70 protein-coding genes and 5 tRNA genes (1 of these 75 only partly in view) are annotated in these 52207 nt (G+C 36.9%); 18 read left to right on the top strand and 57 right to left on the bottom strand.

From position 1 onward, the window contains the following. Nucleotides 1-224: 224 nt before the first annotated feature. Genes moaC through CVS97_RS07880 form a run of 3 tightly spaced genes read left to right on the top strand, consistent with a single transcriptional unit; the run spans nucleotide 225 to nucleotide 2191 of the window. Entirely contained in the window at nucleotides 225-701 is a 477-nt protein-coding gene (moaC, locus tag CVS97_RS07890) for a cyclic pyranopterin monophosphate synthase MoaC (protein ID WP_178140250.1), read from the top strand. Beyond that, the gene (locus CVS97_RS07885) at nucleotides 676-942 is read left to right on the top strand and encodes a DUF493 domain-containing protein (RefSeq protein WP_021091143.1); all 267 of its coding nucleotides are present in this window, start codon (nucleotides 676-678) and stop codon (nucleotides 940-942) included. Before moaC ends, CVS97_RS07885 begins: the two co-directional genes overlap by 26 nt. A 10-nt stretch (nucleotides 943-952) precedes the next feature. Then, nucleotides 953-2191, top strand: a complete 1239-nt coding sequence (locus tag CVS97_RS07880; protein ID WP_107785683.1) for a hypothetical protein — start codon at nucleotides 953-955, stop codon at nucleotides 2189-2191. Nucleotides 2192-2300: 109 nt separating this feature from the next. On the opposite strand, the gene CVS97_RS07875 is transcribed toward CVS97_RS07880, so the two are convergent. The 43 genes from CVS97_RS07875 to rpsJ form a co-directional block, all read right to left on the bottom strand. After that, complete coding sequence (locus tag CVS97_RS07875; protein ID WP_107785682.1) at nucleotides 2301-3095, bottom strand: undecaprenyl-diphosphate phosphatase; 795 nt, start codon at nucleotides 3093-3095, stop codon at nucleotides 2301-2303. 57 nt (nucleotides 3096-3152) lie between these two features. After that, nucleotides 3153-5063 (bottom strand): transketolase, encoded by a 1911-nt coding sequence (tkt, locus tag CVS97_RS07870; protein ID WP_107785681.1) that lies wholly within the window; start codon nucleotides 5061-5063, stop codon nucleotides 3153-3155. A 133-nt stretch (nucleotides 5064-5196) separates the two neighbouring features. Further along, nucleotides 5197-6096 carry a polyprenyl synthetase family protein gene (locus tag CVS97_RS07865; RefSeq protein WP_107785680.1) on the bottom strand — a complete coding sequence of 300 codons (900 nt, stop codon included), beginning with the start codon at nucleotides 6094-6096 and terminating at the stop codon, nucleotides 5197-5199. After that, on the bottom strand, nucleotides 6093-7202 hold the full coding sequence (locus tag CVS97_RS07860) for a PDZ domain-containing protein (protein ID WP_107785679.1): 1110 nt from the start codon (nucleotides 7200-7202) through the stop codon (nucleotides 6093-6095). Before CVS97_RS07860 ends, CVS97_RS07865 begins: the two co-directional genes overlap by 4 nt. Next, nucleotides 7199-7513 (bottom strand): YbaB/EbfC family nucleoid-associated protein, encoded by a 315-nt coding sequence (locus CVS97_RS07855; RefSeq protein WP_107785678.1) that lies wholly within the window; start codon nucleotides 7511-7513, stop codon nucleotides 7199-7201. Before CVS97_RS07855 ends, CVS97_RS07860 begins: the two co-directional genes overlap by 4 nt. Before the next feature lie 3 nt (nucleotides 7514-7516). Next, on the bottom strand, nucleotides 7517-7864 hold the full coding sequence (panD, locus tag CVS97_RS07850) for an aspartate 1-decarboxylase (protein WP_002941539.1): 348 nt from the start codon (nucleotides 7862-7864) through the stop codon (nucleotides 7517-7519). A gap of 2 nt (nucleotides 7865-7866) precedes the next feature. Then, entirely contained in the window at nucleotides 7867-9150 is a 1284-nt protein-coding gene (locus tag CVS97_RS07845; RefSeq protein ID WP_107785677.1) for a UDP-N-acetylmuramoyl-L-alanyl-D-glutamate--2,6-diaminopimelate ligase, read from the bottom strand. Further along, nucleotides 9128-9682 (bottom strand): hypothetical protein, encoded by a 555-nt coding sequence (locus CVS97_RS07840; RefSeq protein ID WP_021091130.1) that lies wholly within the window; start codon nucleotides 9680-9682, stop codon nucleotides 9128-9130. Before CVS97_RS07840 ends, CVS97_RS07845 begins: the two co-directional genes overlap by 23 nt. Then, nucleotides 9669-9944, bottom strand: coding sequence for a NifU family protein (locus CVS97_RS07835; RefSeq protein ID WP_021091089.1), 276 nt, complete (start codon nucleotides 9942-9944; stop codon nucleotides 9669-9671). Before CVS97_RS07835 ends, CVS97_RS07840 begins: the two co-directional genes overlap by 14 nt. A gap of 207 nt (nucleotides 9945-10151) precedes the next feature. Continuing rightward, nucleotides 10152-11069, bottom strand: coding sequence for an NrtA/SsuA/CpmA family ABC transporter substrate-binding protein (locus tag CVS97_RS07830; protein WP_107785676.1), 918 nt, complete (start codon nucleotides 11067-11069; stop codon nucleotides 10152-10154). A 76-nt stretch (nucleotides 11070-11145) separates the two neighbouring features. Next, nucleotides 11146-11838, bottom strand: a complete 693-nt coding sequence (locus tag CVS97_RS07825; RefSeq protein WP_107785675.1) for an ABC transporter ATP-binding protein — start codon at nucleotides 11836-11838, stop codon at nucleotides 11146-11148. Further along, nucleotides 11835-12584, bottom strand: coding sequence for an ABC transporter permease (locus CVS97_RS07820; RefSeq protein ID WP_107785674.1), 750 nt, complete (start codon nucleotides 12582-12584; stop codon nucleotides 11835-11837). Before CVS97_RS07820 ends, CVS97_RS07825 begins: the two co-directional genes overlap by 4 nt. Then, complete coding sequence (locus CVS97_RS07815; protein WP_107785673.1) at nucleotides 12581-13189, bottom strand: hypothetical protein; 609 nt, start codon at nucleotides 13187-13189, stop codon at nucleotides 12581-12583. The genes CVS97_RS07820 and CVS97_RS07815 overlap by 4 nt, the downstream gene beginning before the upstream one ends. 123 nt (nucleotides 13190-13312) lie before the next feature. Further along, nucleotides 13313-14314 carry a hypothetical protein gene (locus tag CVS97_RS07810; protein WP_107785672.1) on the bottom strand — a complete coding sequence of 334 codons (1002 nt, stop codon included), beginning with the start codon at nucleotides 14312-14314 and terminating at the stop codon, nucleotides 13313-13315. A 281-nt stretch (nucleotides 14315-14595) separates the two neighbouring features. Further along, nucleotides 14596-14952: a 50S ribosomal protein L17 gene (rplQ, locus tag CVS97_RS07805; RefSeq protein WP_002941584.1), complete on the bottom strand. Its 357-nt coding sequence runs from the start codon at nucleotides 14950-14952 to the stop codon at nucleotides 14596-14598. Between the two features lie 11 nt (nucleotides 14953-14963). Continuing rightward, nucleotides 14964-15980, bottom strand: coding sequence for a DNA-directed RNA polymerase subunit alpha (locus CVS97_RS07800; RefSeq protein WP_107785671.1), 1017 nt, complete (start codon nucleotides 15978-15980; stop codon nucleotides 14964-14966). A gap of 14 nt (nucleotides 15981-15994) precedes the next feature. Further along, nucleotides 15995-16621 (bottom strand): 30S ribosomal protein S4, encoded by a 627-nt coding sequence (gene rpsD, locus CVS97_RS07795; protein WP_054197275.1) that lies wholly within the window; start codon nucleotides 16619-16621, stop codon nucleotides 15995-15997. Between the two features lie 25 nt (nucleotides 16622-16646). Beyond that, entirely contained in the window at nucleotides 16647-17039 is a 393-nt protein-coding gene (gene rpsK, locus CVS97_RS07790; protein ID WP_021091081.1) for a 30S ribosomal protein S11, read from the bottom strand. Between the two features lie 22 nt (nucleotides 17040-17061). Then, entirely contained in the window at nucleotides 17062-17430 is a 369-nt protein-coding gene (gene rpsM / locus CVS97_RS07785; RefSeq protein WP_002941610.1) for a 30S ribosomal protein S13, read from the bottom strand. 3 nt (nucleotides 17431-17433) lie between these two features. Next, a complete protein-coding gene (gene rpmJ, locus CVS97_RS07780; protein ID WP_002941545.1) occupies nucleotides 17434-17547 on the bottom strand; it encodes a 50S ribosomal protein L36 in 114 nt (37 codons plus the stop codon). A 189-nt stretch (nucleotides 17548-17736) separates the two neighbouring features. Next, a complete protein-coding gene (infA, locus tag CVS97_RS07775) occupies nucleotides 17737-17955 on the bottom strand; it encodes a translation initiation factor IF-1 (protein ID WP_002848031.1) in 219 nt (72 codons plus the stop codon). 34 nt (nucleotides 17956-17989) lie between these two features. Next, nucleotides 17990-18748, bottom strand: a complete 759-nt coding sequence (gene map, locus CVS97_RS07770) for a type I methionyl aminopeptidase (protein ID WP_107785670.1) — start codon at nucleotides 18746-18748, stop codon at nucleotides 17990-17992. A 1-nt stretch (nucleotide 18749) separates the two neighbouring features. Then, nucleotides 18750-20012 carry a preprotein translocase subunit SecY gene (gene secY, locus CVS97_RS07765; protein ID WP_072595225.1) on the bottom strand — a complete coding sequence of 421 codons (1263 nt, stop codon included), beginning with the start codon at nucleotides 20010-20012 and terminating at the stop codon, nucleotides 18750-18752. Then, entirely contained in the window at nucleotides 20012-20413 is a 402-nt protein-coding gene (gene rplO, locus CVS97_RS07760) for a 50S ribosomal protein L15 (RefSeq protein WP_107785669.1), read from the bottom strand. Before rplO ends, secY begins: the two co-directional genes overlap by 1 nt. Before the next feature lie 15 nt (nucleotides 20414-20428). After that, nucleotides 20429-20872, bottom strand: a complete 444-nt coding sequence (rpsE, locus tag CVS97_RS07755; RefSeq protein ID WP_002941646.1) for a 30S ribosomal protein S5 — start codon at nucleotides 20870-20872, stop codon at nucleotides 20429-20431. Nucleotides 20873-20887: 15 nt separating this feature from the next. Continuing rightward, nucleotides 20888-21244 carry a 50S ribosomal protein L18 gene (rplR, locus tag CVS97_RS07750; protein ID WP_021091120.1) on the bottom strand — a complete coding sequence of 119 codons (357 nt, stop codon included), beginning with the start codon at nucleotides 21242-21244 and terminating at the stop codon, nucleotides 20888-20890. Between the two features lie 10 nt (nucleotides 21245-21254). Continuing rightward, the gene (gene rplF, locus CVS97_RS07745; RefSeq protein WP_021091127.1) at nucleotides 21255-21791 is read right to left on the bottom strand and encodes a 50S ribosomal protein L6; all 537 of its coding nucleotides are present in this window, start codon (nucleotides 21789-21791) and stop codon (nucleotides 21255-21257) included. 190 nt (nucleotides 21792-21981) lie between these two features. Continuing rightward, entirely contained in the window at nucleotides 21982-22377 is a 396-nt protein-coding gene (gene rpsH, locus CVS97_RS07740; RefSeq protein ID WP_021091129.1) for a 30S ribosomal protein S8, read from the bottom strand. A 9-nt stretch (nucleotides 22378-22386) separates the two neighbouring features. After that, nucleotides 22387-22572, bottom strand: a complete 186-nt coding sequence (locus tag CVS97_RS07735; protein ID WP_002941532.1) for a type Z 30S ribosomal protein S14 — start codon at nucleotides 22570-22572, stop codon at nucleotides 22387-22389. A gap of 1 nt (nucleotide 22573) precedes the next feature. Next, nucleotides 22574-23119 (bottom strand): 50S ribosomal protein L5, encoded by a 546-nt coding sequence (gene rplE, locus CVS97_RS07730; protein ID WP_002941643.1) that lies wholly within the window; start codon nucleotides 23117-23119, stop codon nucleotides 22574-22576. A gap of 5 nt (nucleotides 23120-23124) precedes the next feature. Beyond that, nucleotides 23125-23361 carry a 50S ribosomal protein L24 gene (gene rplX / locus CVS97_RS07725; protein ID WP_002941666.1) on the bottom strand — a complete coding sequence of 79 codons (237 nt, stop codon included), beginning with the start codon at nucleotides 23359-23361 and terminating at the stop codon, nucleotides 23125-23127. Then, complete coding sequence (gene rplN / locus CVS97_RS07720) at nucleotides 23361-23729, bottom strand: 50S ribosomal protein L14 (protein WP_021091075.1); 369 nt, start codon at nucleotides 23727-23729, stop codon at nucleotides 23361-23363. The genes rplX and rplN overlap by 1 nt, the downstream gene beginning before the upstream one ends. Further along, nucleotides 23729-23980, bottom strand: coding sequence for a 30S ribosomal protein S17 (gene rpsQ / locus CVS97_RS07715; RefSeq protein WP_021091107.1), 252 nt, complete (start codon nucleotides 23978-23980; stop codon nucleotides 23729-23731). The genes rplN and rpsQ overlap by 1 nt, the downstream gene beginning before the upstream one ends. A gap of 1 nt (nucleotide 23981) precedes the next feature. Next, the gene (rpmC, locus tag CVS97_RS07710) at nucleotides 23982-24176 is read right to left on the bottom strand and encodes a 50S ribosomal protein L29 (RefSeq protein WP_002941625.1); all 195 of its coding nucleotides are present in this window, start codon (nucleotides 24174-24176) and stop codon (nucleotides 23982-23984) included. Next, nucleotides 24163-24588, bottom strand: coding sequence for a 50S ribosomal protein L16 (gene rplP / locus CVS97_RS07705; RefSeq protein ID WP_021091116.1), 426 nt, complete (start codon nucleotides 24586-24588; stop codon nucleotides 24163-24165). The genes rpmC and rplP overlap by 14 nt, the downstream gene beginning before the upstream one ends. 2 nt (nucleotides 24589-24590) lie before the next feature. Then, nucleotides 24591-25289, bottom strand: coding sequence for a 30S ribosomal protein S3 (gene rpsC / locus CVS97_RS07700; protein ID WP_107687364.1), 699 nt, complete (start codon nucleotides 25287-25289; stop codon nucleotides 24591-24593). A 1-nt stretch (nucleotide 25290) separates the two neighbouring features. Then, nucleotides 25291-25623 carry a 50S ribosomal protein L22 gene (rplV, locus tag CVS97_RS07695; protein WP_009295259.1) on the bottom strand — a complete coding sequence of 111 codons (333 nt, stop codon included), beginning with the start codon at nucleotides 25621-25623 and terminating at the stop codon, nucleotides 25291-25293. Nucleotides 25624-25634: 11 nt separating this feature from the next. Beyond that, a complete protein-coding gene (gene rpsS, locus CVS97_RS07690) occupies nucleotides 25635-25916 on the bottom strand; it encodes a 30S ribosomal protein S19 (RefSeq protein ID WP_002941639.1) in 282 nt (93 codons plus the stop codon). 2 nt (nucleotides 25917-25918) lie between these two features. Further along, a complete protein-coding gene (gene rplB, locus CVS97_RS07685) occupies nucleotides 25919-26752 on the bottom strand; it encodes a 50S ribosomal protein L2 (protein WP_103601039.1) in 834 nt (277 codons plus the stop codon). Between the two features lies 1 nt (nucleotide 26753). After that, nucleotides 26754-27035 carry a 50S ribosomal protein L23 gene (locus CVS97_RS07680; protein ID WP_002941535.1) on the bottom strand — a complete coding sequence of 94 codons (282 nt, stop codon included), beginning with the start codon at nucleotides 27033-27035 and terminating at the stop codon, nucleotides 26754-26756. Nucleotide 27036: 1 nt separating this feature from the next. After that, nucleotides 27037-27651, bottom strand: a complete 615-nt coding sequence (gene rplD, locus CVS97_RS07675) for a 50S ribosomal protein L4 (RefSeq protein WP_012140561.1) — start codon at nucleotides 27649-27651, stop codon at nucleotides 27037-27039. Next, a complete protein-coding gene (gene rplC, locus CVS97_RS07670) occupies nucleotides 27648-28226 on the bottom strand; it encodes a 50S ribosomal protein L3 (RefSeq protein WP_107785668.1) in 579 nt (192 codons plus the stop codon). Before rplC ends, rplD begins: the two co-directional genes overlap by 4 nt. Before the next feature lie 20 nt (nucleotides 28227-28246). Beyond that, the gene (gene rpsJ / locus CVS97_RS07665; RefSeq protein WP_009295257.1) at nucleotides 28247-28555 is read right to left on the bottom strand and encodes a 30S ribosomal protein S10; all 309 of its coding nucleotides are present in this window, start codon (nucleotides 28553-28555) and stop codon (nucleotides 28247-28249) included. 257 nt (nucleotides 28556-28812) lie between these two features. Here rpsJ and CVS97_RS07660 point away from each other — a divergent pair, with 257 nt between their 5' ends. The 4 genes from CVS97_RS07660 to CVS97_RS07645 all read left to right on the top strand — a co-directional run bounded on the left by CVS97_RS07660 (nucleotide 28813) and on the right by CVS97_RS07645 (nucleotide 34417). Next, complete coding sequence (locus tag CVS97_RS07660) at nucleotides 28813-31794, top strand: Eco57I restriction-modification methylase domain-containing protein (protein ID WP_107785667.1); 2982 nt, start codon at nucleotides 28813-28815, stop codon at nucleotides 31792-31794. 44 nt (nucleotides 31795-31838) lie between these two features. Then, nucleotides 31839-32933, top strand: coding sequence for an ATP-binding protein (locus CVS97_RS07655; protein WP_107785666.1), 1095 nt, complete (start codon nucleotides 31839-31841; stop codon nucleotides 32931-32933). A 78-nt stretch (nucleotides 32934-33011) separates the two neighbouring features. Beyond that, complete coding sequence (locus CVS97_RS07650; protein WP_107785665.1) at nucleotides 33012-33866, top strand: S-adenosylmethionine tRNA ribosyltransferase; 855 nt, start codon at nucleotides 33012-33014, stop codon at nucleotides 33864-33866. Next, nucleotides 33866-34417 carry a ribonuclease HII gene (locus tag CVS97_RS07645; RefSeq protein WP_107785664.1) on the top strand — a complete coding sequence of 184 codons (552 nt, stop codon included), beginning with the start codon at nucleotides 33866-33868 and terminating at the stop codon, nucleotides 34415-34417. Before CVS97_RS07650 ends, CVS97_RS07645 begins: the two co-directional genes overlap by 1 nt. Before the next feature lie 45 nt (nucleotides 34418-34462). Here the strand turns inward: CVS97_RS07645 and tpx are convergent, their stop codons facing one another. From tpx to CVS97_RS07630, 3 genes are all read right to left on the bottom strand, one after another. Continuing rightward, nucleotides 34463-34987, bottom strand: coding sequence for a thiol peroxidase (gene tpx / locus CVS97_RS07640; protein ID WP_021091125.1), 525 nt, complete (start codon nucleotides 34985-34987; stop codon nucleotides 34463-34465). 14 nt (nucleotides 34988-35001) lie between these two features. Then, complete coding sequence (locus CVS97_RS07635; RefSeq protein WP_107785663.1) at nucleotides 35002-36144, bottom strand: trans-sulfuration enzyme family protein; 1143 nt, start codon at nucleotides 36142-36144, stop codon at nucleotides 35002-35004. Between the two features lie 216 nt (nucleotides 36145-36360). Beyond that, a complete protein-coding gene (locus CVS97_RS07630) occupies nucleotides 36361-36816 on the bottom strand; it encodes a DIP1984 family protein (protein WP_107785662.1) in 456 nt (151 codons plus the stop codon). Nucleotides 36817-36915: 99 nt separating this feature from the next. Here CVS97_RS07630 and CVS97_RS07625 point away from each other — a divergent pair, with 99 nt between their 5' ends. Further along, entirely contained in the window at nucleotides 36916-38082 is a 1167-nt protein-coding gene (locus CVS97_RS07625) for a MalY/PatB family protein (protein ID WP_107785661.1), read from the top strand. A gap of 495 nt (nucleotides 38083-38577) precedes the next feature. Here CVS97_RS07625 and sodB read toward each other — a convergent pair whose 3' ends face one another. Beyond that, nucleotides 38578-39195, bottom strand: a complete 618-nt coding sequence (gene sodB, locus CVS97_RS07620) for a superoxide dismutase [Fe] (protein ID WP_107785660.1) — start codon at nucleotides 39193-39195, stop codon at nucleotides 38578-38580. A 439-nt stretch (nucleotides 39196-39634) separates the two neighbouring features. On the opposite strand from sodB, the gene CVS97_RS07615 reads away from it, so the two are divergent. From CVS97_RS07615 to CVS97_RS07605, 3 genes are read left to right on the top strand one after another with little or no spacing between them, the layout of a single operon-like run. Further along, complete coding sequence (locus CVS97_RS07615; RefSeq protein ID WP_107785659.1) at nucleotides 39635-40627, top strand: DctP family TRAP transporter solute-binding subunit; 993 nt, start codon at nucleotides 39635-39637, stop codon at nucleotides 40625-40627. Next, a complete protein-coding gene (locus tag CVS97_RS07610) occupies nucleotides 40627-41169 on the top strand; it encodes a TRAP transporter small permease (protein WP_084041037.1) in 543 nt (180 codons plus the stop codon). Before CVS97_RS07615 ends, CVS97_RS07610 begins: the two co-directional genes overlap by 1 nt. 11 nt (nucleotides 41170-41180) lie before the next feature. Then, nucleotides 41181-42464 (top strand): TRAP transporter large permease, encoded by a 1284-nt coding sequence (locus CVS97_RS07605; protein ID WP_072595211.1) that lies wholly within the window; start codon nucleotides 41181-41183, stop codon nucleotides 42462-42464. 25 nt (nucleotides 42465-42489) lie between these two features. Here CVS97_RS07605 and CVS97_RS07600 read toward each other — a convergent pair whose 3' ends face one another. The 5 genes from CVS97_RS07600 to CVS97_RS07585 are packed head-to-tail and all read right to left on the bottom strand — an operon-like array spanning nucleotide 42490 to nucleotide 47311. Then, nucleotides 42490-43542: a GGDEF domain-containing protein gene (locus CVS97_RS07600; protein ID WP_107785658.1), complete on the bottom strand. Its 1053-nt coding sequence runs from the start codon at nucleotides 43540-43542 to the stop codon at nucleotides 42490-42492. Then, entirely contained in the window at nucleotides 43535-44614 is a 1080-nt protein-coding gene (locus tag CVS97_RS07595; protein ID WP_234401405.1) for a GGDEF domain-containing protein, read from the bottom strand. Before CVS97_RS07595 ends, CVS97_RS07600 begins: the two co-directional genes overlap by 8 nt. Nucleotides 44615-44660: 46 nt before the next feature. Further along, on the bottom strand, nucleotides 44661-44819 hold the full coding sequence (locus CVS97_RS09340) for a hypothetical protein (protein WP_180997316.1): 159 nt from the start codon (nucleotides 44817-44819) through the stop codon (nucleotides 44661-44663). Between the two features lie 10 nt (nucleotides 44820-44829). Beyond that, nucleotides 44830-46674, bottom strand: coding sequence for a mechanosensitive ion channel family protein (locus tag CVS97_RS07590; RefSeq protein WP_107785657.1), 1845 nt, complete (start codon nucleotides 46672-46674; stop codon nucleotides 44830-44832). Then, the gene (locus CVS97_RS07585) at nucleotides 46667-47311 is read right to left on the bottom strand and encodes a carbonic anhydrase (RefSeq protein ID WP_107785656.1); all 645 of its coding nucleotides are present in this window, start codon (nucleotides 47309-47311) and stop codon (nucleotides 46667-46669) included. Before CVS97_RS07585 ends, CVS97_RS07590 begins: the two co-directional genes overlap by 8 nt. Nucleotides 47312-47481: 170 nt before the next feature. Between CVS97_RS07585 and CVS97_RS07580 the strand changes: the two genes are divergently transcribed. The 5 genes from CVS97_RS07580 to frr all read left to right on the top strand — a co-directional run bounded on the left by CVS97_RS07580 (nucleotide 47482) and on the right by frr (nucleotide 50461). Then, nucleotides 47482-48180: a Bax inhibitor-1/YccA family protein gene (locus tag CVS97_RS07580; RefSeq protein ID WP_103641188.1), complete on the top strand. Its 699-nt coding sequence runs from the start codon at nucleotides 47482-47484 to the stop codon at nucleotides 48178-48180. Beyond that, the gene (locus tag CVS97_RS07575; RefSeq protein ID WP_087577411.1) at nucleotides 48167-48556 is read left to right on the top strand and encodes a thiamine-phosphate pyrophosphorylase; all 390 of its coding nucleotides are present in this window, start codon (nucleotides 48167-48169) and stop codon (nucleotides 48554-48556) included. The genes CVS97_RS07580 and CVS97_RS07575 overlap by 14 nt, the downstream gene beginning before the upstream one ends. Before the next feature lie 66 nt (nucleotides 48557-48622). Continuing rightward, nucleotides 48623-48952 carry a preprotein translocase subunit SecG gene (gene secG / locus CVS97_RS07570; RefSeq protein WP_021091090.1) on the top strand — a complete coding sequence of 110 codons (330 nt, stop codon included), beginning with the start codon at nucleotides 48623-48625 and terminating at the stop codon, nucleotides 48950-48952. Between the two features lie 2 nt (nucleotides 48953-48954). Next, the gene (locus tag CVS97_RS07565) at nucleotides 48955-49914 is read left to right on the top strand and encodes a polysaccharide deacetylase family protein (RefSeq protein WP_107785655.1); all 960 of its coding nucleotides are present in this window, start codon (nucleotides 48955-48957) and stop codon (nucleotides 49912-49914) included. Further along, complete coding sequence (frr, locus tag CVS97_RS07560) at nucleotides 49904-50461, top strand: ribosome recycling factor (RefSeq protein WP_072595202.1); 558 nt, start codon at nucleotides 49904-49906, stop codon at nucleotides 50459-50461. The genes CVS97_RS07565 and frr overlap by 11 nt, the downstream gene beginning before the upstream one ends. 522 nt (nucleotides 50462-50983) lie before the next feature. Here frr and CVS97_RS07555 read toward each other — a convergent pair. The 5 genes from CVS97_RS07555 to CVS97_RS07540 all read right to left on the bottom strand — a co-directional run bounded on the left by CVS97_RS07555 (nucleotide 50984) and on the right by CVS97_RS07540 (nucleotide 51569). Continuing rightward, a tRNA-Ser gene (locus tag CVS97_RS07555) sits at nucleotides 50984-51073 on the bottom strand. A 58-nt stretch (nucleotides 51074-51131) separates the two neighbouring features. Continuing rightward, nucleotides 51132-51287, bottom strand: a complete 156-nt coding sequence (locus CVS97_RS09335) for a hypothetical protein (protein ID WP_167496266.1) — start codon at nucleotides 51285-51287, stop codon at nucleotides 51132-51134. Between the two features lie 32 nt (nucleotides 51288-51319). Continuing rightward, nucleotides 51320-51393 (bottom strand) — tRNA-Cys (locus CVS97_RS07550). A 6-nt stretch (nucleotides 51394-51399) separates the two neighbouring features. Then, nucleotides 51400-51486 (bottom strand) — tRNA-Leu (locus tag CVS97_RS07545). Nucleotides 51487-51494: 8 nt separating this feature from the next. Then, nucleotides 51495-51569: transfer RNA gene (locus tag CVS97_RS07540), tRNA-Gly, on the bottom strand. Between the two features lie 105 nt (nucleotides 51570-51674). Here CVS97_RS07540 and CVS97_RS07535 point away from each other — a divergent pair. Continuing rightward, nucleotides 51675-51750, top strand: a tRNA-Ala gene (locus tag CVS97_RS07535). A 103-nt stretch (nucleotides 51751-51853) separates the two neighbouring features. Beyond that, on the top strand, nucleotides 51854-52207 hold the 5' end (the start) of the coding sequence (locus CVS97_RS07530) for a spore coat protein (protein ID WP_107785654.1). 381 nt of this gene lie beyond the right edge of the window; 354 of the gene's 735 nt are visible here — the first part of the coding sequence; the start codon lies at nucleotides 51854-51856; its stop codon lies beyond the right edge, outside the window.

The following is a 52207-nucleotide window of genomic DNA, read 5'->3' as shown; positions in this document are numbered from 1 at the left end:
TTATCTATAAAACTCTTCATTTTAGGTATTTTATGCATTAAAAATTAAATTATAAATAATTTATTAAAAAAATTATTTAAATTAAATAATTATATTAAGGAATGAGAATTCTCTTTAGTATTTAAGTAAAAAGCTAGATTTTATGTATTTGTTATATTTTTAGCTTAAACCTATTGGTAATTTAAATTTGTTTAAATAGGCTATAATCCGCCAAAAAAGGAGAGATAATGCTAACGCATTTAGATGAGAAAGATCGTCCAAAAATGGTCGATGTGAGCCCAAAAGATCCTACAAAAAGAGTGGCAACTGCTAGCGGGATCATCAAGATGAGCAAAGAGGCCTTTAGAGCGATCAAAGAAAATACTGGCAAAAAAGGTCCAGTCATTCAAACAGCTGTCGTTGCTGCGATAATGGGTGCAAAAAAGACAAGCGAGCTAATCCCGATGTGCCATCCACTAGCTATTTTAGGTGTGGATTGTGATATCGAAGAGCTATCTGAAATTTGTGCTTTTAAGCTTTATGTGAGCGTAAAAATAGAGGGCAAAACAGGCGTTGAGATGGAGGCATTAACTGGCGTAAGCGTGGGGCTTTTGACCATTTATGATATGGTAAAAGCTATAGATAAAAGCATGGAAATAAGTAATATCGTATTAGAGAGTAAAACAGGAGGAAAAAGTGGCGAGTATATGCGATCTAAATAACAAAAAAGCAAAAATTGATTACCCAACACATTGGGAATATAAAATAATATTTGATGCAGATGTCAATGTAGAAGAAAAGGTAAAAGAGATAGTAAAAGATAGAGAATTTAAACTAGTCTTTTCAAAATTTAGCAAAGATAAAAAGTACGCAAGCTATGACTTAGCTGTGCTAGTTTTGAGCGAAGAAGAGAGGCTAGAGATATTTTCAGCACTAAAACACGAAGCAAAATACGTTTTATAAGGTAAAAGATATGAATAATTTAGAACAAAATTTACATGATTATAAAAGTAGCGATGGCTTATTAATAAGCATAAAAGCTCTTTGCAATAACTTCTTTCAAGATGCTGCGAACAAAGATATAAATGCTTTGCCAGAAATTTTAAAGGCTAAAATGAACGAGCTTTATGACAAAATGAACAAAGAAGATCTCATAAACACAAAAAATCTAAAAAGTGCCATGGAGGGAATAAATCAGGCCATTGTTGGCACTGAAGAAAAGGCACTTTACGAGCTACTTGATAAAAAAGATGAGCTAAATCGTGCAATAGAAGCAAAACGTGAGGAGATAAAAAATAGGCTCAAAATTTCATTTGAAGCAGCTGAAGAAGTCGTAAAAGATAGAAATTTTAGTGAAAAAGAGGAAATTTTAAAGCTTTTAAATAATGCGATCATTAGAGAAACAAGACTTCTTGGTATCTTAAAAGAGAGCGCTCAAATCGCATTTTTGACAACTCTTGAAGGTGCAAAAGATGTCGAAGAAACAGCTGGTGCGATAGCTAAAAATATGACCTATGTTGCAATAATTGGAGGAGAGTTTAGCAAAGAGCGGATACTTGAGATTTCAAAAAACATCATCATAGCAGCAGCAAATTTAGCAGACGAGGGTCATATCTTTGCAAAAGAGTTGATAAGTGGGGCGATAAGTGGCACAAGAGATGGTATTTTAAGGGCTATAGAAAAACTTAAAGATGAGGCGAAATTTGCTCCAGATGAGCTTAGGCTAAACTCACAACTACTAAATTTAAAAAATATTGATGAAGAATTTATAGCCTTGCTTAGGGAACTTGAAAAAGAATTTGAAGGTGTAGCAAGGAATGAGATCGAAAATGTGATAAATAGCGAGCTAGATACAAACCTAGCAAAATTTAAACGCATTAGCGATCAAGCAAGAGAGCAGATCATTTCAAGGATAGAAGAGTTAAAGTCAAACGGCATGGCAAAGCTTATGAGTGAGGCAAATAATAAATTTGAAGCCTTAAAGCAAGAGCTAAACGACAAGAGTAAAAAGCTAAAACTAAATTTTGATACAAACGACAAAATTGAAGAGATCAAACAAGAGATCGCTAATCTTGAGAAAAAAGCCAATGAAAAATTTGAAGACATCAAACAAATTGACATCAAATCAGAAGCTAAGAAATTTGGAGATAGAGCTTATCAAGCTGCAAAAGATCTGTTAAATGTTATTAAAAAAGATAAAAAAGAGGATTAAGTTATCAAGCTTATCTTGAAATTTTTCCTGAAAGATACTCGCACTATATATTCTTGCCAAGTGTGAAAATTTTCTCCACACTTGGCTTTTACTTTCTAAAGCCTTAAAATCACAAAAATAGATAAAGTAAAAATGCTCCCAAAATCAAGCGGTAGATGACAAAAGGCAGCATCCTAATCCTTGAAATGATCCCCATAAATAGCTTCACGCACACGTAGGCACTAACAGCACTTATAATGACACCAAGGGCGATGTCGCTCCATGGCAAAGCGTTTGGATCTTTGATTAGCTTTATGCTCTCAAGCCCACCAGCTAGAATAATGACTGGGATCGACATCAAAAATGAGAAATTTGCACTTCCCTTGTGGCTAAAGCCTAAAAATAAGGCTGCTGTCATCGTTATACCTGATCTTGAGACGCCAGGGATAAGTGCCACAGCTTGAGCAAGGCCGATAATAAGCGCAAATTTTATGGTCATTTCATATTCGCTTTTATTTGTCGAGCGAAGATCTGCAAAGTAAAGCGCTATGCCAAAGACGATCGTAGTAATAGCGATCACAATGCCGCTTCTTGCGTACTCTTCGATAATGTTGTTAAATAAAAGCCCAAAGATCCCAACTGGAATGGTGGCAAATCCCACGCACCAGACAAGCAAGCTATCACCCACCATCTTTCTTTGTGCGATCGAGGCAAAAAAGTCACGAAGTAGCTTAAAAATCGTATCTTTAAAATAAAAAAGTATCGCACTTAACGTACCAACATGTACTGCCACGTCAAAAGCAAGCCCTTGATCTGGCCAGCCAAGTAGCTTTGGCACCAAGATAAGATGGGCCGAGCTAGATATCGGCAAAAATTCGCTTATACCTTGCACCAAGGCCAAAACGATAACGTGAGAAATTTCCATAAAATGCCTTTTTTGATTTTAGATTGCAGTTGGGGATTTTACTCCCCAAGATTAAATTTATATAAGTTCGCTAGCAAAATTTGCAAGTTTTTGCGGAGTAAATCCAAAGTAATCAAATAGCTCGTTCGCCTTGCCACTAGCGCCAAAGCTATTCATGCCATAAACTGCGTCAGCAAATTTATACCACTCATAGCCGGTTGCAGCTTCAACTGCGATGATGGTTGTATTTTTATCTAAAATTTTAGCCACGTATTCATCTGGCTGCTCGCAAAGTAGGTCAAAACAAGGAGCTGACACGATGTTTGCACCAATGCCTTGTTCGCCAAGAATTTCAGCTGCTTTTACACAGAGTGAGACCTCGCTACCGCTTGCTATAAATGTGATCTTCGCATCTTTTGACGAGCTTAAAAGATATGCGCCGTTGCTAACCTCGCCAAATTCGCCTTTTGCAAGTGGCTCAAGCCCTTGACGGCTAAGCACAAAGGCGCTTGGAGCGTTTAAATTTAGAGCCACTTGCCAGCTAGCTGAGTTTTCGTTGCCATCAGCTGGGCGGAAAGTGTAGAAATTTGGCATCGCTCTAAATGTGCTAAGCTGCTCGATAGGCTGATGTGTCGGACCATCTTCGCCAACGCCGATGCTATCGTGTGTGAAAACAAAAAAGTGTTTGATGCCCATGAGTGCTGCTATCCTTGCACTTGGCTTTAGATAGTCACTAAAGATGAAAAATGTCGCTGAAAATGGCAAGAAAAGGCCGTATCTTGAGATACCGTTGTTGATAGCTGCCATGGCGTGCTCTCTGATGCCGTAGTGGATATTTTTGCCATTTGGGAAGTCGCCCATACCCTTTAGCTCGGTTTTGTTTGAAGGAGCAAGATCAGCACTACCGCCGATAAAGCCAGGAAGTTTTTTCGCTATCTCATTTAAAATGACATGGTTTGTATCTCTTGTGGCTAGCTTTTTGTCGCTAAAGTCAGGGAATTCGATCTTACTAAAGTCTGGATTAAGAAGTGAGTTTAGTAAATTTTTGCCTTCAATGCTTAGCGCCTCAACCTTTTTGTTCCACATCGCCTCTTCTAGATCGCCCTTTTCTACCGCACCTCTAAATCTTAAAAGCACATCTTCATCAATGGCAAATTTCTTCTCAGGATCAAAACCAGCTGCGGCCTTTGCCTTTTTGATGATCTCTTCGCCAAGTGGTGCGCCGTGGCTGTGGTGGCTGCCTTCAAGCTCCATTGCACCACGTGCTATACGTGTGTTTGCAATGATGAGATATGGCGACTCTTTCTCGCTTGCTTGCTCTAATGCAAATTCGATCTGGTCATAGTCGTGTCCGTCGATACGCGCGACTTCCCAGCCCTGCGCCTCAAACCTCGCTTTGACATCCTCGCTAAATGCGATCGCTGTGTCGCCCTCTATCGTGATGTTGTTTGAGTCGTAAATGAGCACAAGGTTGTCTAGTCTTAAATTTCCGGCTACCGAACATGCCTCGTAGCTTATGCCCTCTTCTAGGTCGCCGTCGCCGCAAAGGCAGTAAATTTTATGATCGATTATTTTATTGTCTGGTTCATTTAGCACGTTTGCAGCGTATTTTTCTGCCATGGCTAGACCTACTGCATTTGCTACGCCTTGACCGAGTGGGCCAGTAGCTACCTCAACGCCTGGAGTGTGAATCTCTGGGTGTCCTGGAGTGTTCGAGCCAAGTTGGCGGAAATTTTTAAGTTCATCAAGGCTTAGATCGTAGCCGCTTAGATACAAGAAGCTATAGACCAAGCTTGATGCGTGACCGCCGCTAAAAACTAGCCTATCTCTGTTTAGCCATTTTGGATTTTTAGGATTGTGTTTTAAAAAGTTGCTTAAAACCACCATGATATCAGCTAGGCCCATAGGAGCACCTGGGTGTCCGCTGTTAGCGTTTTGCACCATATCAGCGCACAAAAATCTTATAGTATCGGCTTGTTTTTTTAGCATATGATCTCCTTTTATTGCGTCAGATTATACAAAAAAGTGATTAAAACTTGCCTTGCGTTTTATCCTAAAATGTCTAAAGAGTGATATAAATTTTCTAATTTTTTATTAGCAAAAAGTTAGAAATTTCTAGCTTTTATCTTAGGTGTTTATCTGTAAGCTCTAAGATCATCTTAGCGATGCTTGCATCTATCTGCCTTAGCGCCTCTTCTATTTCGCCTATTAGTTCATCTTTTTTCTTTTTTGCACCCTCAAGGCCAAGCAAATTTGTAAATGAATTTTTCTCTAGGTCGTTGTGTACGGGCTTTCCAGCAGCTGTTTCGTCGCTTGTAAGGTCGATAATGTCGTCTTGTATCTGAAAAGCAAGCCCAAGCTTTAGGCCGATATCATAAATTTTATCGCACTCATTTTCAGCTAAATTTGCTATCACAGCGCCCATTTTCAGGCTAGCAGCGATGAGCTTTGCGGTTTTGTGGATGTGTAAAAATACCAGCTCATCAAGGCTTAGCATCTTACCAGAGAGGCCAAATTTAGCCTTCGCTCTTTTGATATCCTCTTTGTTTGTATTTTCAAAAAAACAATCCAGTGCTTGACCTAGCACCATACCACTAACGCCAGCATTTTGGCTTAAAATTTCCACGCATTTTATACGTGTTTGAGCTGGCAAATCAGCACGTGAAATTTCATAAAAAGCATGCGTATTTAGCGCGTCTCCTGCGAGTATCGCAGTAGTCTCGTCGTATGTTACGTGAAGCGTTGGCGTGCCACGCCTTAGGCTTGCGTTATCCATTGAAGGCAGGTCATCGTGGATGAGTGAGTAGGTGTGCATCATCTCAAGTCCTAAAGCCACTCTCATAGCCTTTTGCGTGAGGCTTTTATCCACGTTATCTACCACACCAAGAAGCAAAAGCGCCCTAAAATGCTTGCCTCCAGCCTTTAGCATAACGCCAAGCGCCTCCTCGTAGTAAGGGTGAAAGCTCGGTGCCTTTGGCAAATTTTCGTTTAGAAATTTTACAAACTCTTCAAGCAGGCTCATTTTGGCACTCTTGCAAAAAACTGAAAGTCATTTCTAGTAAATAGAAGCGTAAAATTTTTTAATTCACCAAGCTTCTCTAGAAGCTCTTCACGGCTACTCACGCTTTGTTTATCAAAACCCAAAATTTTATCGCCGGTCTTGATGCCAAAAATTTCTGCATTTGACTTTGGCTCGACCTTTGTAACGACTAAATTTTTATCCACCGTGATACCATAATCAACCAAAATCTTATCATCAAGCATTGTTTGTGGCTCTTTTGGCATGATGTTGAAATTTGGTATATCAAGGCTCGAAGGGGCGTCCACATCAAGACTTTGGTTAAATTTCACATCCCCGCTTACTGGCACTTGAAAGAGCATTTCTTGCTTATCGCGCTTCACGATGATGTCAAGCTTTGCGCCCTTTGGAGCAAAAAGTATCATCTCATTTAGCTCTCTTAGGCTCTTTGGCTTGATGCCATTTACACTAACCAGCTCGTCATCAACCATCATCATCTTGCCACGACCCAAAGGATCGACAAGACCCACAAAAAATTTATCCTCTTTTTGTAAAAATTTCACACCGATATCACCGTAATAGACGTCATCATAAGATACAAAGTGCTTCAAATAGCGATTTGGTATAAATTTATCAGCTCCAACAGCTATGCCTATCATCTTACAACAAGGCGTGTTTATCTCGCCAGTCGCGTTATACTCAAAGCTTAGCGTGTCAAAGTCACCTAAATTTTGCCCTAAAGACTTGATATGTCCCATGACAGTGTTGTTTGCATCATTTAAGATGCCAACCCAGGTGCTCTTTTTGATGCGCTCCTCGTTGGTCTCATCAGCCATCACGACAGGGCTTAGCTCCTTGCTAGAGCGGACTAAAAAGAGCTGCAAATATGGGTCAAATTTGACATATTCGCCAAGTGGGGCTCCCTCGCTTTTTGGCACTGCGATCAAATTTTTAGTGATAGCCACGCCAAAGTGTTTATTTACCGAGACGATTGAGTTTTTGTTCTTTTCAAAGCAGGCGTTAAAGTCCTCTTGCGTAGGCCTAGGATCGGCGTTTAGATAAAGCGCTGATAGCAAAAGAGCAAGGGCAAATTTATAATTTAGTCTCATTTTATCCCCATCGAAGCAAGGCCGCCAAGCATCCTTGAAGCAGTGTTTTTCTTGTCAGCCTCAACTGATTTTAGCACGTCATTTACGGCGCTTATTAGCAAAATTTGCATACTCTCTTTATCTTCAAGCAAGCTATCATCTATGCTGATATCAAGTATCTCGCCACTGCCGTTTGCCCTCACACTCACTAGTCCGCCGCCGCTTTTTGCCCCAAATTCTTTATTTTTGCTCTCTTCTTCTATCTGCTTGGCCTGCTTTTGCACATCCTCAAGCATCTGCCCCATCTTTGAAAAGTCAAATCCCTCAAACATCGCCTACTCCTTTATGATCTCGTTTTTGTTATTTACATGCACGATGGTTGGCTTAAATTTCTTAGCCTTTTTAAATTTCATACTAGCATACGCCACGATGATGACAACGTCGCCAACGCAGACCTTTCTAGCGGCCGCGCCGTTTAGGCAAATTTCGCCTTTTTTGCCCTTTATCACGTAGGTGGCAAATCTCTCGCCGTTATTTACGTCTAAAATTTCAACCTTTTGATTTTCTATCAAATTTGCAGCTTTTATAAGCTCCTCGCCGATGCTGATCGAGCCAACATAGTTTAAATTTGCGTCTGTTACGACGGCTCTGTGGATCTTGCTAGCTAAAATTTCTATATTCATTTTTACCTCTTTAAAAGCTCTTTTACTACTTCTTTGTCGCTAAATGGGTGCTTGACGCCCTTTATCTCTTGATATGGCTCGTCGCCTTTGCCAAGTATGACAAGCGCCCAGCCGGGTTCTAGCTTGCTGATAGCCAGTGCGATCGCCTCTTTGCGGTTGGCGTTTCGTATCAAATTTTCATTTTGACTCATACCAGCGCAAATTTCATCGATTATGCTCTCTGGCTCTTCGCTTCTTGGATTGTCACTTGTGACGATGCAAATTCTTGCGTATTTTTGAGCTATCGCTCCCATTTTAGGGCGCTTTGTCCTATCTCTATCGCCGCCTGCGCCAAAGACAGCTATCAAATTTAGATGTCTAAGCGAGTTTAGCACCTTTTCTATGCCATCTGGCGTATGAGCAAAATCCACGATGACTAGCGGATCGGTGCTTACAACCTCCATCCTGCCACTAACCCCTTTAAATTTGCTTATCGCTTTTGAAAGTGCGGCTGCGTCTGGTCGCTCTAGCAGGCAAACGGCGCCAAGAGCGGCGATTAGGTTGTAAAGATTAAACTCACCTTGAAGGCTTGAGTCTATCTCCACATCACCATTTGGCGTCTTGATAACCGCGTCTATGCCGCCCTTTAGCCCATAAACCACCGGTGCAAAGCTGGCTGGCTTTTTAAGCGAATACGTATAAGCGTTTTTTGGATTAAATTTAATGCCATTATCATCAGCATTTATAAGCTTCATGCAATCATCGTCAAAAAAGCTCGACTTTACCCTAGCGTACTCCTCCATGCTCTTGTGGTAGTCGAGGTGGTCTTGAGTCAAATTTGTAAAAATTTTTAGAGCAAATTTCAAGCTCTCTATGCGTTTTTGAGCTATCGCATGCGAGCTAACCTCCATCACGAAGTACTCGCAGCCTTGCTCACTAGCTGCTTTAAGGTAAGAAATGGTCTTTAAAATAGCACTCGTCGTAAGCGCCTTATCGTCTATCTGCTTACCCTCTATAAATGCCCCTCTAGTGCCACTTAGCCCACATTTTTTGCCTAAATTTCGCAAAATTTCATAAATAGCAGCAGCCGTTGTGGTCTTGCCATTTGTGCCTGTGATGCCAACTATCTTTAAGTTTTCGTCTATTTTTAAAAGCTTCTTGCAATCTTCAAGGCTAATTATCTTTGCACCATTTTTTACCGCTGCCTCTGCAAATTTTGCGTTTGCGGTAGTTTGCACGAAAAATGAGCCATTTTCGCACTCGTTTGAGTCATCTGTTATGAAGCTATTTTCTACTGATATTTTCATCGTTTTGTCTTTTTTGTATCTCTTTAAAAAGCTGATCTATACGCTCGTCGCCGCCAAACATCACCGCCGCACTCTCAAGATAGTTTATACTCATTTCGATGAAGTCATTTTTTATCAAATTTCCCAAAAATTCTAAAAAATCATCTTTGTTTGAGATCATTACCTTGGTTGAGAACATGATATTTTCAAAGACCTTTTTGAAGCTCCCGTCCTTATAAACAGCCTTTTTAAAGTCCTCGTAGCTAATCGCGTCTTGCTCTTCAAAATACTCATCGCTAGCCAATCTTGATTCTAAAATTTTTAAAATTTCATCCATTCCTTCATCATCTTCGCCAGCTCTTAATTTATCCATAAAATAGTCAAATAAAAGTTTTGCTTCCTCTGCATTTTTCTCGCCAAGGGAGCAAATTTGTATCAAAAATAGTAAATTTTTATCCTGTGTCTTTTCGTAAGCTAGAGAGAAGTAAAAGATCGCTTCTTTAAATTTAGAACGTTTGAAGTGCTTAATGCCTATTTTTTTATAATCTATCAATGTCAAATTCCTCGCCGATCGGGATATTTACGACCTCAAGCTCTGGGTGAATATCCATACGAAGTTGTCTTTCGAGTCCATATTTTAGTGTAGTTGTGCTAGCTGCACATCCATGACAATGCCCTGTAAGTCTTACATAAATTTTGCCGTTTTTTATGCCAAGTAGTTCCATGCCACCGCCATCATTTTCAAGCATCGGTAATACCTTTTGCAAACTCGCACTGACTGGTTTTAAAAGTTCTTCATCGCTAAATGGGATCATATTTTTTCCTATTAAATTTTTGGGCTATTATAGCAAAATAAAAATGCAAAAAATAATGGCTATATTTTTGCTTAGTGCTAATTTTGCTTTATAATTTAAACCTTTTTGACACACCTAGTCAGTTTTGATTATTAAATATTTGAGCTAAAATTTAGTAAATTTTTGATTATTAGTTTTAGGATAAAAGGGCAAATTTTGCCCTTTTGTTTAATCTATTAGAAGCGATTTTATATCTACTTTTTGCTCGATCATCTTGCTCTCAAGCATAAATTCTTGCGTAGCTTCAAGTGCTTTTATATCTTCAGCCGTGATCTTTGGACTAAAGTCATACTGCGGATACATACTCTTTACCGCCTCTATGCTAAGCCCGGTCTCTTCAGCTGTAAATTTTAATGCCTCTTCCTCATTTGCTTTCATAAAAGCCAAAATTTCATCTTGAGCCTTTTTAAATTTTTCAACTAGATCTTTATGCTTTTTGTAAAATTCTCCACTTGTGGCAGTAACGATGACTGGAGTGATGACGCCCTTGCCTGTTGTTACGACACTAAGTCCTGATTTTTTAGCATTATAAGCAGCTGGTCCAGCAAGAAGCGCTGCATCGACGCTACCATTTTCAAGTGCAGCTTGTGCAGCTGGGATACCCATAGAAACGAACTCTACATCATTTATACCAAGTCCGCCAAGAGCAAGATATCTAACCAAAAGCTCATTTAATATCGTACCTTTTGGGCCTGCTATTTTTTTACCTTTTAGGTCTTTAGCGGTTTTTATACCTTTATCTTTAGCAAATATTGCAAAAGCTTCGGGTGCTCTTGAATATGCACTTATGATCTTTATGTCAGCTTTGTTCGCTGCGGCAAGTATGACTGAAGTTCCGCCAACACAGTTTAAAAACTGAAGTGAATTTGAAGCTAGAGCTTGAGTCTGCTTTGCACCTGATGTTATCTCAGAGTACTCGACTGGTATGCCAAAAGATTTAGCATAAAAGCCTTTAAACTTATCGACGATTGAAGGGACGTTTAGTGGCGATTTGACGTAGGTCATGCCGATCTTATCTAGCTCACTTGCATTTGCGACTAGACAAAACAAAGAGGCCGCACACAAAATCTTAAAAAACTTTCTCATATTTGCTCCTTTAAAAATTTTTCAAATTATATAACTTTTTGCTTCGTTTTGGTTTTAATTATCATTTTATAAAATGCTAAATTTCGCTCAAAATTTTACGCTTTAAGTTTATTAGCTCATCGCAAAGCAAATCTCTTGGCTTAGCTAGATTTGATAGATCATAGTTTGATTTCATCCCGCCTTTTTCAAGCAAAATTATCTCATCTGCTAAATATAGAGCTTCATCGACATTATGAGTGACAAAAATGATGGTTTTACCAGCTTGAAGCTTTAAAATTTCAGCCTGCATGCTGGCTCTAGTAAAAGCATCAAGTGCCGCAAATGGCTCATCCATAAGGATCAAATTTGCCTCGTACGCAAGCACTCTAGCAAGAGAAACGCGCGAGCTCATGCCACCAGATAGCTGCGAAACAGCGGCAAATTTAAAGTCGCTAAGCCCTATCATCGATATGAGCCTATCTATCTTTGCCTCGTCTATCTCGCACTTTTTAAGTGGAAAGACTATATTTTCATAGACGTTTAAAAAAGGCATGAGCCTAGGCTCTTGAAAGACAAAGCCGATCTTTGCTTGCTCTTTAAATTTTATCTCGCCTAGACTTACACCCTCAAGTCCAGCAATAAGCCTTAAAAGAGTCGTTTTACCGCAACCACTTCTGCCAAGTATAACGGTGATTTTATCTTTTTTTATGCTTAAATTTAGCTCTTTTAAAACGTCAATTCTCTTGTCATTAATAAAAAAGTGCTTTGATAAATTTAAAATTTCTATCATTTTTCACTTCGCAAAAGGCTAAATTTAGATATCAAAAATAAAAATATCCTATCTATGAGCACACCACAAATTCCTATCGTAAATATGCCAACAAATATCCTATCCGCGCGTGAAAGCTCCTCAGCGTCAAGTATGAGATAGCCTAGCCCGCTAGAAGCTGCGATCATCTCCGCTCCCACAATCGCTCGCATAGCGTAGCCAAAACCTATGCGCATACCTATAAAAATATCTTTTATGGCATTTTTTAGGATGATTTTGTAAAAAATTTCAAATTTACTAAAACAAAAAATTTTACCAACTTCAATAAGCTTCACATCGCAGCTAGTTAGCCCTTTTGAAATGCTTAAAAACATTGGAAAAAACGATGCTAGGATGATAATAATAATTTTTGGAGTTTCGTTTATACCAAACCAAAGTACCAAAATAGCAATAAGGCTAAGTGGCGGAACATTTCTAAAGAATTCTAAAATCCACTCGTAATAAATGCTAGCTTTTGGAAATAGCGCCGCCACTCCGCCAAAAGCAAATGCCAAAACAAAAGCCAAAATATAGCCAACAAATATACGCTTAAAGCTAATCACCACATGCGTTATTAGCTCGCCGCTTAAGCTCATATCAAGCATCGTTTTAAGTGTCGTAATAGGACTTGGCAATATATAAGGTGTGAAAATTTTAAGCTCGCAAACAACCTGCCAGAGGGCAAAGATCGCTAGGATCAAAACGCTCTTTTTAAAAATTTCTATCACAGCCCATCTCCATTGTGACAGCCGTTTTCGCAGTATAAAAGCTCGATAATCTGATAGTTTTTAAGCTCACTAAATTTATATGAAAATGCGTTTTGTATCTTTTCTTTACTGCATAAGCTTAGTGTTTTTATGCCTAAATTTTCAAAAAATCCAGGAGGAATCGGACTCGATTCTATTTTATTTATTTGTAAATTTATATCGTTTAGCTCTTTAAATTTTTTCCATGTTAAAAATGTAGTTCGCTCTAACTTTAAAGAATTTCCAAGCTCAGCCAAGTCCTCACAAGGCGTTGTTATATAAAGCCACTCATCTTCTTTTAGCTTTGAGCTAAGCTCAATGGCGCTTTCAATTAAAATGGGATTTAAGCTTGAAATATTGTTTGAAAAATCTTTGAAATTTGATCTTATAAAATTTACAGCTCTTGGACAGCGACTGTCTAAAACTATGCCTTTAGAGCATAAATTTTTATATGAATTTTTGACATCACGAACATGATCTTTTTCGCACTCTACTATTTTAAAGCCCTTATTTTGCAAAAGCTCTTTTAGCGCAGAGAAGTCATACATATTTTTTACAACGGGATTTAGCCAAAGTAGCTTTCTCACGAGTTCTCCATAATTTTAATAATAGAAATCAAGATTCTATCATTTAAAAATTTAAACCAAGTAAAAAGAGCCGCTTATGACTAAAATCATAAAAGATAGGCGGTACAAAAAACTAAACTTAGCCTACACTTTTATATCTAATTTCTGTTTTTGCTCCACTTTTTCCATTAGTTTTAGTATATCAACTCCGTTTTTCTCAAGCTGCATTAGCTCCTTAAGATAGGCAAATTTCTCATCTTTGTTGATGTCGTAAGTAGCCAGTTTCTCGCTTCGTCCGATCACTGAGGCATAGACCTTGTTGCCATCGAGTTTGTCTGTATTTTGCACATTATAAAGCGAGAGCACGCCCTCTACCACCTCTTTAAAATCCGCCCCACTCTTCATGCCAGCCTTCATGAGCGTAAGAAATCTCTGTCTGCTCTCTTCATCAGTGAAATTTATATTTTGTAGAGTTTGATACTCAACTGGAGGCTTATTAGTGCTAGTTAGCATGGAGATAGCCTTTTTGCCTATTGTAATGCTCTCCACGCCGACTCTTTCGCCAAGATACTGCCTAAGCGCATAATCAATCCACTTATCTTTAAACTCATCTATGCTTAGGTCCTTATCAAGTATCTCAAACCCTTCCACGTGGCTCTTGTGACCAAGCCCAAGAAGTGTGTTATCAAGTTTTGATGTATACTCTTTTGCAAAGAGATCGACATCTGTTGGATAATATCCTATGATCTCTTCGTGAGCTCTGCCAAAGCCAAGTGCTTTAGTCTGGTTGATAAAATTTTTGAGATCATTTATCTCATCTTGGCTGACTTGTTTGTCATATCCCATGAGCTTGCCCCAGATGCTTATCTTGCCATTAGCAGCTATGCCTGAGAGTGAGAAATTGCTAGCAAATGTTAGGTTCTCGCTATTTTTTTGAAATTTTATCGTATTTGTTTCATTTAAATTTATTGGCTCACCTCTAGTATCGGTATGACTTTTTTGCTCATCAACCAAACTGCTAGATAAATTATTTAAAGAATTTTTGTCTATATTGGATTTAGTATTTTTAGTATCAAGCTCTTGTGCTCTACTACTTTGTGAGCCAACATAAAAATTTGTCCCAACTCCATTTACACTACCTATCATCTCAAATCCTTTGAAATTTATTAGACGCCTGAAACAAATATCGTCTTTATAAAATAAAATTTTAGCATAGAGTTTAAAGGTAAAAATTTAAAATGTATAATTTTAGATTAAAAGACTTACAACTTTTAACTATTAAATTTATGATTTTTGGTTAATAAAATTTGATAAATAATTAAAGAAATTTATACTTTAGAAAGCTTTTGAAAGAAGGATTTTATTTTAAAGGTAAGAGAATTTTATATTCAAGAAATTAAAAAAAGAGAGCCGAAGCTCTCTAATAATTATTCAGCTACTAGCTCTATATAAGCCATCTCTGCTGCGTCGCCTCTGCGAACACGAGTCTTGATGATTCTTGTATAGCCGCCATTGCGCTCTTTAAATTTTGGAGCTACTTCAGTAACTAATTTATTTGTTGTTTCTTTATCTTGTAAAGAAGCAAATACTGCTCTGTGAGCGTTAGAGTCACCTTTTCTGGCTCTTGTAATTAGCTTCTCAACATAGCTTCTAAGCTCTTTTGCTTTTGGTAAAGTCGTCTCTATCTTTTCGCTTTTGATGATAGCTATCGCCAAATTTTTAAGCAATGCAGATCTATGAGATGACGTTCTACCAAGTTTGCGATATCCGTGTTTATGTCTCATCTATTGTCCTTTTATTCTTTTACACTCATTTGTGCTTTAAGCTCGGTTATTTTCTTTCTTAGTTGCTCTTTGCCATCTTTTAACACATCGGCACCAACTGGATAGCCTATCTCTTCCATAACCGCTTTAATCTCTTCAAGAGATTTTTTACCTAAATTTTTAAGCTCTTTAAGCTCATTTTCGTCCATTAATGCAAGCTCGCCGATAAATCTAATATCAGCTTTGTCAAGGCAATTAAAACTTCTAGCGCTTAAATTTAGATCTTCTACACTAGAAAGTAGCTTTGAAAACTCACCGCCTGCACTTGAGCTAGCAACTGGAGTACTGACATCAATATCTAAAATTCCTTTAAATACTGACATTTGTTGATACATAGCTTCTAAACAATTTTTAAAAGCCTCTATCGGACTAACCTGACCATCAGTTGTTATAGTAAATACGATCTTCTCATAGTCTGGATCATCCTCAACCAAGACATTTTGTATATCGTAAACTGCTTTTTTAACTGGTGTAAAGAAAGCATCAAGTGCGATATAGTCGTCTTCAATCTCTTCTCTGATCTCTTCACTAGGAACATATCCGATACCTTTTTGAATGATAACTGAAAAATTTAACTCAGCATCTTCGTTTATTGTAGCAAGGTATGCGTCTGGGTTAACGATCTCAACTAGACCATTATTTAGATCAGCCCCAGTTATCTCTTTTGGTCCTTTAAAGCTATACTCTATAACTTCGCGCTCGCTAATGCTTTTTAATTTAAATCTGATTTTTTTCAAATTTATAATAAAAAAAGCTACGTCTTCTAGCATACCACGCATACTGTCAAATTCGTGGCTAACGCCTTTTATCTTTACACCAATAGGAGCAAAACCTACCGTACTTGTGTAAAGAAGACGACGCAATGGGTGAGCCAAGGTAACAGCATAACCAGCCTCAAAAGGATATGCTGTAATGTTAGCAACATTTTCACTAATACTTTTAACTTCAATTTCAGTTGGCATATAAGCTGATGTAGTAATCTTTCTCATCTTTATACCCTCTATTATTTTGAATAAAGCTCTACTATAAATCTTTCCTCAACAGGAATGATAACCTCTTCTCTTTCTGGATTTCTAGTGAAAATTCCAAATTTTTTCTCTTTTTCAACATCTACCCAAGCAACAATACCGGTTTGTGCTGTAAGATCTATTGCGCGAACAATTTGTGGATTGTTCTTAGATTTTTCAACAATCTCTACTTTTGCACCTGGCTCAACTCTGTAAGATGGTATATCTACTCTTTTGCCATTTACTAAAATATGTCCATGGGTTACTAGCTGGCGAGCAAAACGACGAGTTGTTGCAAAGCCCATTCTATAAACAACATTATCTAATCTTTGCTCTAATAGTTGAACCAAAAGAGCACCGGTATTACCTTCGCGGCGTGCTGCTTCTTGAAATAATCTTCTAAATTGTTTCTCAGAAACACCATACATAAATTTAGCTTTTTGCTTCTCGCGAAGTTGTAAGCCATATTCGCTTATTTTTGCTCTTCTTTGTCCATGTTGTCCTGGCGCATAAGGTCTTTTTTCAAAAGCACTTTTACCAGCAAGTCTTCTTTCGCCTTTTAACGCAAGAGACACACCAAGACGTCTTTCTAATTTTTCAACAGGTCCTGTATATCTAGCCATAATAATTTCTCCTATTTTTCTCTAATTATACGCGGCGGCGTTTTGGCGGTCTACAACCATTGTGTGGTAAAGGTGTAATGTCTTTAAAGAAAGATACTTTAATTCCTTCAACAGTTCCTACACTTTTAACAGCTGTTTCACGTCCGCTACCTGGACCTTGAACCTTAATACCAACTTCTTTTATACCATGCTCTTTTGCTTTATTTAGAGCATCTTCAACTGCCTGTTGAGCTGCATAAGGAGTTGATTTTTTACTACCTTTAAAGCCTAAGCCACCTGCACTACTCCATGCAATAGCATTTCCCATTTCATCAGTTACAGTTACCATAGTATTATTAAATGTTGCACTGATATAAACGATACCTTTGGCTATACTTTTTCTAACTACTTTTTTCTTAACAATTTTTCTTTTCGCCATTTATTATCCTTTAACCCTTGCCTTACTTAGTAGCTGCACCGACAGTTTTACGTCTGCCTTTTCTGGTTCTAGCATTAGTTTTAGTCTTTTGACCACGAACAGGAAGACCTTTTCTATGACGAAGACCTCTATAACTTCCAAGATCCATAAGAGCTTTGATATCCATAGCAACTTGTTTTCTCAAGTCACCCTCAACGATATGATGCTCTTGAATTTCTTTACGGATGGCTGCCGCTTCGTCTTCACTAAGCTCATAAACTCTCTTGTCGTAAGAAATTCCAGCTGCGTCAAGAATTTGACGAGATTTATAAAGACCTATACCATAGATATAAGTCAAACCATACTCTATTCTCTTTTTGTTTGGTAAATCTACACCTGCAATACGTGCCATGCCTTATCCTTGTCTTTGTTTATGTTTTGGATTTTCGCAGATAACACGAATTATGCCACTACGTTTGACAATTTTACATTTGTCACACATCTTCTTTACAGAAGGACGAACTTTCATTTTAGTCTCCTAAAAATTTATTCCACTTTTTTAGGGGCTGCATCAGGTCTAAAGAAAGAATTTAGACCAACTATTTTCAAAATAAGTGGGGAACTTTGAAAATAATTCTTCATACAGCTTTTCGCAAAGCTTGGATTTTATCCAAAACCAGCTTTAAATTTACTTAGCATATTTGCCAAGAGGCTAAATTTACTTATATCTATAAGTGATCCTGCCCTTATCTAGGCTATATGGCGTAAGTTCTACTTTTACGCGGTCGCCAGGCATTATCTTTATATAATGCATTCTCATTTTTCCGGCGATATGACATAAAATTATATGTTTGTTGTCAAGCTCAACTTTAAAAGTTGCATTTGGCAGTGCTTCAACAACATTTCCATCAATCTCAATGACATCGTCTTTTGCCACAAACTCTCCTTTCTTTAAATTTTTACTATAAATTTTATGCTTGGCTTAAAATTTCGGCTTTACCATTAACTATCGCCATGCAATGCTCATAATGGCTAGTTCTCAAACCATCTTTTGAGGTTACTTTCCAGTTATCGCTTCCTAAAACTGGCGTGCCGTCTTTTTGGCAGATCATTGGCTCTATACAAAATACCATTCCTTCTTTTATCTTTGGTCCAGCTTTTGGGTTATGCCCCTCAAGATAGTTTGGAATTTCTGGCTCTTCGTGTGGCCTTTTTCCTATACCGTGACCGCAATATCCACGTAAAGGCACATAACCTCTACCAAGAATAAATTTCTCAAGCTCGTAGCAAATTTCTTTAAAATGCATACCAGCTCTTATGAAATCTATCGCAAAATATAGTGCATCTTTTGAGCACGCGATCAAAGCTTCATCTTCTTTTGAAATTTTACCAACCCCAAAAGTCCTAGCCGAGTCACCAAAATAACCATCTAAATTTGAACCGATATCAACACTAACGATATCGCCCTCTTTTAGTTTGTATTCGTTTGGAATTCCGTGGATCACCACTTCATTGACACTTATGCAAGCTGCATTTGGGAAGCCGTAGAGCCCTTTAAAAGCAGGTTTTGCCCCAGCAGCCCTTATCATATCTTCACAAATTTTATCTATTTCAAGAAGTGAAATTCCAGGTTTTATGATCGTAGAAACGTGATCAAGAGTTTGAGCGACGATCTTATTCGCCGCTCTCATTTTCTCTATCTCAGCCGGTCTTTTTAGCGTGATAGCCATTTTATAGACCTACTGCACTTAGAGTTTGGTATTTGTTTGTATAAGACTGAGCTTCTATACGCCTCATAGTATCCAGAGCGACAGAGACCACGATAAGTACTGACGTGCCACCAAAATAAAATGGTACACCCATAGTTTTTACAAGCACCCATGGCAGAGTTGAGATGATGCCTAGATATAAAGCACCGCCCAAAGTTAGCCTACCAGCTACTTCATTTAGATAGCTAGCCGTACTCTCACCTGGTCTAACACCTGGAATAAATCCGCCTTGTTTCTTTAAATTTTCACTTATATCTTTTGTGTTAAATACGATCGATGCATAGAAAAACGCAAAGAAGATGATAAATAAAAATGTTAAAAAGTTAAACATATAGCCATTTGGACTTAAAAAGTCGTTGATAGCTTGGATGATTGGATTTGTACTAGCTTGCAAGATTGTACTTGGAAACATCAAAATCGCACTAGCAAATATCGGTGGGATAACACCGCTTAAATTTACTTTGATCGGTATATAGTTCATTATACGTTTGTTTTGATTTTCCATTATCACTTTTCTTGAGTAAGAAATAGGGATACGCCTTTCACCCATCTCGACAAATATAATAGCACCAATGGTAGCTAAAATAATCGCTAAAATAGCGATGACTGTTAGGAAATTCATCTCAGAGGTATTTACTAAATTTATAGTCCCACCGATCGCACTAGGTATACCAGAGACGATACCAGCAAAGATGATAAGGCTTATGCCATTGCCTATACCTCGCTGTGTGATCTGCTCGCCTATCCACATAAGTAGCATAGTTCCAGTTAACATAGATACAGCAGAGATCGCGATAAATAAATTTATATCTATCATGATAGCTTGCTCGCCACCGCGTCCGCTTAAGCTTTGAAGTCCGATAGAAACACCGATTGATTGTACAAGAGTGATAACAATGGTTGCATAACGTATGATTTGCATATATTTTTGCATACCGTCACGCTCTTTTTTCATCTGACCTAATTTTGGAAATGTTGCTGCTAAAAGCTCCATGATGATCGAAGCTGTAATGTAAGGCATGATGCCCAGAGATATGATACTTAAACGCTCAGCAGCTTTACCGCTAAACATATTAAATAAGCCCAAGGCGTTGCTATTATTTGAATTGAAGAATTCTTTAATTACGTCGACATTAACACCAGGAACTGGCACATAAGCCAGTATCCTGTATGCGAACAAAAATGCCAACGTGATTAAAATCTTGTTGGTCAGTGTTTTATCCATTATTTTGTTCCGCTAACGCTAACGTTCTCGTCTTTAATCTTAGAAGCAAGAGCTTTTGCGCTTGCACCGATTAGTTTTATCTTAGTAACGCTCTTTGAAATTTTATGAACGCTAGCTATTGTTGCTATTGAAATTTCAGCAAGCTCTTTTATAGCTGCGATTTTTTCAACATTAATAACATAAGGTTTTTCAAATTTAGAAGTAAAACCTACTTTTGGAAGACGTCTTTGAAGTGGTTGCTGTCCACCCTCAAAACCTCTTTTCTCATTGTAGCCTTTTCTTGCTCTTTGACCTTTGTTACCTTTGCCAGCAGTTTTGCCATTGCCACTGCCTTGACCACGACCTATTCTTTTGGTTGCATGAGTTGAACCTACAGCAGGTGTTAATTTTTCTAATGCCATCTTAACTCCTTTCTCTTAGCTTTTTAGCAAACTAAGTGCTTTTATAGTAGCACGAACGACGTTTGCTGAGTTGTTTGAGCCAAGTGATTTAGTAAGGATATCCTTAATACCTGCAAGCTCGATGATAGGACGTGCACTACCACCAGCGATAACACCAGTACCCTCGCTAGCTGGGCGAAGTAGCATTCTACTTGCGTTATATTTTACCTCTACGTCGTGAGGGATAGTTGTGCCTTTGATCTTAACGTGGATAATATTTTTAAATGCGTCGTCAATCGCTTTTCTCATCGCATCTGGTACCTCTTTAGCTTTACCATAACCAAAGCCAACTAGACCATTTCTATTACCAACAACAACTAAAGCTGTAAATCTAAATCTACGACCACCTTTAACAACCTTTGTAACCCGACCGATATCGACGATTACTTCTTCAAATTCTTCTCTATTATATTTTTCCATCGATTTTCCTTTGGGTTATAGCTTGATGCCATTTTCTCTTAAAGCTTCAGCAAATGCTGCGATAACGCCATGGTATAAATAACCATTTCTATCAAAAACTGCAACATCTATCTTCTTAGCTTTTAAAGCCTTAGCAAATTCTTTAGCTAAAGTGACCGCACCTTCTTTATTTGCTTTTATGCCTATCTTTCTACCATCAACTGCAGCTAGTGTAGTAGCCGTAACGTCATCAATCGCTTGAACATAAAGAGTTCTGTTTGATTTGAAAATAGAAACTCTTGGGCAAGTTGCAACACCAGAAATTTTACCTCTGATTCTTCTTTTTCTCTTAATTCTAAGAGCGATTTTTCTTTTTAGTACTTTTGCTGTCATTTACCGCTCCTTACTTCTTAGATGTCTTGCCCGCTTTGCGGATGATGCGTTCTTCTAGATATTTAACGCCTTTGCCTTTATATGGCTCAGGTGGTCTAAATCCTCTAACTTGAGCAGCCACTTGACCTACTACTTGTTTGTCATCGCCTTTGATAGTAATAACGTTTTTCTCAACACTAGCTTCAACGCCTGCTGGTAGCTCATAGTTGATAAGGTGTGAAAAACCAAGAGAAAGCTCTAAAATTTTACCTTTTGCAGCTGCTTTATAACCAACGCCGTTGATCTCAAGCTGGCGAGTGAATCCCGCAGTGATACCAGTTACGATATTGTTAGCAAGTGCTCTATATGTTCCCCAGTAAGCTCTACTTTGGCGATCTTCGCCTTTTGGAGCAAAAACTATATGACCATTTTCTATCTTGACATCAACGTGACCTTTTGTGTCAAGCTCTTTTATATGATTGCCCTTTTTAAATTTTAGGACATTATTTTCAACGCTAACGTCTACACCACTTGGGATAGCGATAGGCTGTTTTCCAATACGTGACATTTTTTTCCTTTACTTGTCTAGGGTGTTCCTACATTTACGAATAAACACCACAATGCCGTAAATTTTATCGTCAAATTTGACGAAACCTTCATTTGAATTTCTAAATTTAGCCTTGGCAAAATCTAAAATTTTACCAAGCTAAAAATTTAACCTTAAAATCATAAGGTTAAATAGCGTTTAATGCAGTTTATTACCAAACCGTACAAAGAACTTCGCCGCCAACGCCAGCTTTACTTGCTTCAATACCGCTCATAACGCCTTTGCTTGTGCTAACAATAACTGTTCCATAACCATTTTTAAAACGCTTAATGTCGTCTTTGCCTTGATAAACACGGCGACCAGGTTTTGAAACCCTTTTAAGCTCGTTTATAACGCTTCTGCCGTACTCATCATACTTTAAAACTACGTTTATAAATTTCTTGTTGCCTTCTTCGATAACGTTGTAGCTCTCTACATAGCCTTTTGCTGCAAGGATAGAAAGAGTAGCCTCAACAACCTTAGAATGAAGCAATTTCGCAGTTTCAAGCTTTCTCATACTTGCATTTCTAATGCGTGTTAATCCATCTGATATTAAATCGTTTAACATTTCTCTTCCTTACCAACTTGCTTTTTTAAGACCAGGTATTAGGCCTTCGTTAGCCATTTTTCTTAGGCAAACACGGCAAATTCCAAAATCTTTATAAACAGAGTGCGGACGACCGCAAATTTGGCATCTAGTATAGCCACGAACCGCAAATTTTGGCTTGCGTGCAGCTTTTGCTATCATTGATTTCTTTGCCATTTTACTTTCCTTTTGCAAACGGCACACCAAATAGCTCTAGCAATTTGAATGCCTCTTTATCATTTTTAGCCGTAGTAGCAATCGTAATATTCATACCATGAGTTCGTAAAATTTTATCATACTCAACCTCTGGAAACATTAGCTGCTCACTAAGACCGAAGTTATAGTTTCCACGTCCATCAAAACCATTTTTTGGAAGACCACGGAAGTCTTTAACTCTTGGAAGAGCAACGCTGATTAGCTTATCTAAGAAAGCATACATTTGCTCTTTTCTCAAAGTTACTTTGATACCAACAGGAAAACCCTCGCGAACTTTAAAGCCAGCAACTGATTTTTTAGCATCAGTGATAACTGCTTTTTGTCCAGCGATAAGTGAAATGGTATCAGCCATATTTTGAAGCACTTTCTGATCTTTCGCAGAGTCTCCAGCACCTACACTGATCACAATTTTCTCGAGTGCAGGGATAAGCATTGGATTTTTGATGTCAAATTCTTTTACGAGAGCTGGCTTGATAGTTTCGTTAAATTTATCTTTTAATCTACTCATATCTCTTATCCTTCAACTTTCGCGACATTTGATATGTCAATTGGCATCTCTTTATTTACGTGACCACCATTTGGAGTTTTTTCGCTTGGTTTGATAGCTTTTTTAGCTATTTTGCATCCCTCAACTATAACCTGACCTTTTTTTGCAAGAACTGCTAAAATTTTACCAGTTTTGCCTTTATCGTCACCAGCGATAATCTTAACGGTATCGCCTTTTTTGACTTTAAATTTTACATTAGCCATTATAAAACCTCCGGAGCTAGCGAAACAATCTTCATAAAGTTAGCATATCTAACCTCACGTCCAACTGGTCCAAAAATACGAGTGCCGACTGGCTCTTTTTTGCTATCAAGTATAACAGCTGCATTCTCGTCAAAGCGGATTAGCGAACCATTATCTCTTTGAACCTCTTTTTTAGTTCTTACAACAACAGCTTTTACAACCTGTCCTTTTTTGATCTTTCCATTTGGAAGAGCTTTTTTAACAGAGCAAACTATGATATCGCCAAGTGTAGCGTATCTTCTTTTGCTGCCGCCAAGAACTTTTATACACATTAACTCTTTTGCACCACTATTATCAGCAACTGCAAGTCTTGTAAAACTTTGAATCATTACTCAACTCCCTTTGCCAATACAGCTTTTAAGCGAAAATTCTTGCGAGCTGAAAGTGGTCTGCACTCGATCGCAACAACTGTATCGCCTGCTCTTGTCTCATTTTTCTCATCGTGAACTAAATACTTTTTAAAGCGTTTTACAAATTTATGGTATCTTGGATGCATAACGCGTCTTTCTACCAAAATAGTAGCTGTTTTATCTCCAGCTTTTTGTAAAACAACACCTTGAATTTCTCTTTTTAATGCCATTTTACGCCCCTTGTCTTGTTGCACTAATTGCAGTGTTGATCTGAGCTATCTCTTTGCGAACAGCACTAATCTCATTAGGGTTGCTTAACTGCATAGTTTTTAGCTTTTGTCTTAAAGTAAATAAAAGCACCTTTTTCTCTTTTAGCAACGCGTTTAATTCTGCAACGCTCTTATCTTTTAACTCAGTATATTTCATTTTCACTCTCTCGCGTTACAAATTTTGATTTGAAAGGAAGTTTGTGTAAAGCTAAAGTTAGAGCTTCACGAGCTAGCTCTTCGCTAACACCAGCCATTTCAAATATTATACGACCAGGTTTGATATTCATAACCCACTCTTCAACTCCAGCCTTACCTTTACCCATACGAGTTTGTAGAGGTTTTTTAGTAAGTGGCTTATCAGGGAAAACCCTAATCCAAATTTTAGCCTGTCTTTTTACGTGACGAGTTAGAGCTTGACGAGCAGCTTCTATTTGGCGAGAATTTATTCTACCAGCTTCAACAGCCTTAAGTGCAAATTCGCCAGTTGCTAAAGATGCTCCACGAGTCGCATAACCACGGTTGCGACCTTTCATTTGCTTACGAAATTTCGTTCTTTTAGGCATCAACATAATTATTTACCTCTTCTTGCTCTACGTGTTTTCTTAGGTGTTTCTTCTTCAGTTTTCTCAGGTTGAACACCTTTTTGAAGAACTTCACCTTTAAAAATCCATACTTTAATACCTATGTTTCCATAAGTCGTATGAGCCTCAGCTACACCGTAATCGATCTTTGCTCTAAGAGTATGAAGCGGAACGCGACCTTCTAGATACCACTCGGTTCTTGCCATCTCAGCGCCACCTAAGCGACCAGCAACTGAAATTTTGATACCTTTAGCGCCTGATTTTTGAGCACCTTGGATAACTTTTTTCATAGCACGTCTAAATGCGACACGCTTTTCAAGTTGCATAGCTACGTTTTCAGCAGCAAGTTGAGCTGAAGCTTGAGCTTTTCTTTCTTCTTTAATATTTACATTTACTTCTTTACCGATAAGTTTGCTAACTTCGTTCTTTAGATTTTCAACATCTTGACCTTTTTTGCCGATGATGATACCAGGACGAGCTGCAACTACGGTTACACGAAGTTTTTTAGCCGTTCTTTCGATTAGAATTTGGCTAATTCCTGCATAGTAAAGTTTTTTCTTTAAAAATGCACGAATTTTGTAATCTTCACCGATATTTTCAGGAAGACTTTGTTTGGTTGGAAACCATCTAGATTCCCAGTTGCGGTTAATTCCTAGTCTAAGACCTATTGGATTTACTTTTTGTCCCATATTATGCTTCCTTCTTTTCAGGTTTAGATACTTCTACCATTACATGAGAAGTAGGTTTGCGAATTTTGCTCGCTGTTCCTCTTGCTCTTGGTCTAAATCTCTTTAATACAGGACCAGCGTCAACGCGGCAACTAGTTACTACAACCTCTTCTGGCTCAAATCCGCCATTTGCTACTGCTGAGCTAATAGCGTTTGCTATAAATTTAGCACCACGATTTGGCATAAATTGCAAGCTTGCAAGTGCTAGCTCGGCATTCATACCTTGAACTTCTCTTGCTATAAGTCTTGCTTTTGTAGGAGAAAGTCTTACGAATTTTATAATTGCTTTACTCATATTATCTCCCCTTACTTGCCGATTTTCTTTTGCACTGAGCCTTTGTGACCCTTAAATGTGCGTGTTGGAGCAAATTCGCCAAGTTTATAGCCTATATGATTTTCCGTAACATATACAGGAATAAAGCTCTTGCCATTATGAACGTTAAATGTTAGTCCAATCATTTCAGGTACAATCGTACTACGTCTTGACCAAGTCTTGATTGGTTTGTTATCGTTTGCATTTTTTGCGGCAATAACTTTTTTCATTACATGATCATCTACGAAAGGACCTTTTTTGAGTGATCTTGCCATCTCTATTTTCCTTTCCTTCTTGAAATTATAAGCTTATCACTAGCTTTTTTACGGCGAGTCTTAGCACCTTTAGTTGGTTTACCCCATGGAGTAACTGGGTGACGGCCTGAATTTTTCTTACCTTCACCACCGCCGTGTGGGTGATCAACTGGGTTCATAGCAGAACCACGTGTTTGTGGGCGGATACCGCGGTGGCGATTACGTCCGGCTTTACCGATAGTGATGTTAGCCCAATCTTCGTTACCAACTACACCGATACTTGCCATACACTCAGCTAGTACTTGTCTCATCTCGCCACTTGGCATTCTTAAGATAACATACTTCTCTTCTTTACCCATTAGCTGAGCATAACCACCAGCTGAACGAGCTATTTGAGCACCTTTACCAGGCTTTAGCTCTACGTTATGAACAATAGTACCAACTGGGATAAATCTTAATTTCATAGCGTTGCCTGGTTTAATATCTAGTGAGCCCTCATCGATAGATGCGATAACGTCACCAACATTTAGGCCATTTGGTCTAATGATATAGCGCTTTTCACCATCTTTGTAAGCTATAAGAGCGATACGGCAGTTTCTGTTTGGATCGTACTCGATCGCTTCAACTTTACCTTCTATACCAAATTTACGACGTTTGAAGTCGATGATACGATAAAGTTTTTTTGCACCTGCCTCTTTATGTCTTGAAGTTATACGACCATTATTGTTTCTGCCACCAGTTGCAGGTAGTTTAACAAGCAAGCTTCTAACGCTTGGTTTAGCTGTTATATCTTCAGAGCTTAGTCCAGTCATATATCTACGACTAGGTGTATATGGTTTATATGATTTTATAGCCATCTTACGCCTCCGTATTTTCTAGGCTTACGCCTTCAGGTAACTTAACGTAGAATTTCTTTATCTCGTCACGTTGGCCTGCTCTTCCTCTAAAACGCTTAACCTTGCCGCTAATTCTAAGTGAATTTACGCGAACAGGCGTTACTCCAAAATACTCTTGTAAAACCGCTTTTAAGCTGTTTTTTGTAACTCTTGGTGAAGTTTGGATAACAACAACGCCTTGTTCTTGAAGGCCTAGAGTTTTTTCTGTATAAATAATTGTTTTGATATCAGTTATATCAGCCATTTTAGCCCTCTTTTGTTATAGTTTTTAGTGCAGCTTTTTCAATAATAACCGAACTAAATGTAGAGACAAGATAAGCATTTACCTCATTTGCATCTACTACATAGCAGTTTGCTAAATTTCTAAAAGCAAGTAGTGTTTTATCGTCTAGTAAATCTTTAACGATAAGCGCGTCTTTTACTTTTAAATTTTTGATGATATTAGCTGCATCTTTTGTCTTTCCAGACTCGATTGAGATGCTATCTACTGCGAAAATTTTACCATCTTGTGCTTTTACTGCCAAAGCGTACTCAAGAGCTAGTCTTTTTTGTTTTTTATTGACTTTTTGAAAATAGTTTTTCTCGTTTGTTGGACCAAATGCAACTGCACCGCCTACCCAAACGTTAGTTCTAGTTGAACCCGCTCTTGCACCACCACGTCCTTTTTGTCTCCATGGTTTTTTACCACCACCGCTTACAAAAGCACGGCTTTTAGTGTGAGCCGAATTTGCTCTTATACCAGCAAGGTAAGATTTTACATAAAGATATAGGTTGTGCGGATTTACTTCAGCGTAGCTTGCAGGAAGCTCTAACTCGCCTGAATTTTCAAATTTATCGTTTAATACGTGAATTTTACTCATTTTACAATCCTTATTTTACCCATTGCACCATTGTGACCAGGAACGCAACCTTTTACAACTACGATGCCATTTTGAGCGTCAAAGCTTATTAGCTCGTTTTTAACAGTAACTTTCTCATTGCCCATGTGTCCTGCCATTTTCATACCTGGCTGAACACGACCTGGCCATTCGCAGTTACCAATTGAACCGTGGCGTCTATGGAAACGTGAGCCGTGGCTTTTTGGACCACCACCAAAACCATGTCTTTTTACCACACCTTGGTAGCCTCTACCTTTTGAGTTAAAACTAACTTTTAAAATTTTAGCCTCATTTAATGGTGTAAAGTCTAGGTTTCCAACTTCGCTATTAGCTACTTCAAGCGTAGCAAATTTGTTAAATTCTGCAGTCAGATTATATTTTTTTTGCTGACCAGCGATAGCTTTGTTATTTGCTTTAGTGTGGGCATACGCTACGATAGCACGTTTGTTTTCGTCGATCTCACATACTTTAGCCTCAACTAGCTTAAGTAGTGTAACTGGCGCACTCTTCGTGGCAATCGTTCTACTCATGCCTATTTTTTCTACAATATATTCCATACTCTTATCCTTTTGTCCGCTTATTTCATCGCACGAACTTCGACATTAACTTCTGGAGCTAGGTCGAGTTTTGTTAGGCTATCTACAGTTTCTGGAGTAGCAGCTACGATGTCAAGCATACGAGCGTGTATTCTCATCTCAAACTGCTCACGTGAGTCTTTGTTGATGTGTGGAGATTTTAAGACTGTATAGCGTTTGATCTTTGTAGGCATTGGTACCGGGCCACGAACGTCGGCACCTGTTCGTTTGACAGCTTCTACGATTGCTGCAACAGTGCGGTCTAGAACTCTATGGTCGTAAGCTTTTAGCTTTAACCTGATTCTTTCCATGTGTTTTCCTTTAAAAAGAACTTGTCGCAAACTCGCGACCTCTTTACATCAAAATAACTCGCATAGGATCAAGCGATCGTACGAGCAAAGACGCTTGTCTTTTCGTAAAGAGAACGCGATTTTACAAAAAAGCTATTATGGTTGTCAAGAAAAACGCTATTTTTTGATGAATTTTGATTAATTATTTCCTTTTAATAAGGAAGATATAAAATTTAAAAAGATAAGATTCCAAGAAATTAAAATTTTAAAGAGAAAAGATGCCGATCTTTAATACAAAATTCTTATTAACTCAAGAACAAGACGAGGAGAAGCTTAAAAAGCGTTATGTAAATTTACAAACATATCAGGCAAAAGCTAGCGACATTAAGAGCTTCAAAGAAGAGAAATTTCAAACGCAGTTTCTAAAAGATATCTTTGAAAACTGCCTTGGCTACACTTTAGATACTACTAATCCTACAAATTTCAATCTTGAACGCGAGAAAAAGAACGAAACTGACGGCAAAAAAGCAGATGGGGCGATACTGATAAATGGCGAAGTTAGATGCGTGATCGAGCTAAAAGATCAGACCACACAGCATCTTGATAAAACTCCGTCCAACCGCGAGCTTAGCCCGGTAGATCAAGCCTTTCGCTATTTTATCTCACATGAAAATGCCAAATATGTCGTTGTTTCAAATTTTAACGAACTGCGCTTTTACATCGGCAATAAAACAACATTTGAAAAATTTGACCTTTTTACAGCAAGCTTTGACGAGTTTAAAAAACTTCATTTGCTGCTTAGCTTTGAGAGCATTAGCACGGATCTGCCGCTAAAGCTAAAAGAGAAATTTGCCACTCACGAGCGCGAAATTTCAAATAAATTTTATAAAGACTTTAGCGTATTTAGGCTCACTCTTTTCAAAAATATTTGCAAAAACAATGCTAGCATTGATAAAAATAGGCTTTTAAGCCTGACTCAAAAACTATGCGACAGGTTTGTCTTTATACTATTTGCTGAAGACCGCGGACTACTAAGACTTCGCACGATAGCCGAGATAAAAGATAAATTTCAAAACCAAGTTACCGAGCTTAGTTTTTATGACTTTTACAAAATTTACTTTAAAGCCATTGATGAAGGTAGTGAACGTCTTGATATCAAACGCTACAATGGCGGACTTTTTGCCACAGACACTGAGCTTGATGCGCTAAAGATAGACGATAGCGTACTTGAAGCACAGTTTTTAAGCGACTATGACTTTTTAAGCGACATCGGTGTAAATATCCTAGGACATATCTTTGAAAGCTCACTAAACGACCTTGAAGAGCTAAATGCGCAAATAAATGGAAATAAATTTGATGCCAAACAGAGCAAACGCAAAAAAGATGGCATATTTTATACGCCAGAGTTTATAACAGAATTTATAATCGAAAATTCGCTTGGTGAGCTTTGTAAAGCCAAAAAAGATGAGCTAGGGCTTGATCTAAATGAGCTATTAGCACCAAAAAATCCCAAAAAATTAACCAAAGCAGAAAGTGAGATCAAAGACAAAATTTATGCTTACCGCGAGTGGCTCTTATCTCTTAAGATACTTGATCCAGCTTGTGGCTCTGGTGCGTTTTTAAACCAAGCTTTAGAATTTCTCATTAGCGAGCATGGCACATTAGACACTTACCGCAAAGTATATGAGGGCGAGGGCTTGGGACTTTACGATATAGAAAGCACGATTTTAGAAAACAACCTTTACGGCGTAGATATAAATGCCGATGCGGCCGAGATCGCCAGACTATCCCTTTGGCTCCGCACAGCTGCAAAAGGACGAGTTTTAACAGATCTTAGTAAAAATTTGATAGCAGCAAACTCGCTTTTAGAATTTCCTTTTGACTTTAAATTTGATGTCGTTATCGGCAATCCTCCCTATGTCAGACAAGAGGCGATAAAAGAGCAAAAGCCAGCCCTGCAAAAATATAAAGTTTATAGTGGTACGGCTGATTTATTTGTCTATTTTTATGAGCTTGGCATTACACATCTAAAAGAAAATGGACTTTTAGGTTTTATATGTTCAAATAAATTTTTCCGTGCCAGCTATGGTGAAAATTTACGTAAATTCATATTAGAAAATACGCAAATAACACATATTATCGATTTTGCTGGGGTTAAAGTTTTTGAAGACGCGAGCGTAGATAGCGCGGTTACTATTTTTAGAAAAATAAGAGCCGGTGAAAATTCAAAATTTAATTTCCTAGCTTCAAACAGCATAAATTTAAAAACGCAAAAATTTATCCAAATACCACAATCTACACTAAATGAAATAAATTTCACTTTCCTAGATAGCAGCAAATTTGAGCTAAAAAGCAAGATCGAAAAAGTTGCAGAGCCATTAAAAAATTGGGGCATAAAAATTCATTCTGGTATCAAAACAGGACTAAATGAAGTATTTATTATTGATAGTGACACCCGTGATAAAATTTTAAATAACTGCACTGGAGAAGAAAGAGAGCGGACGCAAAAGCTCATTAGGCCGATCTTACGAGGTCAAGATATAAAGCGTTATGACTATGAGTGGGCTGGACTGTGGCTCATTTGCACATTTCCAGCGTTAAAGATAGATATTGAAAATTTTCCAAGTCTTAAGGGATATTTACAAATTTTTTTGCCTTATATAGCACAAAGTGGCGAAACTATAAATGGTAAAAAATGCCGCAAAAAAACATCAAATAAATGGTTTGAGACGCAAGATAACATCGCTTATTATGAAGAATTTGAAAAAGAGAAAATTTTATGTGCAAAAATTGTGCAAAGTCCAAAATTTGCTTACGATACAAATAATAATATTCCAAACAATACTGCATATTGCATAACTGGCGAAAATCTAAAATTTTTATTAGCCTTTTTAAATTCAACAGCTGTTTATAAAATTTTTAACTTTTTCTATGCTGGAGGCGGACTTGAAGGCGAAATAACAACAAATCGCTTAGAAATTTTGCCTATCCCACAAATCACGCCACAAAATGAAAATTTAGCAAACGAGATAATAAATTTGGTTGATGAGATTTTAAAAGCCAATGAAAAAATCAAGCTTTACGAGAAGCATATGCCTACTTTAACTCTTGATGAAAAGCTAGAAGCCAAAGAAAATATCGACGCGCTAAACGACAAAATCAAGGCAAGTAACGAAAAAATAGACAAACTTGTTTTTGAGCTTTATGAACTAACAAGCGATGAAATCGCGCTTATAGCAAAAAAAAGGGGGGGGGATTGACGACATAACAAAAATTTACATATACATCTTACAAAGGGGAGAAAATGAACCAATTAGAGCTTTATTACAATCAGCCGCTTAAATCAAGTAAATTTATCCCCAGAAAATACGAAATCATCTCGCCAAAGACGCTTATAATAGGCGCCATTTCAAGCGGCAAAACAGCCCTTGTTTATGAGTTTTTGAGCCATTATAAAAGCGAGGAGAGGCTTTATGTAAATTTAGATGATCTAAGGATAGACAGAGCCTTACTTTTAGCAAATTTAAAAGAATTTTTAGAAAAAAATACCCAGATAAAGGTTCTTGCAGTTGAAAATTTGCAAGCCACTGACCTTGCAAATTTAGACTTTTTAAAGGGCGCAACACTTGAAAATATCATCCTTACAAGCAAGGAATTTTCACTCACGATTGACGGCTTTGCTCGCATAAATTTAAACTATCTCGACTACGAGGAATTTATACTATTTTTTAAGAAGAATTTGGACCAAGACCTACTATTTAGCTACTTTTTGGCTCACGGCAACGAGATAGCAAGTGCCTTTTTAGACTCCAGCGAGGTCACGGCACACTTGCAGCAGCTCTTAAAAGCAAATTTAAGCGAGCAAAGCATTGCGATTTTAAAAGAATGTACTCCAAAATGCCACGATGTGCTTAGCACTTTTGGTATCTACAAAAACTTAAAAGAGCAGATGAAAATCTCAAAAGATAGTGTCTATAACGCGGTAACCAGCCTTAATGAAAATGGCTTTATAGAATTAGTACCAAATTTAGATGAGAGCAGCACGAGCAAAAAGCTCTACTTTACAAATTTTGCACTTCGTAATGCTTTGTATCTAAAAAAGGACTTTTTGGCCGTCTTTGCAAATGTCGTTTTTTGCGAGTTGCTTAAATTTAAAGATGAAATTTACTACACAAAAGAGATTGATTTCTTCCTTAGTAAAAGGAAGATCGCGATCATCTGTGTGCCGTTTTCTGCACCAGAGATCATCTTCTTGAAATTTAAAAAACTCCACGCAAGCTTAAAAGAGCTGGGCGTTAGTAAGCTTCAAATAATTAGCGTTGCAAACCAAGCTGAGCTTAGCTTTGAGGGCATAAAATGCGAAATTTTGCCATTTTCTAGGTGGAGTCTAGGTTTATAAATTTAAACCTTTATTTGATTATTGTTTTAAAAGCTTAAAGTAAAGAAGCTATAATCAAAAAAACTATGAAGGACAGAAATGAGAGCATTTATTGGGATTTTTATACTTATAGTAAGCCTATTTGGCTATGAGATAAATCACGAAAACTGGGCGAAATTTTATAAATTTATTGGCGAGGCAAATGGTATAAAATTTGAAGTTTATATGAACTATTTTAAAGATGAATTTGAAAATTTTAAGCAAAGTAAGAGCTTTAAAGTGCCGGCCAAGATAAGCGGACATATCTTTTTTGATGGTACAAAATACGACTATGAAAAAGGTAATCTTGAGCAAAATAGCAGTGAAATTTCATTGCTAAATGCTGTATCTGATAAGATAAATTTAGACGTTAAAAATGAAAATGGTGAGCTAAAGGGCAAAATAATCGTTAAAAACAAAGCCTATAATGCGACTATCAAAAAAGAAAAAGAGTATGAAATGCTAAATATTGGCATCCAAATGATCGAAGCAAATGGCACGAGATACGAAGCTATAATTAACGATATATTTGCCAAAGAATCGGCTAAAAAAAATAAAAATAAATTACTCTCGACACTTTATGACCTAAAAAGCGAACGTAAAAAATGGCCAAATAACCAATTTGAAAGCCTAGATAACATCTACTATATAAATGACAAAATAAAAAGCATCTGCACCTATAAAAATAATAAAACTAGCTGCGATGTCGTCTTACTTAAAACCAACAAAAAGCTAAAGTTAAAGCAGATTTTTAAAGATATGAACGATCCTCATCTAAAAGCAATCCTTGCAACAGCAGGCGTTAGTGAAAATTTTGTAATTTCGCCACTTGGGCTTACTTTTTTAAATGAGGAGCAAATTAGCGTGCCACTTGATGAGCTAAAACCTTACTTTAACGATGAAATCGGACTTTAATGGCAAAAATTTGTGGCATAGATGAGGCTGGACGTGGGGCTTTAGCTGGGCCTTTAAGCGTAGCGGCCTGCGTGCTAAATAAAGAAATTTCAGGCCTAAACGACTCCAAAAAACTAACTGCAAAAAGGCGTGAGGAGCTTTTTAAAGAGATTATAAAAAGCTCAAATTTTCTCATCATCTACTTCTCAAATGCGCAAATAGACGAACTTGGGCTAAGCGAGTGCTTAAGACGAGCGCTCAAAATTTTTAAGGCGCATTTTGAGGGTTTTGAGATCATTTATGATGGTAATTTAGACTATGGCGTTGGTATCACAACGATGATAAAAGCTGACAGCAAAGTCGCTGGGGTAAGCGCTGCTAGCATATTAGCAAAGGTTAGTCGTGATAGTTTGATGAAAAGCTGGGATAAAATTTACTCAAAATATGGCTTTGCTAGGCACAAAGGATACGGCACAAAGGCGCATCTAGAAGCCATTGCTAAGTTTGGCTATTCAAGCCTTCATAGAAAAAGCTTTGTAGTAAAATCTTTTGAAAAATCTCTATTTGACTAAGATTAATTATCTAAGCATCAAATAGATGCTTAGATAACATCCTTTTTAATGGCAGCCACAACCGCAACTACCGCTACTTTTAATAGCATCAAATACAGCATCGTAGTTTGGCTCTTCTGTCACTTCAGGAACGATTTGTTTGTGAATTATTACGCCATCATTGATGACAAATACCGCTCTTGCAAGTAGTCCTTTTAGTGGGCCATCGCTCATTAAAACGCCATAGTTTTTAGCAAATTCTCCGTATCTAAAGTCACTTCCTACACGTAAATTTTCTATGCCTTCAGTCGTGCAAAATCTCCCCATCGCAAATGGTAAATCATTTGAGATGATGCTTAGTTTTACGCCATGTTTACCGGCTACTTTTTCGTTAAATTTACGAGCCTCTGCTGCACAAACTCCAGTATCAAGTGATGGCAAGCAAACAAGTACTTCTACGCCATTATTTCCGCCTACACTAAACTCGCTAAGATCTTGCGCTACGACTTTTGCTTCAGGCGCATAAGAGCCTACAAAGACCTCGTTTCCACTTAAATTTACCTCACTACCTTTAAATTTTGTAGTTGCCATATCTATCTCCTTTATTATTTTTTTGTTTTTTTAAATGCTTGATCAAGATCTGCTATTAGATCATCAGCGTTTTCGATACCGATTGCTAGGCGAAGCAAGTTTTGCTTTATGCCGATCTTATCTAGCGCCTCTTTTGGATATGCCTCATGTGTCATCGTCGCAGGCCTGCAAATGAGGCTTTCTACGCCGCCAAGGCTCACTGCTAGATCAAAAATTTCTAGCGATTTTACAAATTTATTTACATCATATTTTTCATCGAGCTCAAAAGAGATAAGAGCGCCGATGCCACTTGCTTGAGCTGCTTGCATCTTAGCCTCTTGCTCGCTATATGAACCAGCAAAATGTACCACGCTAACAGCGTCATTATTTTGTAAAAATTTGATTATTTTATGTGTATTTTGCGTTTGTCTATCAAACCTAACGCTAAGCGTTTTAAGCCCACGTATTAGGTAGTAGGCATCCATCGGGCTTATGATGCCACCAAGAGTGTTTTTAGCAAATTTTATCTTCTCAGCCAAAGCATCATCGTTTAGCGTGACGATACCAGCGATCACATCAGCGTGTCCACCGATATACTTTGTAGCGCTATAAACCACGATATCAGCTCCATGATCAAGTACTCTTTGATAATAAGGCGTTAAAAATGTGTTATCCACGATGACTAGAGCGCCCTTTTTGTGAGCGATCTTTGAAATTCTAGCGATGTCTGTCACTCTTAAGAGAGGATTTGACGGAGTTTCGATGAATATCGCCGCCACGTCGTCACTTATATCATCTTCACTTAAAAAATTTAGATCGTCTATAAATTCGCTCTTTATGCCATGGCTTTCAAAAACGGTTGTAACATACCTATAAGTGCCGCCATAGACGTTGCTATTTAGCAGGACCTTTTGCCCAGTTTTTATAAGACTAAGTGCAGCTGCTGTTGCTGCCATGCCTGAACCAAAGCTAAAAGCGTATTTGCTGCCTTCAACTTTTGCAAAAATTTCATCAAATGCTTTTTTGGTTGGGTTGCTACCACGCGAATATGCAAATTCTTGAAAATTTTCAAGATCATCTTGCACAAATGTACTTGCTAAAAAAACAGGCGGAATGACAGCTTTATTTGGATTATTTTTAGCTTCAATGCCTTTTACGATCAAGGTATCAAGTTTCATAAATTTCCTTTTAAAAATTTGTGAAATCTTACATAATAAAGATTAATCTTCCCCAAACCCACCCAAAATGTAGCTAAATCAGTAAGTGGTAGTAACATTTATTTTTAAGAATGCATTTTTTAAATTGCTGGGATAAATTTAAGCTTTTGCTCTCTCCCCGCAAGCCTAATAAATTTTTCTTTTTACTCGCCTTTAGCTACATTTTCACCATAAATTTTACTCTACAAGATCAACTTGCCAGTTTGCCTCTTGTAGCTTCATATCTAGCTCTCTGATCTCTTTTGATAGCTCGTCTATTTGCTTTTGGAGCGTGGCTACATCAACACTACTTAAAATTTTTATCTCGCTATTTGAGTAAAGATCGACCTTTTGGCTTGCGCTTTTGGCAAATTCCCTAAGCACGCTTGCTTTTTGGCTTAGCGTATCTTTTTTAGCGATCATTTCAGTTAGACTCGCACCTTCAAATTTTGCACTTGAGTTTGTTAAATTTATAGCCAAGACCAGCCTAAATAGCTCATCGCTTAGCCTATCAAGCTCTTTTAAAAGAAGCTTTGGATCTTCGCTAGGTCTTTCATTTTCTTGCATTTTTGCATTATCGAGCAACCTACCTTTTAGCTGCTCTAAACGTTTTTGTGTATCAGCTCTTAAAATGAGAGCCTGAGCTAATTTCATCATTTTTCCTTTTGAAATATTAAATTGAGAGAAAATTTCAAATTATATTAGTATCTTTTGGGTTATAATTGATTTAAAATTTTATTTTAAGGAAAAGCTATGAAGTACGATTTTGATACGCTTATTAGCAGAGATGACACCAACTCATCAAAATGGCGAATGAAAAATGATGTTTTGCCAATGTGGGTTGCTGATATGGATTTTAAGGCTGCGCCTGAAATTTTAAATGCCCTACAAAAGCGTCTTGATAATGGCGTCTTTGGCTACTCATTTATCCCAAAAGAGTGGAACGAAGCGATTAAAGGCTGGTGGAAAAGGCGTCATGATGTTAGCTTTGAAAACGAGTGGATGTGCTTTTGTACTGGTGTTATACCAGCTATTTCGACAGCTATTAGAAGATTTAGCAATCCAGGAGATCAAATTTTAGTTCAAGCTCCCGTCTATCATGTATTTTTTAACTGCATAAAAAACAACGGCCGTGAAATTTTATCAAACGACCTTGTCTATAAAGATGGCTCTTACGAGATCGACTTTGAAGACCTTGAAGCAAAGCTAGCTCAACCACTAACAACTATGATGCTTCTTTGTAATCCTCACAATCCAATAGGAAAAATTTGGGACAAAGAGACGCTTAAAAAGATAGGCGAGCTTTGCTATAAGCATGATGTTTTGGTTATCAGCGATGAGATCCACTGCGACATAACTGATCCTGGGCTAAGCTACGTGCCATTTATCAGCGTTAGCGAAGAGTGCAAAAATAACTCAATCACATGCATCTCACCAACAAAAGCCTTTAATATAGCTGGCCTTCAAAGCTCAGCTATCGTCACACCAAACGAGCAGATACGCGCCAGAATAAATGCGGCTGTAAATTATGATGAGATAGGTGAGGCAAACGCATTTGCAATAACTGCGACAATAGCGGCATTTAACGATAGTCAAACATGGCTTGATGAGCTTAGAAATTATCTCTTTGAAAACAAAAAAATCGTTATAAATTTCATAAAAGAGCAAAATTTACCAGTAAAACTTCTGCCTTCAAATGCGACTTATCTTTTGTGGCTTGATTGCAGCGCGTTTTGCGAGGATTCAAGCGACTTTATGAATTTCTTGCGTGATAAAGCTGGACTATGGCTAAATGACGGTAATGCTTACAGAGGAGATAGATTTTTCCTCCGTATGAATATCGCAACCCAAAGAGCCAGAGTGCTTGAAGGGCTAAAACGCTTACAAAATGGTATAAATTTATATACTTCAAAAAGATAAATTGAGTAAATTTGGCTGAGTGGCTTTGAAATTTAAGCTACCCTTGCCTAATTAATACAGCTCGGGGCATTTTTGAAGCAGTAAATATTGCCCCAACATTTTTAAATATCAAATCAAGTTTTGCTAATAAATTTAAAGACAAAATGGCCTACACTAGTTTTTATTTGCTTGCTTAAATTTAAGTATATAACCTCTCTCAATCACGATATAGTAGATTAAAGCGAGCAATTTGTACCTTTTTGAAGTGATAAATTCTATACCCATGGCTTATAAAATTTAGCAGTGACTTTAAAATTTTCAACAAAGTAGAAATTTGAAATTGAGATAGCTCACACTGGCTTTAAATTTAAGAGAAATTGTTTGCTAAAACAAAATTTTGAGCTATTTTTGAAGTTGCACTTTCTTTTAAAACAAGGTAGTTTTTGCTGATAAATTTGATGACTTTAAAAATTTAGATAAAAGTAGAAATTTAAAGGCGGGAAACCCCGCCAGATATTATTTGTGAAGTTCTTTTGTGTAAAACTCAACTGAGCCAAGGCCCTCTTTTAGTGCCCACTCGTAAGCTTTGCTTACAAATTCCCAGTTTATGTTCTCATAAAATGTCTCTAGGTATTTTGGGCGAGCGTTGAAGTTGTCGATGTAGTAAGCGTGCTCCCACACATCAACGACTAGAAGCGGCACTTTGCCGTCACTCACTGGAGTTTTTGCATTGCTAGTTTGTATAATCTCTAGCTTTTTACTGCTTGGATCAAATACAAGCCACGCCCAGCCTGAGCCAAAAAGTGTTGTGGCTGCTTTTAGAAATTCCTCTTTAAAATTTGCAAAATTTACTTCGATCGCAGCTTTTAGCTCGCTTGACATCTCACTTTTTTTAGCGATGCAGTCCCAGTAAAAGTCGTGGTTGTAAACTTGAGCAACGTTGTTATAAAGCCCACCTTCGCTATTTGTTAGAATTTCATAAAAAGATGCGTTAGCAAATTTTGTATCTTTTATAAGATTGTTTAAATTTGCTACGTAAGTTGCATGATGCTTGCCGTAGTGGTATTCACAGGTTCTTGCACTAACTACTGCATTGCTATTTGCATCAAATGGAAGTTTTCTAAGTTCAAACATAATAATTCCTTAATAATAAAATTTGTTGTTTCATATTATAGCCATAAAAAATTAATAAACAAAAATCTTTTAAATTTAGCCACAAAATATAGGCTAAATTTAAGCAAGACTAAACTTACATTTTTGGCGGGCTTTTAAACTTATAGAAAAAAATTTAGAGCAAAATATCCCATGCATTTGTTTAAATGGATTCAAAAATTTATTAAATGTAAAAATAAAATAAATTTTATGTGTAAAAAAGTAACAAGTATACTTTAAAAGTTTAGTTATTGAAAAACTATAAAAATTTTTCAAAAATATAAATTAGCCTTTAAGACCACATTTGTTACTAAAATACACATATAAAAATAAATAGGTGTGAATTTACGAAACAAAATTTCTAAATTTTTATTTTTGAAATTTATAATGCGTTTAACAAAACCATTACAAAGGATAAAAGATGAAATTCTTACAAGCTTTACTTTTTACTTGTGCCATCAGTGGCTTAGCATTTGGTGCAGACAAGGTCTATACGATCAAATTTGCTCACGTTGTTGCAGCTTCTACACCAAAAGGCAAGGCGGCTGACTTTTTCGCTAAACGTGCCGAGGAGCTAAGTGGCGGTAAACTAAAAGTTCAAGTCTTCCCATCAGCTCAGCTACTTGACGATGATAGAGTTTTTGGTGCGTTAAAGCTTGGCAATGTTCAAATGGCAGCTCCAAGTTTTTCAAAATTTACGCCTATTGTGCCGCAGTTTCAGCTATTTGACCTGCCTTTCATCTTTAAAGATGCAGAGCATCTTCATAAGGTCCAAGATGGCGAAGTCGGTGAGGAGCTAAAAGCCCTTGTTATAAAAAAAGGCTTTGTGGCGCTTGATTATTGGGATGCTGGATTTAAGCATTTTAGCTCAAGCAAAAAGCCAGTTCTTGTGCCAGAAGATGCAAAAGGACAAAAATTTAGAATCCAAAGCTCAAAGGTACTTGAAGAACAAATTAAAGTAGTTGGTGGCAATCCACAAGTTCTACCATTTTCAGAAGTTTACTCTGCACTTCAACAAGGCGTAGTTGATGCGACAGAAAACCCACTTTCAAATTTCTATAACTCAAAATTTCACGAAGTTCAAAGCTCGCTTACACTTTCAAGTCACGGATATTTGGGCTATTTAGTCGTTATGAGTGATAAATTTTGGAGTAAGCTACCAGATGATCTGAAAGCAAATGTAAAACAAGCTCTAAGCGAAGCAACAGCTTTCGAGAGAGAAGAGACAGCAAAAGAGGACGCTCACGTCATAGCTGAGCTTGAAAAATACATCGCTGCTAGTAAAAAACTAGAAATTTATAAGATCGATGACGCACAAAAGGCCGAATGGCAAAAGGTTATGCAGTCAATCTATCCTAAATTTTATGATGTTATCGGTAAAGACCTTATAGAAAAGACTCTTGGGACAAAATAATGAAGAGTTTTTTCAATGTCCTTGATATAGCGATAGCCTCACTAAATAAAACTATCGCAGTAGTTGGGCTCGCAAGTGGAACATTACTAGCCTTTGCAAATGTTATGGCTAGATATTTTTTCGATAAAAGCTGGTCTTGGGCAAGCGAGCTATCAAACTATCTTTTTATCTGGTCGGCGTTTTTTGCCGCGGCATACGGCTTTAATAAGGGCATTCACGTCAGCGTGACTATCTTGGTGGAAAAATTTCCACCAGCCCTTGCAAAAGCGTGTTTAATCTTCTCTCATGTACTAACTACTGTATTTTTGTTGTTTATCGCAGTCTATTCGATTGATTATCTACAAATTCTTCACGAGATAGAGCAGATGATAATAGACCTTGGCATACCACAATGGGTACCTATGGTAGTGCTTCCAATAGCCTTCGTTACAGCTAGCTACCGCTCGACTGAAAAAGCCATAAAAGTAGCTCTAACGCCTGCAGAAAATGTCGTAAGCAACGAAGCACATGAGCTAGCTCATGGTAGCGTAGTCAAAGATTAAGGAGAAAAAAGATGACAATAGCATTTTTATTTATCCTACTTTTTGCGCTGATGCTAATAGGCGTGCCAGTCGCGGTTTCACTGGGAACTAGCACCGTTTTAACGATGATATTTTTTACAGATATAGACATCGCTACGATCCCACAGCTTATATTTGATGGTATCAATAAATTTTCGCTAATGGCGATACCGATGTTTATCTTGGCTGGAAATTTACTAAGTAAAGGCGGCTCAGCAAGACGTATCATCGACTTTGCAAAGTCTATGGTCGGGCACTTGCCAGGTGGCTTGCCTATGAGTGCGATATTTGCCTGCATCATCTTTGCAGCGGTATCTGGAAGCTCGCCTGCGACGGTTGTGGCTATTGGCTCAATTATGTTTGCAGCGATAAAAGAGGCTGGCTATCCAAAAGAGTACGCAGTGGGCGGCATAACTACAGCTGGCTCGCTTGGAATTTTGATCCCACCTTCGGTTGTTATGATAGTTTATGGCGTAACCGCTGAGGTAAGTATCGGTAAGCTCTTTATGGCAGGCGTTGTGCCAGGTCTTATGCTTGGAGCTTTTATGCTTGTTCAAACTTATGTCGGAGCAAAAAAGCTTGGCTTTAAAGCAACTAAAGCTGAACCATTTAAAGTAAGAGTGCAAAAATTTGCAAAAGCGTTTTGGGCGCTTTTAATCGTCGTTGTGGTCATCGGCGGAATTTATGGAGGAATTTTCACTCCAACTGAAGCTGCTGCGGCAAGTGCAGTCTATGCGCTATTTATCTCGCTTTTTATCTATAGAGATATAAAAATAAAAGATCTTTGGGATATCTGCTTAGACTCAGCCCTTACAACAGCTATGATATTTTTCATCATCGCAAATGCCGTTGTTTTTGCATATTTGCTAACTAGCGAACAGATCCCTCAAGCGATCGCTTCTATGATACTTGACGCAAATATCGGCATGATAGGATTTTTGATATTTGTAAATATCTTACTCTTTATCATGGGTCAGTTCATGGAGCCTTCAAGCGTCATCATGATCATGGTGCCACTATTGCTTCCGATTTCAACGCAACTTGGCATAGATCCGATACATTTTGGCATTATCTTAGTTGTAAATATGGAGATAGGTATGGTGACTCCACCTGTTGGACTAAATTTATTTGTTGCAAGCGGTCTTACAAATATGAATCTAAAAGAGGTCATCATGGCATGCTTGCCGTGGACACTTACTTTATTCTTTGGCCTTATCTTGGTTACTTATATACCACAAATTTCTCTCTGGCTACCAAACCTAATGTATGGACATTAAAATTTAGAGGCTCTTGCCTCTAAATTTATGCTTTTGGGTCGTAATCCGCACTCATAACGATATTTTTACCGCTTCGCTTACCAGCATAAAGTAGATTATCAGCTTGTTTTATCATCTTTTCTAAGTTAAATTCTCCCGTACCATCATGAGCAACTACTCCAAAAGTCATAGTTGCGTTGATCTTTATGTTTTCAAACTCAACTATATTTTTACTCAAAGTCTCTCTCACACGCTCTACGATACTTACAGCTGCATCTTTTTTTACGCCCAAGACGACTGCTAAAAATTCTTCTCCACCAAATCTAGCTACTCTATCTTTATCTCTAAATGTGTTTTTAAATATGCCTGATAAGCTTTTTAAAACAGCATCTCCTGCGCCGTGTCCATAGGTATCATTTATCTTTTTAAAGTTATCAATATCGCACATAACGATAGCAAAGTCCCTATTTTTATAAAGATCATTTTGACTTAAAATTTTCTGCATTGAAGTGCGATTTAAAAGTCCTGTTAATGGATCGTGATTTAAGATATTTTCAGCCATCTCTTTTTCCTCTAAGATGCTTAAAAATATAAATAAATTTGAGCTCTCCAAAAGGTACGAAACGATAACTGAAAATACACAAACTATACTTAAGTTAAAAACAAAAAGTAGATCTTTAAAGCCGTCAAAATCTTTTACAGGCTGGCCATCTAAATATATATAGCAGACTATGGATAAAATTATTTGCGTTGCAACTATTATGTAGTTAAAAAATTTATAGGTAAATGACGTAAAAAATAGTATTAGCGACGATGCTAAAAACAATAACCCAAATCCGTATCCCCATCCAAGCGTCAGCATACAAACTAATGCATGAAATAAAATTTCAAGCTGGACTATAAGCATTGTTATCTTGTTATTTTCAGGGCTATCGTAAATAAGCCTTAAAAGAAAAAGATAGGTTGCTACTGAAAATACATTCGTAACTGCTAGAATTTCTTCTTTCATAAATAAAAAAATAAAAAAATAACAGACGTGAGTTAATAATATTGAAAATATGATAATTTTTTGAGCCGTATAGAGTGAAATTCTACGCATCCGAGCCCTTTTTTAAAATTTCTAATTCAATGCGGTCTTTGCCATTTTGCTTGCCTTCGTAAAGCAGCTTATCTACCAAAGTTATGGCTTGCTCAAAATCCACCTCAACACCATTTGCACATATTAGCATTCCAAAGGTCATAGTAACTGGAGTTTTATCTGGAAGTTTTGCGTTGTTTATCTGTTTTTTAAGTCTTTTGCTCACTTCGTGGATAAATTCTATCTTTGTATCGGGCAAGATTATCAAAAATTCTTCTCCGCCCCAGCGGCAAACATAGTCTTTACCTCTAAATGATTTCTTCAAAGCACTGGCTACATCTTTTAAGACCTCATCGCCACAGTCATGCCCATATGTATCGTTTATTTTTTTAAAATTATCAATATCGCCTAGCATTATGACTAAATTTGTATTACCACTTCTTTCCTTGTTGGCAATTAGTTCAAATCTTAAAGTTTTTTCTATTGTTCTTCTATTTAAAAGCTGCGTTAAAAAATCATGCTTTGAGTCCTTTTCAAGCTCTTCCGTCTCTTTTCTTATTTGCTGATATCCACTAGAAGTGATGATATCTGCAAACATTGAAAGTCTTAAAACAATAAAAAAAGCAAAAACAATACTGCACACGACTATCGTCCCTCGTATAGCTGATGGGATCAGCGGCGTCTCATCTTTATGAATAAAATAAAGAAGTATAAGCAAGATTAATTCTAAAAATGCCATTATATAAGTAAGACTCTTTGAATCAAACGCTAGAAAGTAGTTTATAAAAATTACACCAACAAGTATTATCCAAATTCCAGTATTCCAACCCATTGTAGTAACAATAATAGTAACAAGCAATATGATATTTAGGTGAAATGCAAGGGATATTAATACTCTATATTTTATGTCAAATTTTATTCTAAGCAATATTCCAGCTGCTATAAAAAACAAGCACATAAAAAGTAGTGGTGTAGCTATGATCATAAAAAGCAACAAAGATAGTGCATTTGCAGCTATCATAACGTCTAATATCGTTTTATAGATATCATCGATCGCTTTATAACTACTTTGGTCTACAAAATCGTGTGTCAAACAAAACTCCCTGTAAATTTATTCCATTAAATTTCATTAAGTCATTCTAATAAGAGTCGTAACTATCTTCGTCCTCGTCACTATCTTCGTAGTTGTAGTCATTTTCATCGTAATTATAGTCATAACTATCGCTACTATCGTCTTCATCGTCATTAAATTCAGAGTAGTCTTCTTCTACTTCTTCATAATCAAATTCATCACTCATTGTTTTCTCCTTAAATTTTATCTTTGACACTTTCAATATACAAGCTTTGGCTTGGGAATGCGAAATTTAGACCATTTTGCTTTAAAATATCCATAATCTTTAGCATTACATCTTGCTTGACATCTAAAAATTCTCCCCAAACGATAGTCTTTGCAAAACAATAAACTAAGATATTTATTGAGCTATCTGCAAAGTCATCAACCACGACAAATAAATTTGATTTATATCCAGCATAATCATCAACTGAAACTATACTTTGTCTATATTTTAGCCCTTTTTTCTTTGCTGTTATATCCTCACTTTTGGCAATATCTGGATGATTTATCAACATAGTTTTTATATCATCTACACATTTTTTAATCTCATCAGTTGTCGCTCCATACTCAATGCCAATTAGCATTCTGATACGTCTACCGACTTTTCTTCTGCTCCAGTTTCTAACAGGATCACTTGCCAGTTTTGAGTTTGGCACAAAGATTAAAGCATTATCAAAACTTCTGATAGTCGTCTTTCTAAAGCCAACCTCAACAACAGTACCCTCTATATCACCACAAACTATCCAATCCCCTTGCGAAAATGAGTTATCAAAGAGCATCATGACAGAAGCAAAGAAGTTTGCGATGATGTCTTTTGCAGCAAATGCAACAGCAAGACCACCGATACCAAGTGAAGCTATGAGCGCTGATATATCAAAGCCAAGCTTTTGAAGAATTAGTAAAAGTGCGATTATTAATACAATTACATAGACCACTTTTAAAACTAAATTTACAACCTCTTTTCGTCTGCTTTTTTGAGCGATTTTATCGATTATTACTATGCCATAACCATTTAGGATGGTTAAGACAAGCCATGAAAACGCGACTATGTAGACGATCGAGAAGATATTTGCTAGAGTTAGTGGCACTGGCACTGGATAAAAGCCAACACCGATACAAATATTTAGCGCATAAATGATAAGAAGTGCAGAGATAGGCTTTTTAACGATATCTACTATCTGATCCTTTGCTTCCTTTACACCTTCGCCCGATGCAATAAGTGACATAAGCCAGTATGTGAGTTTGGCGAGAATTCTTGTAAGTGAAACAAAAAATAAAAATACTACGATTATAACTACGATCTTGCCGACGTTAAATTTTGCCGAATTTATAGAAGTTAGCTTATTTATATATTCGACCGTATCGACTAAATTTAGCTCTGATAAGATCATGCTTGAGCTTAGAAGATCAGCATTATTTTTAAGATAGATTAAAATTTCCTCATCAGTCTCTTTTTTTAGATCAAGCTCAGCAAATGCGTTATCGTAAGAGCTTGAAGTCTCATTTAGTGAATCTTTTAGCTCTTTTATACTGACGTAAGAATTTGTTTGTAAATTTAAAAGTCCGTTATCTATCACCTCTTTTATAGAGTTTGCTTTAGCACCTTTTTTAAATATCTCTTCAAGATTAATCAAAGCTGAGAAATATGCATAATCTATCTTCATTTTCTCAAGCTCAATAGCACTTTGAACGTAAGCATCTTTGTTTGATTGCTTCTCTAATCTAGCTACTTTTTTTTCTAAATTATTTTTTTGCAAAATAAATTTATCAATATCGTTTTGAGTTACTTCAATCTGCATAACATATAGTGGAATTTTTTCCAAAAGGTCATTTTTTTTCTTTTGAAGTCCAGCTAAATTTGAATTATCAGCTTTTGTTGAGTTCGTATCTTTTTGCTGTGCTTTTATGATTTGGATTTGATTGTTTAAAGTCAAAATTTGATTTGTTAGGCTTAGTATATTTTCTTCTTGAGTTTTATTATTTTCAGCACCAAAAAGCATTATAAATGAGAGCAAGACGATAGTTAAAATTTTACGCATTTTCACCCCTTTTATCCGCTAAAAGTTTGAACGTGCCCTCTTTTAAATCGTAGCTAAAAATTTCACCAGTTTCTATAATGTAGTGCCAGCCATAAATTTGAAGATTTCCTCTTTCATACTCCTCTTTTACATTTGGATAAGTCATTATATTTTCGATCGAATTTATCACATTTAATCTCTCAGTTAGCCACGCCATCTTCGCTGGATCGTCGCTTGTAAATTTAAGCACTTCTCGTTTGATCGGCTCTATTAGCTTTATCCAATTTCTAACATTTGGCGTGGTTTTGAGCTTTTTTTCATCCACATAAAGCGCTGCACATCCACCACAATCAGAGTGTCCGCAAATAATGATATTTTTGATATTTAAAAGCTCTAATGCATATTCGATAGCCGAAGTCGTTGCCAAAAACTCTTCGCTCACTCTATAAGGTGGCACGATGTTTGCGATATTTCGCACCATAAAAAGCTCGCCTGGAAGGCAGTTTGTTATCAAATTCGGTACCACTCTTGAATCAACACAGGATATAAAAAGGGTATGTGGGTCTTGTCTATTTTGTAGACTTTTAAAGAGCTCTTCATGCTCTAAAAAGCCATCTTCCATAAATTTTACCGCACCTTCAAGTAGCGAGTCATCCATAGAAATTTATCTCCATTTTTTATATTTTTACGCGATTATAGCAACTTTTATTTAATCTAAAAAATACTTTAATATATAAATTTTTAACTAATATAATTTGTTAAAATTCTTTTTATTCATTGTTTAATTATTTTAGGCTAAACTCATTCAAAAATTCATAAGGAGATAAAATGAGTCTGTATGATAGGAACTACGCAAAACAAAATCAAGAAGAACTTGCGTACTCTCAAAGCTCACTAAGCACTTTTATAAAACAAACTTATCAACTTTTTGCAGCATCGCTACTTTCAGCAACAGCTGGCGCTTATGTAGGTATTAGCATCGCTGGCGTTTTTGCGGCAAATAGATTTTTGTTTTGGGGGCTTGTAATAGTCGAGTTTGCACTACTTTTTGGCTTAATGGCAGCTAAACGTAAAGAGGGATTAAATTTAATACTTCTATTTGCGTTTACTTTCATAAGTGGTCTTACGCTAACTCCGCTACTTTCAGCGATCTTGGCTATGCCAAGTGGAGCTGGTATCGTAGCTCAAGCATTTGGACTAACAACAGTTGCTTTCGGTGCGTTAAGTATCTTTGCAATGAATACAAAACGCGACTTTACAACAATGGGTAAAATGTTGTTCATAACCTTAATTGTTATCGTTGCAGCAGCTATTATCAATATTTTCGTTAAAAGCACAATGTTTCAACTTGTAATCGCAAGTATTTCATCGATCTTATTTAGCGCATATATACTTTTTGATACGCAAAATATTATCCGTGGAAACTATGAAACACCAGTTGAAGGCGCAGTTGCTTTGTATCTTGATTTTGTAAATCTATTTACATCATTACTACAAATTTTAGGAATTTTTAATAGAAACGACTAAAGATGAGCGCATCTACCGAGTAATAGATGCGAATCTAAATAGGCTAAAAGAAGGGCTTCGCGTTGTTGAAGATATGAAAAGATATGTCTTTGATGACGCCAAGCTCGCCTATAAGATAAAATCCCTCCGCCACAAGGCAAAGATCCCGCAAAAAGAATTTTTAAAATTTAGAAATTCTCAAAACGACGTTTTAAAAACTAGCACAAAAAGCGAGCAAGCTAGAGAAAATTTAGACGAGATAATAACTGCAAATTTCAAGCGCGCCCAGGAGAGTGCTCGCGTGCTTGAAGAGTGCTTTAAACTCATAAATTTAGAACAAGCCGAGCTTTTTAAAGGCATAAGATATGAGCTTTATGAGCTTGAAAAAGAACTTTAACTAAAAATTTAAATCTTTTCTTGTATAATCGCAACTAATTATTTTTAAAAATTTAAAGGAAATTTCGTGAGTTTAATATTTTTGATCTTACAGTTTGCTCTAGCTGTCATTATAACTATCGCTGTTTTACTTCAAAAAAGCTCATCTATCGGACTTGGGGCATATAGCGGAAGTAACGAGAGTCTTTTTGGAGCAAAAGGACCAGCTGGATTTTTAGCTAAATTTACTTTTATCGTAGGTATTTTATTTATCTTAAATACACTTGCACTTGGATACTTCTACAATAAAGATCTAAAACGCTCTATCGTTGATAGCGTCGATAGTAAATCTCTAGTCATACCAAAGTCAAACGACGTACCATCAGCTCCTAGTGCACCACAAACTCCAGCAAAATAACAATGATAAAAACACTTTTAGCGTCATTCTTGACGCTAACATTTGCTTTAGCAGACGCTCATATTTTAGTCTATCATCGCTTTGATGATCCAAGACATACAAGCACTGATATTTCTATTAAAAATTTAAGAGAGCAGTTTGAATATTTCAAAAATAATGGCTATGAAGTCGTTAAACTCTCAAAGCTAGTCGATGCTGTAAATGCTGGCGAAAAAATACCTGATAACTGGATCGTCATCACTGTAGATGATGGTTATAAAAGTTTCTATGACAAGGCCCTTAGTGTATTTAAAGAGTATAAATATCCATTTGCGCTAATGCTTTATGTGGAAGCCAGTGCAAATAAATATGGCGATTATTTGGATTTTGATCAGATTAAAGAACTTGAGGCCTACGGCGAGATCGGCTACCACTCATACGCGCACCCAAGGATGACAAAACTTAGCGATGAGGCATTAAGAGAGGATTTTCAAAAGGGTGTAGAGACCTTTGAAAAACATATGGGCTATAAGCCAAAATATTTCGCAGTGCCATACGGTGAGATCGATAACAGAGTTGTCTCTTTGGCAAAAGAATTTGGCTTTTTAGCACTTTTAAATCAAAACTCAGGTGCGGTTTCAGACAAGAGTGATGTTTACGATCTCTATAGAACACCAGTAATGAATGGTACAAAAATAGCACTAACTTTTAATAGCAAATTTCTAAATGCCGAGTGGATATTTCCGGATAGCTATCCACAAAATAATGCAATAGACAGACTTATTATAAAAACTGATACAAATGCTAGTGAAGGTAATTTTTTCATGACTGGCTTTAATGGCTTTAAAAAGGTACCTATGACAAATGGTGTTTTTGAGTGTAAATTTAACCCACCTCTCGATAAACGCAAAGTTTTAATATCACTAAAAGTAGATCATCAACGAAGTACAAAACTTCTAATAAAGGACATCAATGCTAAATAAAATTTACGAAACACAAAAAGAAGGCTGCGAGAAAGCAATAGCTTCACTAAAACGCGACTTTACAACGCTTAGAACAGGTAAGGTAAACATTAATATTGTAGATCATGTAATGGTTGATTATTATGGTTCGCCAACTCCACTTAACCAAGTAGCCACTGTGCTTACAAGCGACGCTTCAACTATCGCTATCACGCCTTGGGAAAAAAGTATGATAAAAGCCATATCATCGGCTATCCAAGCAGCAAATATCGGTGTCAATCCAAATAGTGACGGCGAGAGTGTTAAGCTATTTTTCCCACCTATGACCGTTGAGCAACGCCAAGAAAATGCAAAACATGCAAAATCAATGGGAGAAAAAGCCAAAGTTAGTATAAGAAACGTAAGAAAAGACGCAAACGATGAAGTCAAAAAGCTTGAAAAAGACAAAGCTATAACTGAGGACGAGAGCAAAAAGGGGCAAGATGAGGTTCAAAAGATAACTGACACCTACACTGCAAAAATCGATACTCTTGTAAAAGAAAAAGAAGCCGAGCTTTTAAAAATCTAAAATTTTTAGAAATTTTTCCTTATCTAGCTACTTTTATGTGGCTAGATATTCTCTCAAAATAATATTTCAAAAAATATTTATCAGCAAGTAGTTTATTTTTTGTCTGTTGTACTTTTATCTATTAAATATAAATAGAACCTAGACTACATAAAACATAGCCGCCACTTTAACTTTAAACTATTTTCATGGATTGCTTTAGTTTAAATTTTTATTTTGGATTCGTCTTAAATTCTTTATTCAATATTATTAATTTTATGTATATTTATACACAGGATTACTACCTATTATATATTTTGGATGGACTACTACAAATATTATTTTGAGAATTTAAGATAGCCAAAAATCAAATATAAAAACTCTTAAACTTTCCCTTATCTTACAATGTCTTACTTTAAATAAGAAATTTACTGATATTTTTAGTTTTAGTAAATTTTGGACTGAATATTTATAGAAATTTCTTATAGGCATTATGAACGATAAATCTAGGTAATGCTTTATAAAATAAACAAGGAATTAGATAGGTGGCCGGGAGATAGGGATTCGAACCCCAGGAGGCTTTCACACCTCAACGGTTTTCAAGACCGCCGCTTTCGACCGCTCAGCCATCTCCCGAATTAAAGATTTGTGATTATAACCAACTTTGCTTAAAATTTACTATAATCTCTAAATTTTACTCTGTTTTTTCTTTAATATATGTAGCTCCATCATTTATCTTTTCTTTGGTCCATTCTTTAGCATTATGAGTATCTTCTTTTACACCATGCCAAGTATTTGAACAACCAGCTACAAAAAATGCTATACAAGCTGCTAAAAATAAATTTCTCACTGTTATTCCTTTGAGTAGTTATTTTTGAAGTTTGGAGGCGACACCCGGATTCGAACCGGGGATCAAAGCTTTGCAGGCTCATGCCTTACCACTTGGCCATGTCGCCATATCGTGGTGCCCGAGACCGGACTTGAACCGGTACGGTAAAAACTACCGAGGGATTTTAAGTCCCTTGCGTCTACCATTCCGCCACTCGGGCTAAGTTAATGGAGCGGGAAACGAGATTCGAACTCGCGACCCCAACCTTGGCAAGGTTGTGCTCTACCCCTGAGCTATTCCCGCGTTAAAGTTTGCAATATTATCCAAAAATTGCTTAAAATTTTATTTTGCTAAAACAAATTTCAAAATATTGTAAGCCATAAAAAGATAAAATGCCAAAATCTATTTGGGGTTATAGCTCAGCTGGGAGAGCGCTTGAATGGCATTCAAGAGGTCGGCGGTTCGATCCCGCTTAACTCCACCAGTGCCTTACTGCCTCTTTTACTTAATATATTCTCATCATTTTTTACTAAAATTTATGCTATATATTATGTAAAAATTCAGATTTCTTTCGCTAAATTACAAATATGCAAAATTTAAAACAATATGTCAATGAAATTTTAAAAAGTCATAGTGACGGTAATGATCGTGTCTTTAGCTTTAAATTTGATGGACAAAAATTTTGGTTAAAACGTATTGAAAAAAACATTGAAGGTGGCTTTTTAACTAAAATTTTCAAGCCAAATCCTTATAAATCATTTGCCAACGAAATAAAGAAACTTGAAATTTTAAACGAAGCCAAAGCTCCTGCCCCAAAACTCATTCTAAAAAGCGATGAGTTTTTCGTGATAGAAGATGTCGGTGAACCGATTTCTCAGCTTTTTAAGTATAGCAACAATGAAAAATTTAAACATGAAATTCTACTAAAAGCAGCCCGCGCA

It is taken from the genome of Campylobacter concisus, assembly GCF_003049735.1.
In the GTDB taxonomy this organism is placed as follows: domain Bacteria; phylum Campylobacterota; class Campylobacteria; order Campylobacterales; family Campylobacteraceae; genus Campylobacter_A; species Campylobacter_A concisus_AN.
The sequence above is the reverse complement of the archived record's forward strand: the minus strand, read 5'-3'. Positions and strand labels throughout refer to the sequence as shown.

Excerpts from the sequence above, each read along its gene's own strand:
- CVS97_RS07880 (WP_107785683.1), top strand. The coding sequence starts at position 953 with ATGAATAATTTAGAACAAAATTTACATGATTATAAAAGTAGCGATGGC.
- CVS97_RS07875 (WP_107785682.1), bottom strand. The coding sequence starts at position 3,095 with ATGGAAATTTCTCACGTTATCGTTTTGGCCTTGGTGCAAGGTATAAGC.
- tkt (WP_107785681.1), bottom strand. The coding sequence starts at position 5,063 with ATGCTAAAAAAACAAGCCGATACTATAAGATTTTTGTGCGCTGATATG.
- CVS97_RS07865 (WP_107785680.1), bottom strand. The coding sequence starts at position 6,096 with ATGAGCCTGCTTGAAGAGTTTGTAAAATTTCTAAACGAAAATTTGCCA.
- CVS97_RS07860 (WP_107785679.1), bottom strand. The coding sequence starts at position 7,202 with ATGAGACTAAATTATAAATTTGCCCTTGCTCTTTTGCTATCAGCGCTT.
- CVS97_RS07855 (WP_107785678.1), bottom strand. The coding sequence starts at position 7,513 with ATGTTTGAGGGATTTGACTTTTCAAAGATGGGGCAGATGCTTGAGGAT.
- panD (WP_002941539.1), bottom strand. The coding sequence starts at position 7,864 with ATGAATATAGAAATTTTAGCTAGCAAGATCCACAGAGCCGTCGTAACA.
- CVS97_RS07845 (WP_107785677.1), bottom strand. The coding sequence starts at position 9,150 with ATGAAAATATCAGTAGAAAATAGCTTCATAACAGATGACTCAAACGAG.
- CVS97_RS07835 (WP_021091089.1), bottom strand. The coding sequence starts at position 9,944 with ATGATCCCATTTAGCGATGAAGAACTTTTAAAACCAGTCAGTGCGAGT.
- CVS97_RS07830 (WP_107785676.1), bottom strand. The coding sequence starts at position 11,069 with ATGAGAAAGTTTTTTAAGATTTTGTGTGCGGCCTCTTTGTTTTGTCTA.
- CVS97_RS07825 (WP_107785675.1), bottom strand. The coding sequence starts at position 11,838 with ATGATAGAAATTTTAAATTTATCAAAGCACTTTTTTATTAATGACAAG.
- CVS97_RS07810 (WP_107785672.1), bottom strand. The coding sequence starts at position 14,314 with ATGATAGGTAGTGTAAATGGAGTTGGGACAAATTTTTATGTTGGCTCA.
- rplQ (WP_002941584.1), bottom strand. The coding sequence starts at position 14,952 with ATGAGACATAAACACGGATATCGCAAACTTGGTAGAACGTCATCTCAT.
- CVS97_RS07800 (WP_107785671.1), bottom strand. The coding sequence starts at position 15,980 with ATGAGAAAGATTACTACATCAGCTTATATGCCAACTGAAATTGAAGTT.
- rpsD (WP_054197275.1), bottom strand. The coding sequence starts at position 16,621 with ATGGCTAGATATACAGGACCTGTTGAAAAATTAGAAAGACGTCTTGGT.
- rpsK (WP_021091081.1), bottom strand. The coding sequence starts at position 17,039 with ATGGCGAAAAGAAAAATTGTTAAGAAAAAAGTAGTTAGAAAAAGTATA.
- rpsM (WP_002941610.1), bottom strand. The coding sequence starts at position 17,430 with ATGGCACGTATTGCAGGTGTAGATTTACCAAACAAAAAGAGAATAGAG.
- rpmJ (WP_002941545.1), bottom strand. The coding sequence starts at position 17,547 with ATGAAAGTTCGTCCTTCTGTAAAGAAGATGTGTGACAAATGTAAAATT.
- map (WP_107785670.1), bottom strand. The coding sequence starts at position 18,748 with ATGGCTATCACGCTAAAAAGACCGGCTGAGATAGAGAAAATGAGAGCG.
- secY (WP_072595225.1), bottom strand. The coding sequence starts at position 20,012 with ATGGATAAAACACTGACCAACAAGATTTTAATCACGTTGGCATTTTTG.
- rplO (WP_107785669.1), bottom strand. The coding sequence starts at position 20,413 with ATGGCATTAGAAAAATTAACACCTGCTGTAGGTTCAACTCATGCAACC.
- rpsE (WP_002941646.1), bottom strand. The coding sequence starts at position 20,872 with ATGGAAAAATATAATAGAGAAGAATTTGAAGAAGTAATCGTCGATATC.
- rplR (WP_021091120.1), bottom strand. The coding sequence starts at position 21,244 with ATGACAGCAAAAGTACTAAAAAGAAAAATCGCTCTTAGAATTAAGAGA.
- rplF (WP_021091127.1), bottom strand. The coding sequence starts at position 21,791 with ATGTCACGTATTGGAAAACAGCCTATCGCTATCCCAAGTGGTGTAGAC.
- rpsH (WP_021091129.1), bottom strand. The coding sequence starts at position 22,377 with ATGTTAAACGATTTAATATCAGATGGATTAACACGCATTAGAAATGCA.
- CVS97_RS07735 (WP_002941532.1), bottom strand. The coding sequence starts at position 22,572 with ATGGCAAAGAAATCAATGATAGCAAAAGCTGCACGCAAGCCAAAATTT.
- rplE (WP_002941643.1), bottom strand. The coding sequence starts at position 23,119 with ATGAGTAGATTAAAAGATAAATTTAACGAAACTATCAAGCCAGCTCTC.
- rplX (WP_002941666.1), bottom strand. The coding sequence starts at position 23,361 with ATGGCTAATGTAAAATTTAAAGTCAAAAAAGGCGATACCGTTAAGATT.
- rplN (WP_021091075.1), bottom strand. The coding sequence starts at position 23,729 with ATGATTCAAAGTTTTACAAGACTTGCAGTTGCTGATAATAGTGGTGCA.
- rpsQ (WP_021091107.1), bottom strand. The coding sequence starts at position 23,980 with ATGGCATTAAAAAGAGAAATTCAAGGTGTTGTTTTACAAAAAGCTGGA.
- rpmC (WP_002941625.1), bottom strand. The coding sequence starts at position 24,176 with ATGAAATATACTGAGTTAAAAGATAAGAGCGTTGCAGAATTAAACGCG.
- rplP (WP_021091116.1), bottom strand. The coding sequence starts at position 24,588 with ATGTTGATGCCTAAAAGAACGAAATTTCGTAAGCAAATGAAAGGTCGC.
- rpsC (WP_107687364.1), bottom strand. The coding sequence starts at position 25,289 with ATGGGACAAAAAGTAAATCCAATAGGTCTTAGACTAGGAATTAACCGC.
- rplV (WP_009295259.1), bottom strand. The coding sequence starts at position 25,623 with ATGAGTAAAGCAATTATAAAATTCGTAAGACTTTCTCCTACAAAAGCA.
- rpsS (WP_002941639.1), bottom strand. The coding sequence starts at position 25,916 with ATGGCAAGATCACTCAAAAAAGGTCCTTTCGTAGATGATCATGTAATG.
- rplB (WP_103601039.1), bottom strand. The coding sequence starts at position 26,752 with ATGGCTATAAAATCATATAAACCATATACACCTAGTCGTAGATATATG.
- CVS97_RS07680 (WP_002941535.1), bottom strand. The coding sequence starts at position 27,035 with ATGGCTGATATAACTGATATCAAAACAATTATTTATACAGAAAAAACT.
- rplD (WP_012140561.1), bottom strand. The coding sequence starts at position 27,651 with ATGAGTAAAATTCACGTATTAAACGATAAATTTGAAAATTCAGGCGAG.
- rplC (WP_107785668.1), bottom strand. The coding sequence starts at position 28,226 with ATGGAATATATTGTAGAAAAAATAGGCATGAGTAGAACGATTGCCACG.
- rpsJ (WP_009295257.1), bottom strand. The coding sequence starts at position 28,555 with ATGGAAAGAATCAGGTTAAAGCTAAAAGCTTACGACCATAGAGTTCTA.
- CVS97_RS07660 (WP_107785667.1), top strand. The coding sequence starts at position 28,813 with ATGCCGATCTTTAATACAAAATTCTTATTAACTCAAGAACAAGACGAG.
- CVS97_RS07655 (WP_107785666.1), top strand. The coding sequence starts at position 31,839 with ATGAACCAATTAGAGCTTTATTACAATCAGCCGCTTAAATCAAGTAAA.
- CVS97_RS07650 (WP_107785665.1), top strand. The coding sequence starts at position 33,012 with ATGAGAGCATTTATTGGGATTTTTATACTTATAGTAAGCCTATTTGGC.
- CVS97_RS07645 (WP_107785664.1), top strand. The coding sequence starts at position 33,866 with ATGGCAAAAATTTGTGGCATAGATGAGGCTGGACGTGGGGCTTTAGCT.
- tpx (WP_021091125.1), bottom strand. The coding sequence starts at position 34,987 with ATGGCAACTACAAAATTTAAAGGTAGTGAGGTAAATTTAAGTGGAAAC.
- CVS97_RS07635 (WP_107785663.1), bottom strand. The coding sequence starts at position 36,144 with ATGAAACTTGATACCTTGATCGTAAAAGGCATTGAAGCTAAAAATAAT.
- CVS97_RS07630 (WP_107785662.1), bottom strand. The coding sequence starts at position 36,816 with ATGAAATTAGCTCAGGCTCTCATTTTAAGAGCTGATACACAAAAACGT.
- CVS97_RS07625 (WP_107785661.1), top strand. The coding sequence starts at position 36,916 with ATGAAGTACGATTTTGATACGCTTATTAGCAGAGATGACACCAACTCA.
- sodB (WP_107785660.1), bottom strand. The coding sequence starts at position 39,195 with ATGTTTGAACTTAGAAAACTTCCATTTGATGCAAATAGCAATGCAGTA.
- CVS97_RS07615 (WP_107785659.1), top strand. The coding sequence starts at position 39,635 with ATGAAATTCTTACAAGCTTTACTTTTTACTTGTGCCATCAGTGGCTTA.
- CVS97_RS07610 (WP_084041037.1), top strand. The coding sequence starts at position 40,627 with ATGAAGAGTTTTTTCAATGTCCTTGATATAGCGATAGCCTCACTAAAT.
- CVS97_RS07605 (WP_072595211.1), top strand. The coding sequence starts at position 41,181 with ATGACAATAGCATTTTTATTTATCCTACTTTTTGCGCTGATGCTAATA.
- CVS97_RS07600 (WP_107785658.1), bottom strand. The coding sequence starts at position 43,542 with ATGCGTAGAATTTCACTCTATACGGCTCAAAAAATTATCATATTTTCA.
- CVS97_RS09340 (WP_180997316.1), bottom strand. The coding sequence starts at position 44,819 with ATGAGTGATGAATTTGATTATGAAGAAGTAGAAGAAGACTACTCTGAA.
- CVS97_RS07590 (WP_107785657.1), bottom strand. The coding sequence starts at position 46,674 with ATGCGTAAAATTTTAACTATCGTCTTGCTCTCATTTATAATGCTTTTT.
- CVS97_RS07585 (WP_107785656.1), bottom strand. The coding sequence starts at position 47,311 with ATGGATGACTCGCTACTTGAAGGTGCGGTAAAATTTATGGAAGATGGC.
- CVS97_RS07580 (WP_103641188.1), top strand. The coding sequence starts at position 47,482 with ATGAGTCTGTATGATAGGAACTACGCAAAACAAAATCAAGAAGAACTT.
- CVS97_RS07565 (WP_107785655.1), top strand. The coding sequence starts at position 48,955 with ATGATAAAAACACTTTTAGCGTCATTCTTGACGCTAACATTTGCTTTA.
- frr (WP_072595202.1), top strand. The coding sequence starts at position 49,904 with ATGCTAAATAAAATTTACGAAACACAAAAAGAAGGCTGCGAGAAAGCA.